Below are 57,671 nucleotides of genomic sequence, written 5' to 3'. Positions count from 1 at the left end.
AATTAGATTTCTCAGTGAATTATGGTCGTAATAAAGCAGCTCAACTTTACACTAATGGGATAAATCCAAGTTACGGTTATGACTCTCCATCTGAGTATAAAGTTGGCGAAAATATTAATGAACAAAGTAATGTGAACTTGGATTATCAAAAACAAATTGCTTTAGCATTTTTAAATGAGCCAATCACTTTTGCAACAGGTATAGCCTACCGTAAAGAACAATACCAACAAATTGCAGGTGACCGAATTTCCTATACACGTGGTCCATACTTTAATCCTAGTCCAGTCATTGGCGTGGGTGTGCCAGAGATTTATTCAGGTATTACTGACCAAGATGAACGTAAGATATCAAGAAATGTATTTGGTGGATATGTTGATGTAGAAGCAAAAATCCTTCCTAAATTAGTTGCTGGGGCAGCTTTTAGAGCTGAAAATTATTCAGATTTTGGTAGTACTGCCAATGGGAAGTTGTCTTTAAAATATGATATTGACCCTAAAATTGCTGTGCGTAGTACTTATAGTACAGGTTATCGTGCACCCTCAATTACTCAGTTGGGTTTTTCTGCGTATAGTCGTCAAACTGTTTTACAAGCAAATGGTGAATATCAAGACGTTTCACAACGAACATTATTGCCTGGAAGTGAAGCCGCTTTACTTTTAGGTGGTAAGGCTTTAGACCCAGAAAAGTCAAAAAATGCGTCTATTGGATTTGTGTTTAAACCCACACAAAATTTATCTGCGACTTTAGATCTATATCAAATTGATATAAAAGACAGGATTTTATTATCAGATAATATTACTGGAAATGTAATTAAAAATGCCTTTGCAGGTACCCCTTATGTCGAGATTAATAATGTCGCATTTTTTAATAACTTATTGGATACCCGAACTCGTGGTTTAGAAATTACTTCAAATTATCTGATGGATTTGGAAAAATATGGCAAGTTAAAGCTGAATTTAGGCTTTAGTACAAATCAAAACAAAATTACCAAGACACGTAATGCAATTACAGCCAAAGGTGAAATAATTCCATTTGAATCAATTGCGGGGCGTAGTACGCAAGGAATTATTGAATCAGCATCACCTAAAAATAAGCTCACTTTAGGCGCAGATTGGCGTATTCACAATTGGGATGTGACAGCACAACTTCGTCGTTATGGCGAATGGAGCACAGTTGATAGCACACGTCCAGCATTTGACCAAAATTTCTCAGAGCAATGGGTTGCAGATTTAAATATTGGTTTTAAACCTGATATTTTAAAAGGTTTACGTTTAGATATTGGTGCTTATAACTTATTCAACTCATTTCCAGATCATGCAAAAAATACCAGTGTTGGTGGGGTAGTGAAATATAGTTTTAATGCACCTGAAGGGGGAAATGGAACATTCTTGTATAGCAAATTAACCTATGATTTCTAAGGAGATGTTCAATGAAAATGCGTATTTTAAATGCTGTTTTAGCATTGAGTTTACTTGTTTCACCTTTAACACAGGCAAAAACGTACCCAGAGAACTTGGTTGGGGATAGTTATTTATCCGATTTTTATGAGTGGAATCAAGAAATTCCTAAAGTATCAGGTACTTTACTTAAAATAGAGGATTTAACCCCCTCTTATATTGGTCAATCAAAAGCATCAGCTCAATATCGAATTTTATATTCATCGACTAGTGGTATAGATTCGAGTAAAGCATCTATTGTTTCGGGGGCATTATTCATTCCTCAAGGGACGCCACCCAAAGGTGGATGGCCACTTTTAGTTTGGGGCCATGGAACTGTTGGTTTAGCTGATACATGTGCACCTTCTTGGGCAGGTCGTTTATATATCGGTGTTGAACATTTAGACAAATGGCTTGACGAAGGGTTTGCAGTGGTTGCAACAGATTATGAAGGCTTAGGAACGCAAGGCGCACATTGGCTAATTAACAATCAAATGTTAGCCTATAACATGCTCGATAGTGCTACGGCAGTAATTCAAGCAAACTTAAAAATTGCGAATAAAGTGATTTTGTCAGGAGAATCACAAGGTGGGGCAGGTGCATTTGCTGCAGCTGCATATGCACCACAATATGCGCCAAAGCTCAATATTAAAGGTACGGTTGCAACGGGGGTTATTTATCGAGATCGAAATGCAAATAAACAAGAGATCATTCGTTCTAATCCACATGAAGTTGTTACAGCAATTGCTTTACCGATGTATAGCTTCATCGCAGCACAAAGTTATAATCCAAAGTTGAAAACAGAGGATGTCTTTACTGAAAAAGCGTTGCCTTTCGTGGAGCGAGCAAGAAATACATGTATTATCACTTTACAACGTGATGTGACGAGTGCAGGTCTGACTTTTGCCAATGTATTAAAGGAAAAACCAAACGAGACTTATACTAAAACTATTGAAGAAATGCAGGAAAAATTTGGCTATTTTCCAACATTAAAAATTAACCATCCTGTATTTATTACAACAGGTGCAAATGACAAAACACCCGATGTGAGAGGTCAGCTTAAATTAATGAAAGACAGTTGTCAGGCTGGTACAATTATTGAAGGGCATATTTATGCAGGCTATGGGCATAGTGATGCTGTGCCTATCTCCATGAAAGATGCTGTTCCTTTTGCAAAAAAAGTTTTAGCAGATCAGAAGATTAAGCCGATTTGTCAGCCTATTCTGGAGTAATTTTTGAATTAATATATGCTTTTTTAAAAAGCGTGACTTGTTCATAAAGGAAATAGTATTTAGCTCTTAAATGCTATTTTTTTGTTGATTTATTGTATTTAATTTTCATCTAACTAGTAATTAATGTTTTGATTAAAAGGTATAATAATAGTACATTTAGAGAAAATGAACTAAAGAAAAACACTAGCTGGAGCTACTCTTAGTTGTTTGATGGAAGCACCAAAATTAGATCTAAAAATAAATAAATTTATTGCTGTAATAATTTGTTTTTTAATAATAATTTGGTGTTTGTTGTATGGATATTATTTATAATGTTTTTATTGTTAATTATTGAGCGAGAGAATTTAACTAAAGAAGCAAAGTTTATGCTGTTTTTTGATATATCTGCTGGTGTTCGTTTACTTTTATATAAATCTAAGAGAAAAATATACTTAGCTAAACTGTATTGTATTGAATCTGATGTATACTGAAATTTTTTAAAAGAAAATTTAGCTTTTAGAAAGTATAAGATTTAGAAATGAGAAACTTAAAACGTATTTATCCAAAAAGTATGATTTTTTAATTGCTAAGGATGTAATTAAAATGACTAAGACTCTAAAGCTTTCTATGAAGACTACTTAGGAGTTTATATTGAGTTTAATTACGAGAATAATTATTTTAGCCAGATATAAAAGGTGTGAGGTCTAATCTTGTGAATAAAATAATGTCTAGCCCTAAGAAAGATGCATTGTCTAAGAGTTGTTTAAGAGATTTTTCAGTACATTTTAGACGGCCTTATGAAATTGGAAGACCAGTAGATGAATATAATGGTGAATTTGGTTTTGATTGGGTTCGAGATGAATATATATACCCTATTTTGACAATAAAAGAAATAAAAGACCCTGTTATTTATGCATATAGTCATGATTTTACATTTTCATTATTGAAAGATAACTATGTTCGAAGTGTAAATAAAGAAATTAGTTATCCTAACTATTTTCCCTCTTGGTTATCAATTTTTGCTTCTGGTTGTAAAGGTGTTTTGGGTAGTGAAGAAATAAATGCTCAAGGTGCAGTTCTTGATTTAGAAATACATCAAGATGTAATTGATGCATATTACCAAGATAAACTTACAGTCAATGGTACAGTTCTGATCTTTGAAGCATCTAATACCTCAATAAAAATTTCAACATTTAATAATAATCAACAGACAGATTATATTGAAGAACCTTTAAGTCGATTTATTGACTCAGAGCGTGTTAAGGTGAATTTAGGTACCAAAACTAGATATGCTTATAAAAAGAAAAAGGCAATAACAGTTCATTGTTTAGGAGATGTTTTAAAGCAAAATGAAAGTATTACTGTTATAGCAAAATGTGGCGAAAACAAAAAGGAAGTTGGCATAATTTATCTTTCCAGAAATGATCAAGTAATCACAAAAGGATTAGTGATTGTTGATGTAAAAGTAAATGGGGAAATACTTAAAAGACCTGAAAATTACGAAAAAGCTTTAAAGTATAATATTTTTAATCAGTGCCTTATGGTTGTTCAAGTCCTTAAGACTGATATTTTTGATCTAGATAGATTGTCGAAAACAGATGCTGAGGTAAGTGCTTTTGTAAAAAAATGGTGGACCAAAGAAATATCAGAAGCCTATGGTAAAAAATTTCTTGAGGTTTGTTCAAATACTCTAGAGCAAGAAAGTCAAAATAGCATAAGAAATAAAACGATTAACGTGGAAGAAGATTTGTCTCAAGAATTTCAACGCGAGTTAATTGATCTATATGATAGGAAGAGAAAAGTAGAAGACAAGTTACTATCAATATATTCAGAAGTTGAGCAAAAGAATTATATTTTCTTTGCACCGATTTGTGTAAGTGAAACTCCAAAAACTGAAAATGTATATGATCCAATTTCAAAGAAAGAAATTAGCCAACCAGTGTGGATGAATGTTTTAGGTAGTGCTAGTTATAAACCTAAATCAAAATTTTTGACTCCGAGAGTTAAAAAGATAGATATGAACTCTAAAGAAGCATTTAATGAGCTTAAATGGGCGAATACAGTTGCTGTATTTAAGGATGCAATGGCGACCAAAGAAGGATTCCTAAAAACATTTTCTCATGAACTTTGCCATACATTTGGCTTGTTACATACATTTAATGTTCATGGGAACAAATTCAGATACCAGCAAGGCTATACAGATAATATTATGGACTACAGCTATACTGATGATGGTGAAACTTCAAAATTTAATAAAAGACAACTTGTGTTTAGAAAAGATCAAGTTGATGAAATGTATACAATAAATAGCAAGGAAAAAATATTTGGTGATCATAATCATTAATGAAGTTTTACGTTCGAATCTTTGAGATATATCCTTTATTGCATAAACAATTAGACGTTGAAATCTTTTTCAGTTTATCAAATTTAAGTGATAACTCAATTATGAGGTTTAGTTAATTCATTGTGGTTAACGTAGAGCAGGACGGATTAAAGAGCTTACCAGATCTGCACAGTTTGCACTTTTATATGATGTGGAGGGAATCAAACATCAGTTGGGTATTTCTGTACGGGTATGTGATGAAACCTGTATCAAATAAAACAACTCGGTCAACGTAAAGTGTCTCAACAAGAAGCCGCTACTTATTTCGATGCAATGCTTAATAACAGCAGTTTCTGTATTAAAGAATAAGATGAACATTTTATTATTCAATTCTATCGACAAGTAGCTAGTACAGCTGATGCCAATAAAACTGAACTGAATGGAAAAGAAGCTGTAATTGGAGGTAAAGTTTAGCAATGTTATAAAGGTCATAGTCTGTTGACCACTATAGATTTACCTGTCATATCGTATGTTGGATAAGCATCTTCACAAAAGCCATTTTTAGCTATTTTGCAGGTAATGAATGAGGTTATTGCAAACATGCTTATAAAAGAGTTACCTACTTTTTCTGATGATACCCATGAATCCTTTACAGTTATGTTGATAGATATACCACCCAATATAATTCTGGCTGACTAAAATATCATTTTCATGTCACTTTAAAGTTTGGCAAATTATTTTATTGTAAAAGTGAACAAACTTAATCTGAGAGAAACTCATGAAAAATGTACTTAGTCGAAGTGTAACAGCTTTAATCTGTATGGGTGCTTTAATGACTTCAGTTCAAACATGGGCACATGAGGATGAAGACAAAGTGTTGACTAGAACAGTCGATGAACAGCCAATAGACAAAAAACAAAAGAAATGTGAAAAAAATTGTAAAACAAACAAGGATTCTAAAACTCAAACAAATAACTCAATGCAACATCAGCATGGAAACGCTTCAGAAATGTCACAAATGGATCATTCAAAAATGACCAATATGCCATCTTCAATGAAGGATATGGATCATTCAAATATGGAGATGCCAAACAAAACAAATAAGTAATTCTTTGAGAAAAATGATGAGTCTTTTAGACTCAACACATTTCATTGTGATCTCCAAAAGCTCATCAAAAGATGAGCTTTTTAAAACATAAAATTTGCGTATGAACTATGCTTATTTTAAAAATGTCATCGCTTAGACATGATATTTGAGTATATTAGAAGAAATTTTCACAAAATAAATGTGTATGCCTGTTCAAGAAACGACTTCTCCACGTATTCCCAAATATATTGCCATTCGAGATGCTATTGCCCATGAGATCGAGTCAGGGCAATGGAGTGCCAATACCAAACTCGCTTCAGAGCGTGTGTTGATGGAACAATTTGCTACTACACGTGTCGCTGTTCGAGAAGCATTATTGGCTTTGGAAATGGATGGTCTGATTTATCGTTTAGATCGCCGTGGTTGGTTTGTTCGTGCGCCACGAATTATTTACCGCCCGCAATCGACCAAAAGTTTTAACCAATATGTGACTGAGCAAGGGGGTGTACCAAGTACGGAATTGATTTCTGCGGAATTGGTGCAAGCGACCTCTTGGGATGCAGCACATTTAAAAATTTCGGTGGGTGATGATATTTATTCGATGTGGCGACGTCGTAGTATCAATGGTCGTCCTGCGGTAGTTGAACATTTACGTATCAATGCAAGTTTATTTCCTCAATTCTTAGAACAACAATTAGAAGGTTCTATTACGACTTTGATGGCAGAGCACTATCAACGGCAATTGACCCGAGCGCATATTAATCTCTATCCAACAGTATTGTCAGAACAAGAAGCCAAAGCTTTGCATGTCAATGTTGGTAGTATGGGGTTATATATTTGCCGTACCAACTGCGATCAAAATGGAGTAATTACCGATGTTGACCAAGAATATTGGTTACATGATGTACTCGATTTGCATTTTGAAGCGTCATGATAAAGAATTAAAATAATTAATCTGGTTTAAACCAGATTAATTAAATTGTCATAAACTTTTGTTGAAATACAGGCTATCAAGAAGCAGCATTCGTTAGGAATGTCATAATGAGCCCGTATCTAAAACAGCAGCAAAAAAAGCTCCTCGCCATGGGCACAAGTATTTTATTTGCTTGTGTCAGCACGGCATGCACCACGTCTTCAACCTCGAATGATGCTGAGCAAATCACGGTCTATACTGCGGTTGAAGCTGATCAATTAAAGCGTTATCAATGGGAATTACGCAAAGCACATCCTGAATTAAAAGTAAAATGGGTACGTGACTCAACAGGTGTGATCACCGCAAAATTATTAGCAGAACAAAAGAATCCACAAGCCGATGTGGTGATGGGACTTGCTTTGACCAGTTTATTGGTCATGGAAAAAAAAGACTTATTGCAACCGTATCGCCCGAAGCATGTCGAACAACTTAAAACCGATTTTTATAGCCAAAAGGACATTCCAACATGGACAGGCATGACCGCTTGGGAGTCAGCTGTTTGTGTCAATACTGTTGAATTGGAAAAGAAAAAACTACCGATTCCGCAAACATGGCAAGACCTGACTAAACCAATTTATAAAGGGTTAATCGTGATGCCAAATCCTGCATCGAGTGGTACAGGCTATTTGGATGTGACTGCATGGATGCAAATTTTTGGTGAAAAGCAAGCTTGGCAATATATGCAGGCACTCGATAAAAACATTTCTCAATATGTACATTCAGGCTCGAAGCCTTGCAAGATGGCGGCTCAGGGTGAAACGGTCATTGGAATTTCGTTTGGTTATCCAGGCTTTAAGTTGAAATCGCGTGGTGCGCCTTTAGAAATCGTCTATCCAAAAGAGGGTTTAGGTTGGGAAATGGAAGCCTCAGCCATTGTCAAAGGTACGAAAAAACTCAGCAGTGCAGAAAAGTTTATTGATTGGAGCATTAGCCAAGCTGCCAATGAAGCTTATGCACAAAACTTTTCAATGGTGGCACATCAAAATGTTCACAGCAAAAACCAAGACTTCCCAAAAAATCTTGCGCGGCAATTGGTGAAGAATGATTTTTATTGGGCAGCTGAACAGCGTGAATCAATTCTAAAACAATGGTCAGCAAAATTTGAAAAGTAATTGAATCATGTACACACAACAAGCTATTCAGAATCAGTTATTCAAAATTAACGATTAAAAACTAGGTGCAGTATGCAAATTCCATCGCATTTACAAAATAGTAGGACAGGGCAAGCCATGCCAAATTCGGCAGGGCATCTGCTCTCAACTTTAAGAACGTTTAAAATGGCAGAATCAAAAACAGTGCTTGAAGTGATGGATATTCAAAAATCATTTGGTTCAAGCCGTGTCTTGGAACACATTAATCTTGACCTGAAAGCAGGTGAATTTGTTAGCTTTTTAGGTCCATCAGGTTGTGGTAAAACGACATTGCTACGCATCATTGCTGGGCTTGAACAGCCTGATTATGGCAAAGTGATTAAACAACAAATTGATATTACTCATTTTAATACTGCAAAACGTAAATGTGGCATTGTTTTCCAAAACTATGCACTCTTTCCAAACTTAACTGTGGCGGAAAATATTGCATTTGGTTTGCATAAAAAACACTGGTCAGCGCAAGAGATTCAATTTCGTATCAATGAATTATTAAACTTAATTGAATTGCCCAATATTGCGGAAAAATATCCCAATCAATTGTCAGGTGGTCAGCAACAGCGTGTGGCTTTAGCCCGTGCAATTGCGCCCAATCCTGATGTTTTATTGTTGGATGAACCTTTGTCCGCATTGGATGCGTTGGTACGTTTAAACCTCCGCCAAAAAATTCGTACCATTCAATGTCAATTAAATTTGCCTGCGATCATGGTTACGCATGATCAGGAAGAGGCGTTAAGTATTTCTGACCGTGTGGCGGTGATGAATAAAGGTGTGATTGAACAACTCGATACGCCACATAATATTTATTACAAACCGCAAACTCGTTTTGTAGCACAGTTTATTGGTTCGATGAATTTTATACAGACAGTAGCGGTCGATACGCATCGTTTAAAAATGAATGAGCAATCTTTTATTGAATTTCCACATTTAAACTTTGCCCAAGATGAACATTATGAAATTGCTTTTCGACCTGAAAATGTCAATTTAGTAGCTGGAAATGAACCTTCTACTGAATATTTAAATTTAGCTGTGTATATTGTCAACACTGAGTTTTTAGGCGCAAAACGTCGTTTATTCTGCGTGGTGCAAAACCAAAATCATGCCGATGACAATATGTTGCAAGTTGATGTGGATCACCAACATATGGCGGTTGTGCAAGATGGAATGTATCTGCAAGTGCCGATTCGTGACTTACATGTGTTTGATTCACGAGGGCATGCGAGATGTTAAATCAGTCTGCCGCAGATGCTTTATTAAGTAGTCAAACAGCACATCGTTTTCGTTATTCATTGCGTTCAAGTGCGGTGTTGTTTGTCGCAGCAATTCTATTCACCTTGAGTTTGATTGCACCCTTAATCGTATTGATGCAAAGCGCATTTTTAAATGAACAGCATCAATTTGTCGGGTTGGATAACTTTACAGCTTATTTTTCCAATCCGGCCTTAATCTCATCGATTTTTAATTCGATGTGGATCGCCATTACAGCCATGTTGATTACGGTGAGCTTGGCAAGTGTTTATGCTTTTGCATTGATCAATTGCAATATTCGAGGCAAAGCTTTCTTTAAAACCGTGGCATTTTTACCGATTCTTGCGCCTTCACTTTTGCCTTCATTGGCTTTGGTGTATTTGTTTGGTCAGCAAGGTGTTTTTAAGGGCATGCTAGGCGAGGTGGAAATTTATGGTCCACTAGGCATTTTGATCAGTTATTGCTTTTGGCTATTTCCTGCCATGGTCATGTTGATGATGGGTGCATTTCGCCATATTGATCAACATTTGATTGAGGCTTCTCATGCTTTAGGAAAAAATACACTACAAACCCATTGGGCTGTGACTTTTCCTGCGATTCGTTATGGTTTAGTCAGTGCCTGTCTGGTGGCATTTACTTATGTCATTACCGATTTCGGGATTCCCAAAGTGATTGGCGGCTCATTCAATATGATGGCGTTGGATGTATATAAGCAGATCATTGGTCAACAAAATATGAACATGGGTGCCGTCATTTCGATTTTATTGCTCTGTCCTGCGGTGTTGGCATTCATTTTTGATCGATACCAAAGTCGTCATCAGGAACGCTATCAAAATTTCCAAATTCAGCCTTATCGTTTGCGTGCCAATCCTCGAATTGAAAAAGCATTAACTGTATTTTGTGGGATGATTTCAGGCGGCATTTTACTGATTATTGTGACTGCGATTCTCGCATCATTCATTCGCTATTGGCCCTATGATTTGTCAATGACCTTAAATCATTATCGTTTTGAATATGTTGATGGTGGTGGCTGGGCAAGTTATTTTAACTCAATCAAATTGGCATTATTTAGTACAGTTTTCGGTACGATGATAATTTTCATCATTGCCTTATTTAGTACCCGTTTTAAAGCACATCCTTTGCTAAAAAACTATGTAAAAGCCTTGGTGTTATTGCCATTGGCTGTGCCGGGCTTGGTGTTGGGTATTGCTTATATCTTGTTCTTTAACGCACCGCAAAATCCTGTGTCTTTCGTTTACGGTACGATGACGCTGTTGGTGATTTCAACCATTATTCATTATTACACTGTGCCACATTTGACCTTAACGCATGCGATTCAACAAATCCCGAATCAACTTGATCATGCTGCACAAAGTTTAGGATCTTCACATTGGACAATGTTCCGCAAAGTATATTTGCCTTTAACCTTTCCTGCGCTGTGTGATGTGTTGGTGTATTTATTTGTCAATGCCATGACAACTGTTTCAGCTGCGATTTTCCTTTATTCACCTGATACCAATTTGGCATCGGTGGCGGTGCTGAATATGGATGATGCAGGTGATACCGTGGCAGCTGTGGCGATGAGTATTTTGATTTTACTCACCTCATGTGCAGTCAAGTTGCTACATTGGTTATTCACTCGGAAAATGATGGCATCGACACAACGTTGGCGTGAGCAAACACATTCATAACAAATTGATCTTTCAGTCAATCTTTTTAATTAATTAAATCATTTGAATTGAACGCTTTCTTTTAGGCGCTTGGGATTTCGCATCCTAAAAAAGGTAGATAAGGTGGAAAAGACAATGAATACAGCACAATTTGACTTAATTATTGTCGGTGCAGGCATTTTAGGATTATCGGCTGCGATCCAAGCGGCAGAGCAAGGTTTAAAGGTACAAGTCTTTGAAAAACATGCACAACCTATAGGTGCGACTCGCCGTAATTTTGGCATGGTTGGGACTTCGACGCTAAGCCGTCCTGATGCGAAATGGCGTGAATATGCTTTGGCAACCCGTGAATTTTATCAACGGATTCAGGCACAAACCGATATTTCATTTCAACAGCGAAACGGCTTGTATCTTGCGAATACTGAACTTGAATGGCAAGTATTAAACGAGTTTGCTCAAGCTGCAGCTGATTATCAGATTCCTGTAAGTCTATTGTCTAAGCAGCAACTGTTTGATCAATATGCTTATTTGAACCCAGAAACTGCGCTACGTGGCGGTATGGTGTTTCATGAAGATTATTCAGTTGAGCCACATTTGGTGGGACTGCGTTTGTTGCAATATGCCGAAAAACTTGGTGTACAAATTCATTGCAATGCCTCTGTGGTACTGACGCAATTTAACCAAGGCTTGGCGCACATTCGCTTGGCATTAGGTCAAACATTTACCGCAAATAAAGTCATGATTTGTCATGGTGAAGAGACACAATCGTTGTACCCCGAGCTCTTACAACAAAAAGGTTTATTACGTTGTACTTTACAAATGGCATTAACCAAACCGCTAAAAGTTAATCTCAAGGCTTCGATTTATTCAGGATTGTCGATTTCTCGTTATCCCGCTTTTGAGATTTGCCCTAGTCATCAAGATTTACGCAATGAATCACAAATCGGTTTAGTTGAAAAATACGGTATTCATATCCTGATTAAACAAAATGAATTCGGACAAATTATTTTGGGTGATAGCCATGAATATTATCCGATTGAAGACATACCACAATTTAATCAACGTGAAGAAATTAACCAATTCATTTTGCAATATTGCAAAGAAAATATTGGCTTAGAACTACCTGAAATTGAATCTCGTTGGAATGGTTATTACCTGACTCATCCTACGGAATTGGCATGTGTGATGGAAGCTGAAACCAATATTTTCCTTGTCAGTGCGATTGCAGGCAAAGGCATGACCACAGGCGCAGGATTTATGAAAGAAATGTTAGAAAATTATATTCTGTAATCTGGTTTAAACCAGATTTGTTTATACTGTATGAAATTGAACAAAGGTTAGGCGAAATGAACGCACAAATTGAACTTGCAAACACAATTGAACACGATGTTGAAAATAAATACTTACTGTTGACACCGGGACCATTGTCTACCTCGAAAAGTGTGCGTCGTGTGATGCAACGTGATTGGTGTACTTGGGACAAAGAATATAACGCATTGGTTCAGGAGATCCGCAGTCGTTTGGTGGCGTTGGCAACTGCAAAACCTGAACAATATAGTGCTGTGTTGATGCAAGGCAGTGGGAGTTTCTCTGTAGAAGCCGTGTTAGGTTCGGCGATTCCAAAGGATGGTAAAATTTTAATTATCAATAACGGGGCATATGGTGCACGCATGGTGCAAATGGCTCGGTGTTTGAAAATTGACGTGGTGGAATTACGCTACCCTGAAATGCAAGTCCCTCAACTGGCTGATATCGAAAAAGCACTTGAAGATGACAGCATCACTCATGTGTCATGTGTGCATTGCGAAACCACTACTGGTTTATTAAACCCAATTCAAGCGATTGGACGCATTGTCAAAGCCAAAAACAAAGTGTGGATTGTCGATGCGATGAGTTCTTTTGGTGGCGTGCCAATGGACATTGCAGAGCTCGAAATTGATTTCTTGATTTCAAGTGCCAATAAATGCATCCAAGGCGTACCTGGCTTTGGTTTTATTTTGGCAAAACGTGAGCAATTACAAGCGTGCAAAGGTTTGGCTCGTTCAGTCAGTTTAGACCTATATGACCAATGGAACACCATGGAACAGCATAATGGTAAATGGCGTTTTACTTCGCCCACTCATGTGGTGCGTGCTTTTTATCAAGCACTTTTAGAATTAGAACAAGAAGGCGGAGTAACCGTACGTTATCAGCGTTATTTCAATAATCAACAACGTTTAGCCGCAGGTATGCAAGCGCTTGGTTTTGAAATGGTCTTAGATCAAGATGCACCACAATCTCCAATTATCACTACATTTTTATATCCAAATGAAGCCGATTTTAGCTTCCAAGCCTTGTATGAAAATCTGAAACAAGCAGGGTTTGTAATCTATCCGGGCAAAGTCACCGACTTAAATTGCTTCCGTATCGGCAATATCGGAGAGGTTTATTTAGATGATATTGAACGGCTTTTAACAGCGATTGAGCACTATCGAATTTGATTGGAATTCACAACTTCATTTTTTGCGCCATTTATGGCTCAGGAAGGAGGTTTGGATGGGGGAGATTATAAATCCTCTCCCTAGCTCTCTCCTTTGAAAGGAGCGGGCGCTTCCATTTGAAATTAAATATTACGCAAAACTTAACTTACGCAAGACAGCTATTTTTAACTTTGAGAAATGAATAGGACAAACTTATGAACACTTCAAATTCAGGATTACAAGCCGTGGTTTTTGATTGGGCTGGTACAACAGTAGATTTTGGTTCACGTGCACCAATTTTGGCATTTATGGCCTTATTTTCAGATAATAAAGTTGAAATTTCAATTGAAGAAGCACGTGCGCCAATGGGTTTGGAAAAACGCGATCACATTGCGGCAGTTTTGAAAATGCCACGTGTTGCAGGTGCGTGGAAACAGGCACATGGTGCAGAAGTGACTGTGGCGGATATTGACCGTTTATATCAGGACTTTATTCCATACCAATTGAAGAGTATCCCAAATTGCTCAAAATTAATTCCGGGGGCATTAGAGGCATTTGCTGACATTCGTGCCCGTGGTGCAAAAATTGGCAGTAATACTGGTTATGCTTCGATGATGATTGGTCAATTGGTGCAAGATGTAGCTGATCAAGGTTATGTGCCTGACTGTACTATTACAGCCAGTGATGTGAAACATGGTCGTCCATATCCTGAAATGTTGTGGAAAAACTTAATTGAACTTGATGTGTTAGATGTTAAAAATGTGGTGAAAGTGGATGACACAGTGGTCGGCATCGAAGAAGGTTTAAACGGTGGTTGTTGGACTGTGGGTTTGGCCGTCAGTGGTAATGAAGTGGGGCTAAGCTTCGAAGAGTGGTCTGCACTATCAGCGTCTGAACAACTAGGTTTAAAAGAAAAAGCATACGCAAAAATGAATGCTTCAGGTGCACATTATGTGATTGATAGTATTGCTGACTTACCTGCGGTATTGGATGCGATCGAACAGCGTTTAGCAAATGGTGAAAAGCCTTAATAGATGATGAATACCAGTCTTTATGACTGGTATTTTTTTAGAGCTGAAATATCAATTCTTTTTTTAATTTCCTCATGCTGCATGAAAATGATGAATCCATGAGAAATTGTTTAATTAACTTGAGTGTTTGCTTGGTTGTTTGTGGTAGACCAAGCTATGAGTTAAATCGATTTTATAAGGAAGCGAGTACGGTTTTCCAAAATTATTTTTATACAAGCTATGTTGCCTAATAGCTTCCATTCAAAAATTTTGTCATGTAAGTTGCCCTACAAATAATGATGACTATTCACATGTATCTGTTTAGGTGGTATTTAGCAACGGGACGATTTTCTTGGCTTCACACAGCATCTCTAAAGTTGTATCTCAGCATTTTCAGTAAAATGAACTGATGGGTTACTTTTCGTTCTTTTCATATCCAAAACAACAAAGTCATCAACGCCCCGTAATATGATTGAGGAATATTTTAAATATTATCAATGAGCTTCTTTTAATTTAAGACCACTACAAAACCTATTCCTTCTGGGTGAAGAGGCTAGCGATCTAATTAGACAAGTAAGCGACTTACAAAATTTACACAGTTAAGTGAATAAACGTGATAGATCATGAAAGTCATTCAGCTATTGAACAAGCTAAAAACTGGAAAAATAATTTAATGTGCTTTTAGAAAGGCCGAAAAGAAGAAATTCAACAACTGCCAAAACTACAAGATATAAGGACGCTGCGTGATTTAACCAAACAAATGCAGTCACTTCATTTATGCAATCAACCAGAATAAATGTGCTTGTAGAACTTTGAATATATCCATGACCAAGGAGGGTAAATAGGATTGAGTAAATAAGGCTTTTAGATGACAGCTTTATTTATGAGGAGCACTATGCAAAAAAACAAAAAATGCATGGTTATAGAGGATTTATAACGTGAATTATGCTGATTTCTAAAGAAAAGAAATCAAGATAGCAGGGAAATATATGAAACAGACTTTACTCACCGCTAGTATTGTGGTTTTGGCCACATTGGCTATGCCAGTTTTTGCTTCTGGTTTACAGAGTGTTAGCAGCAACTATGTGGCTTCTGATTATGCAAAAACTAAATACCCAGTCGTATTTAATCATGGGATGTTTGGTTTTACTCGACTCGGTCCTACAGCTTTTGGGATGGATTATTTTTATCAGGTTCTTCCCGATTTGGCACGTAATGGTGCGACGGTTTATGCGACACAGGTTTCTCCACTAGAATCCACCGAAGTTCGTGGCGAGCAGTTGCTACAACAAGTAGATGAAGTTTTGGCACTCTCAGGAAAGTCAAAAGTTAATTTGATCGGTCATAGTCATGGTGGACCAACCATTCGTTATATAGAAGCCATTGCACCTGAAAAAGTCGCCTCTCTCACTGCTGTTGCTGGAACGTTTAAAGGATCCAAAGTGGGGGATGATATGTTGGATAATCCTAGTGAGAAATTTTTATTTACCGTTCTAGGACAGTATATCGTTGCGCCAGTGGAACTACTCCTACAAGGCAATCCTGATTTGCCAATTAGTCTGGATCGCTCATTGAAATCATTAAGTGAAAAGGGTTCAGCAGAATTCAATGCAAGATTCCCAACTGCGGCAATCCCATCTGATTGTGGCAATGGTCAAAAGATTACCAATAATGGGGTTTATCATTACTCGTGGACAGGTAAAGCTCAAGCAACTAATCTACTTGATGTCATTGACGTTGCCATTTCTACCATGGCACCGAGATCTTATAAAAATAATGACAATGATGGTTTGGTTAACCGTTGCAATGCACATTTCGGACAGGTGATTCGAGATGACTATAATCAAACACACCTAGATGAAATTAATCAGATTTTAGGGTTAAAAGCATGGTTTGGACCAGATCCTGTGTCACTTTATCGTCAACAGGTCAATCGTCTAAAACTTGAAGGGTTATAAGGCAATATTATAAGCAATAGACCCTAATATTTTCAAAACTAACACTCAGCGCATCATGAGGGAGTCTGAATATTCAGGCTTCTTTTGTTTAGAACACAATGATTGGCTTTAGGTTTAATCTTTTCTAAAAATTTAGATTTTTTTTATCTATGAATAGAAAGCTGATAAAGATTTATTAGAGATCTTTGTAAAAGGGGAAGATGACATCCATGTCGATCATTACACTTGTCTTTAAGACCAGTTTTATGCTGATATCCTTATACAGATCATAACGAAATCATGCAGATATAGACTTTATAAAAAATCCACCTTTCCTGTTTTTACATCATAAATACCACCTGCAATGCCAATTTCACCTTCTTCAACCATCTTTTTCAGTACTGGGCTATTTCTTAAGATATAGGCAATATTATTTTGTACATTTGCAATGGTCACCGCCTGAATGAAATTACTGGTGAGTTGGTAATCGGTCATTTCTTTATGCACATTTTCTGCCGCCTGCATAATCGGTTTAAGAAAGTATTGTACATGTGGGGTTTCGTTGAGTTGAGTAATATCCTTTTTTTGTTCATACATCTGACAAGCTGCTGTCACTGCACCACAATCTGTATGGCCCAATACTAAAATTAATTTGGAACCCTTACTCTTACAGGCGAACTCTAAAGAACCCAATACTTTTTCGCCTGCAATATTTCCAGCAATGCGTAGACTAAATAAGTCACCAATACCGACATCAAAAATCCGTTCTGTTGGTGCACGTGAATCCATACAGCCTAGAACGGCTGCAAATGGATGCTGTCCAGATTGTGCAGTGACTTGAATTTGACGAGCAATATTATGATAAATCCGTTCATGGTTAACGAACCGCTGATTGCCCTCTTTGAGTAGCTGAAACACTTGTGCAGGCGTAAGTTGTCGCTGAATTTCCTGAGTACTGACGTCAATATCCAGTTCTTCTTCTTTAATTTCAGGATAATGTATTTTAAAGCCAATTAGTTTTACATCGATGCCATTTTCTGCAGCTGTTTCATCCCTAAAATCTTTAATCACTTGATATACATCAGGATCAATATAATAGGTATTCGACGCATCGATCACTACAGTATCACCACTGACTATTTTCTCTAAGGCAGAAACTAATGCGGAACGATTTAAAAAGCTAATATTGGGTGCCAGTTCAATACGGGTAATATTTCCATGCAAATGTGCTTCGTGGATGATACGAACACCACGGAATAAATTGTTTTTTAATACAATGATAAAGCTAATCAACAGCCCTAACATAATACCGATAAGTAGATCCGTCGCGATAATTGCAACAACTGTTACAATGAAGGGTAAAAATTGCTTCCATCCTTGACCATAGATCCGTTTAAAAAGTGAAGGGCTGGCTAATTTTACGCCAGTTAAAATTAAAATAGCGGCAAGGGAAGATAATGGAACAACATTGATTAATGGTGTCAGGAATAAAACCGCAATAATCAATAAAATACCGTGAAAAATTGCAGAGAATTTAGTCTTTGCACCACTTGCTGCATTGACTGAACTTCGAACAATTACTGAGGTAATCGGCATACCTCCAATTAAACCAGACATGGTATTTCCGATACCCTGAGCAACCAATTCTTTGTTTGGCGGAGAGGCGCGCTTTTGCGGATCCATTTTGTCCGCGGCTTCTAGATTTAATAGGGTTTCAAGCGAGGCGACGATCGCCAGTGTGATAGCGCCTGTATAAATAATAGGATTATTCCATTGAGTGAAATCAGGAAAGCTGATAATTGATTCAACACCTGAAAAGATATTGGGAAGATTAACCAGATGTTCAGTGCTGACCGCGAGGCTGGAATTGGTACTGATAAAAAAATAGTTTAAGAGTCCAGCAAAAATAACCGCAATAAGTGCAGAGGGTACAACCATTTTCTTTAAAGGTGTTTTATCCCACAATAAAATAATGAATACACTAGAGATACCAATGATTGCCGCACCATAATCAAGATGCTGTAATAGGCCTGTCCCTTCGGACCAACGTTGTTGAAAAATTTCGGTTTTAATCCCAAAGAGCAGAGGAAGTTGATTGATAATCAAGATTAACCCGATGGCAACAAGAAGCCCCATAATCACATTGGTTGGGATAAAATTTGAATAGGTTCCCAACCGAAATAACCCGAAAAATAATTGGATGAGACCCGCTAAAACCAAACAAAATAAAAAAGCTTGATAGTTGCCTTCAAGCTTATCTAGCTGTGTTAAAACAATAGCGGTAAGCCCAGCAGCGGGGCCTGACACACTGATATGAGAACCACTCAAATAACCGATAACGATTCCACCAATGACACCCGCAATAATACCGGAAATCAAGGGTGCACCTGAGGCACTAGCTATACCTAAACAGAGCGGTAGAGCGACTAAAAAAACAACTAAACCTGAGAGCAAATCATTTGTATAAAACTTTCTTCTGGGAACCAATTCCTGTTGCATAAATATTCTCGGCAAATTTATAAGTTTGATATGCATCTGGATACAGCCTATTTCATGCTGTACACCAAACTGCCTAAGTTAGATGAGAATGTGTCGGTAAACTTTAATAAAGACCAAATGACAACAGATTATGAAAGAAACTCTATATCAGATTTACAAATGATAAATTTTTCTGAATATTAAAGAAATTCTTAAATATTTATTCTAACAATTTGATTAAATTATAAGTATTTTAATACGTTAATTTTAATTTGATTTTTAGGTTTTGGGCTAAAAAGTGCTGATGAAGTCTGTATAACTTATGGCTTGAGCAATAAGGAATGGTGATGTATTTGTTTTCTAATAGGTAAGTTTTACTTGTGAGTTGTGATATCTTTTTGAAAAAATTTATTCAGATGTAAAACTTTTATTGTTTTTATATTGGATTTTGTAGGGTTTGTGAAATATTTTAGAAAATATGTTTTTTCACGTGAATTTAGTTGCTTATTTGAGTGAGTAAAAATGAGTATTGTGGTGTTTTAACTACACAGTGCTTGTAGAGATATTTACTTTATCTACTCATCTGTTGGTGCTATATCATGTGAAAAAACATGTTATATTTCATTTGTATTTCAGATGGCTTTCAACTAAAAGGGTCTATTGAGTACAACTCGCTTAGTAGAGTGCAGGAGCTGATACAATTTCATTAAAAAAATACTTTTTACCTTCTTGACTATTTTTAATATTATTCGCAACGTTGATTTTGAAAACTTTTGCCCTATAAATGTCAAAAAATATAAATGGATGGATTACTAGATGGATAATTATTTAAGGGACTAAATTGAAGACGACATTCGTTTTTTAAAGCTAATCAAGCATATTAACAAGTCAGATATTTATAAATTATAAGTATTTTTAATCGCTTAGTGTTTATTGATGTGATTCTGAAATTGTGTATAAAACAATGCGAATACTTGATCAATAAATATTTGTAATGAGGGTATTTATGGTCGTTTTATCCTATTTAAAAAACCAAAACAAACATTTCAACGCCATAAAAAACCAACAAATAACGATTGCAGCTAAAGCAAACATTGTTATCTGTATCGCATTTTGCCTATTTTGGACAATATATTTTAGCTTTGCTGAGATGTGGTTCATTGTTTGTATTGATATTTTTTTTACAACAATGTCGATCTTCAGCTTATTTTTGATTTATATCCATCGGATTTCAGCGGGTATATTGGTTTCACAAATTGTACTCTTTGTTTTTCCTGTGGTTTTTTGCTTAATATTTGATGTCGCTACAATAGATCACCCCAGAGTTGCGCATTTATTTCTTCCAGCAGGAGCCATATTGGGATATTTGAATTATCGAAGAGATCCCAATGCGTTACAACTGATTTTAATTATCTTATCCATTGCCGCTTTTATCTTTTTTAGCGGGAGTGCGTTTACTTTAGATGGAGCAATACCTTTAGCTGAAAGCATTCGAGCTTATGGTGGTTGGATTGCAATATCTGTTGCTACCTTAATGATTTGTATCTCAATTTTTGTGATGCAATTGGAATTGCAGATAGAAAATAAGCTGGTGCAGGATCTCCGCTTGGCACTTTCAAAACAGCAGTTTGAACTTTTTTATCAACCTCAAGTCAATTCTTGTGAAAAAATTATAGGCGCTGAAATTTTGTTACGCTGGTGTCACCCGACACTTGGTTATATCCCAGCAAAAGATTTTATTCCTGTAGCGGAAACTTTGGAATTAATGCCTAAAATTGGAGATTGGATACTGATTCAAGCAAGCAAGGTATTACAAGACTGGCGTAAAAATGAATCTACAAAAGATCTTACACTTTCAGTCAATATAAGTGCTGATCATTTTATGCAAGAGAATTTTGAGCAAATCGTGACCTCTATGGTGGAGAGAAATGCAGTGCTTCCATCCCAACTCATATTAGAAATAACTGAAAGGGTTGCGTTAAATAATATTGAAAGTGTTATAGAAAAAATGGGCTTTCTGGATAAAAATGGCATTCAGCTTGCTTTAGATGATTTTGGTACAGGTTATTCATCATTAAGCTATTTGCAGAAAATGCCGATTAGCCAAATCAAAATTGATCAGAGTTTTGTGCAAGCGGCTTTAGATGATGAACGGTGTAATAAATTGGTATATGGGATTGTTAAAATAGGCCTTGATTTAAACCTGCGTGTTTTAGCAGAGGGGATTGAGACCGCTGAGCAATTTAATCGCTTTCAAGAAAATGGTTGTACTGAATTTCAAGGCTACCTATGGGGATGTCCAATGCCTTTAACAGATTTTATGAGCAAAGTAGCTGAGAAAAATCATTAAAATTTGGGATAAAAAATCCACTCAAGATAAACCATAAAAAATATTCAACTCCATAAAATAATTCAAAAACAGAGCCTTACTAAACTAGCTTACAATTTTAACTACAAGCATGTCGTAAAATGCTAAGTCAGTGTCGTCTTATGTAAAGTGAGCTGCATCTGCTGTGTTGTAGTTTTAATCATGATTTTTAAATATTGATAAAAATACGGCATGGATAGGCAAATGGCATTGAATAAAGCAATACGATTTTATGAAACAGGTACACCAGAAGTTTTGCAATATGAAGACATCGACGTTGGTGAACCAGTGGCAGGGCAAGTGCGTCTGCGTCATGTGGCAGTTGGATTAAATTATGCTGACACTTATTTTCGCGATGGCACATATAAAATTCCGCTGCCAAACGGTATGGGCGTAGAAGCGTCTGGTGTAGTCGAAGCCGTGGGTGAGGGTGTAGATCATATTCAAGTGGGTGATCGAGTCACTTATACCGGTTTTTTAAATACTTTAGGTGCTTATAGCACTGCACGTTTAATCTCGGCTGATGTATTAATCAAATTACCTGAAGAAATCTCTTGTGAAACAGCCGCAGCAATGACCATGCGGGGTTTAACCTCGGCTTATTTAATGCGTCGTATTTATGACTTTAAAAAAGGGGACAGCATTTTATTACATGCCGCCGCTGGTGGTGTGGGCTTGATTGTTTCTCAATGGGCAAAGTTACTCGGTTTAACTGTGATTGGTACAACCTCTTCAGAAGAAAAAGCGCAAATTGCCCGTGCACATGGCTGTGACTATGTCATTAATTATAGTTATGAAAATGTTGCCGAACGAGTACGAGAATTAACCGATGGGGTTGGTGTAAATGTGGTCTTTGATAGTGTTGGTAAAGATACGTTTATGGCATCGCTTGATTCGTTAAAACGCCGTGGCTTATTGGTTTGTGTAGGGACTGCTTCAGGTGCCATTCCAGAATTTAATCCCGTCTTGTTGGCGATGAAAGGTTCTCTTTATATGACCCGTCCAGCACTGGCAGATTTCATTGCTGATCCTATAGAAAAACAAGAACTTGCCAATGAGCTATTTGATCATGTCCGACATGGGCGCATCAAAATTGAAATCAATCAACGCTATGAACTCAAGGATGCAGTTCAAGCTCACCGTGATCTAGAAGCACGTAAAACCACGGGATCATCAATTTTTGTCATTTGAAGGGATGTCTTATGCAAGTTGAACAATTAAGTTGCAATATCGGTGCAGAATTATTGGGCGTCAATCTGGCAGATGCCATTGACGATGATGGGCTATTTACTGAAATTCGTCAGAATTTGTTAAAGCATCGGGTTTTATTTTTAAGAGATCAAAACCTAAGCCGAGCTGAACATGTAGCATTTGCTGAGCGCTTTGGACAACTAGAAAGCCATCCTGCCGTTGGAAGTCATCCAGAGCATCCTGGGCTGGTACAAATTTATAAAAGCCCAGAGAGTCCAATTGATCGTTATGAAAATGCTTGGCACAGCGATGCAAGCTGGCGCAAAGTTCCGCCAATGGGTTGTGTACTACGTTGTATTGAATGTCCGACAGTGGGTGGAGATACCATGTGGACCAATATGGTGATGGCCTATGAAAACCTACCCGTAGAAATCAAAACAAAAATTGCAAATTTACGTGCCTATCACAGTATTGAAGCCAGTTTTGGCGCAATGATGCCGATTGAAAAACGTTTGGCATTAAAAGAACAGTTCCCCGATGCAGAACATCCTGTGGTACGTACGCATCCTGAGACAGGTGAGAAGATTCTTTATGTCAACGCCTTTACCACTCATTTTAGTAATTACCATACCAAAGAACACGTCCGTTTTGGACAAGATGCCAACCCCGGTGCAACCGATTTACTACGTTATTTAATTACCCAAGCTTATATTCCTGAGTACCAAGTTCGTTGGAGTTGGAAACCGAATAGTATCGCAATTTGGGACAACCGCAGTACACAACATTATGCCGTAATGGACTATCCACCATGTCATCGAAAAATGGAACGGGCAGGCATTATTGGTGATGCAACTTATTAAACGTAGCAGTTAACGATTTTATCTAAACCCTAATTTTAAAATACATATGGAGATGTTTATGCAATTCTTTGATGATTCATTGCACCCTGAAAACATGGACAAAGTGGTGATTACGGTAGCGCCTTATGGACCTGAATGGATGCCTGAGGATTTTCCTGAAGATATCCCAGTGACCATGCAAGAGCAAATTCAAAAAGCGGTAGAGTGCTATGAAGCAGGTGCTTCAGTCCTCCATTTGCATGTTCGAGAGCTGGATGGGAAAGGTTCGAAACGTCTGTCTAAGTTTAATGAACTCATTGCTGGTGTGCGCGAAGCGGTGCCTGATATGATCATTCAAGTGGGTGGATCAATTTCTTTTGCCCCAGAAAGTGAAGGTGAAGCTGCAATTTGGTTAAGCGATGATACGCGTCATATGTTGGCCGAATTAATGCCAAAACCAGACCAAGTAACCGTGGCGATCAATACCACTCAAATGAATATTATGGAGTTGCTCTATCCTGAATATTTAGAAGGCACTTCTTTGGCACATCCAGCAATTCAGGCAGCTTATGCAGAAATGACAGTACCCGCAGGTCCAGCGTGGGTTGCAGAGCATTTAAAGCGTTTAACTCAAAATGGCATTCAACCGCATTTCCAATTAACTGGGATGCATGGTTTAGAAACGCTGGAACGTATGGTGCGTAAAGGGCTGTATAAAGGTCCGGTGAATCTAACCTGGATTGGAATTGGTGGTGGTTTTGATGGGCCAAATCCTTTTAACTTCTTTAACTTTATTCATCGCGTACCTGATGGTTGTACTTTAACTTCAGAGTCTTTACTTAAAAATGTTTTGCCGTTTAACACCATGTCAATGGCTATGGGCTTACATGCACGTGTCGGAAATGAAGACACCATTATCGATCATCAAGGTCAGCGTTTTTCTTCAGTACAGCAAATTCAACAGACCGTGCGTATTGCCCATGAATTAGGTCGTGAAGTCGCATCAGGTAAAGAAGCACGTGAAATTTATCGTATTGGCGTGCAATACGACACGATTGAAGAAACTTTGTTGGAAAATGGTATGGCGCCCAATCGTAAAGCAGGTCAAAAGGGTGTTCCACAGCGTAAATAATGTTTTGAGCCAAAAGGATTTTTGATTCAAACAGTAAGAAAAAGATGATTACGTTACTGTGAAGTCGCGTAGTCATCAAAAAATGAATGAGAAATTATAAAAACACAAGGAGAACGTATGGATGCGCATCAATATTCAAGTCCTGCGGACGGTGTAGATACTTCGGTTGGCATTCCACGTAAATATGCATGGTTGGTTTTTGCACTGACATTTGGTTTGTTGATTTCTGACTATATGTCACGGCAAGTCTTAAATGCAGTATTCCCACTGATCAAAAGTGAATGGGCTTTGACAGACAGCCAACTTGGATTATTAAGTGGGATTGTGGCCTTGATGGTGGGTTTATTAACTTTACCTTTGTCGATCTTGGCAGATCGTTTTGGCAAAGTAAAAAGCTTAACTTTGATGGCTGTGTTGTGGAGTATGGCAACCTTAGGCTGTGCAATTGCTGAAAGTTATCAACATATGTTTATTGCCCGATTTATGGTGGGTGTTGGCGAAGCTGCTTATGGCAGTGTCGGGATTGCTGTTGTTGTATCGGTTTTTCCTCGTGATATGCGTGCAACTTTAGCAAGTGCTTTTATGGCTGGTGGTGTGTTTGGCTCATTCTTAGGCATGGCTTTAGGCGGTGTTATGGCTGAACATTTTGGCTGGCGTTGGGCATTTGGTGGAATGGCCGTCTTTGGGCTGATTCTGGCATTTTTATATCCTATTGTGGTTAAAGAAAACAAGATAGGAACCGTTCAAGGCAAAATTAAGACCCAACAGAAACAGGATAGATCGGAAAGTCCTTTACGATCGATTTATTCAAGTCGGTCTGTGATCGCCACTTATATTGGCAGTGGTTTGCAATTGTTTGTGGGTGGCACGGTCATCGTTTGGCTTCCCAGTTATCTCAATCGATATTACGGATTGGGGACAGATAAAGCGGGGTTGGTCGCGGCAATGGTGGTACTCAGTAGTGCAGTTGGTACGATTTTATGTGGGATGTTATGTGATCGTTTAGGACGAGATCGACCAGACCGAAAAGTCAGTTTGGCGATTGCATTTTGTTTGATCGGTTGTGTGTTGCTATCCATCGCTTTTGCCATGTCTGTTGGAAATGCTCAATTGATCATGATTTGTATTGGGATGTTTATTGCATTGGGTACCAATGGACCATCCAGCGCAATGGTTGCCAACCTGACACATCATTCTGTACATAGCACAGCATTTGCAACATTAACTTTGGCGAATAATTTTCTCGGCTTGGCTTTAGGACCTTTAGTGATTGGAAAGCTATCTGACGTGATTGGTTTACACCAAGCTTTTCAATTGATGCCTCTGATGAGTGTTGTGGCTGCTGCCGTATTCTTCTATGCAAAACGCCATTATGCCCATGATATTAAAAAATTTAATGCACAAGCAGCACGACAAGGTCAAACAGTACAAGCACAGTCATGCAATATGGGTAATCAGTAATGACGCGTAAAATGAATATTGAAGTTTTTTTTGATTTTATCTGTCCTTGGTGTTTGATTGGAAAACGTCATTTACAGACTGCGATTCAAAAATTAAAACAAAGTGATCCAGATGTTGTGGTCAATATCCAGTGGCGTGGTGTACAGCTTTTACCCCATATTCCGCTGGTGGGTGTTCCTTTTGATGCCTTTTATTTACAAAGATTAGGCAGTTCAACAGCGGTTCGAATGCGCCAAACTCAAGTTCGTCAAGCCGCCAAAGCGGTCAATGTCGATATTGATTTTGATCGAATTCGCCGTATGCCAAACACAGCTATGGCACATCATATTTTTGCAAATATTTCAAAAGTATATCATTCAGATCAAAGTGAGCGATTTTTAGATGCGCTATTCACAGCCTATTTTTATCATTCGGAAAATATAGGCGAGTTCTCAACATTGCAGAAAATAGCCATGTATTGCGGTTTTGCGGATGAGGTGGTTGAAGGTATTTTAGCAAAACCATTTGTTCCTTTTATCTCAGCAGATACAGGGGGTAAAGGAGTACCGTATTTTGTTTTTGATGGAAGTTTTGCAATGGCAGGAGCGCAACCTGCAGGCGCACTTTATCAAGCAATGCTGGATACCCTTCAAGCACAAGGACAAATGGTATGAGCTTGCGTTTTCAAGTTCCTCAAGAAAAAATCCCAACTTTAGGCAATCGATCCTTTTTGATGATTGGTGACCGATCCCTAATTTTATTTAATATTGCCGAACAATTTTATGCGATTAATGACAGTTGCCCACATCAGGGTGCTTCATTACTCAATGGGAAATTAGAAGGCAAGGTAATTCAATGTTGCGCACATGGTTTACGTTTTGACTTGGCAAATGGTTATTTACTCAATTCAACACAGCTACAAGTTCAATCATACCCAGTAGAAGTGATTGGCGAAAATGTTTTTATTGGTTTGGATTGTGGAGCAGCGCTAGATGAGTAAATTAGATTCTATGGCTTGGCAGCCACGGCTAAGTGCGCTTATGCCCGGATTTATTGTCAGTACTGTGGTTGCCGCTGCGGCCTGCTTTTTATCTGAGCATTATGGTGCGCCAGTGATGTTATTCGCTTTGTTGCTCGGGATGGGTGTGAACTTTCTTGCAACAGAAGGAAAGTGTAAAGCGGGTATCGAATTTACTGCGCGAGAAGTACTGCGTTTTGGGATCGCCTTACTCGGAATGCGAATTACCCTTGAGCAAATGACTGCGCTAGGTTGGCAGCCCGTTGCTTTGGTCATTTCATTAGTTGTCATTACCATTCTTGCTTCAGTCATCGCAGCAAAAGTGCTCGGGTTTAATAAATTTTTCGGTATGCTGACTGGCGGCGCGACAGCGATCTGCGGGGCTTCCGCAGCATTGGCCTTGTCTGCGGCTTTACCCAGTCATCCACAAAAAGAAAAAGCAACTTTATTCACCGTCATTGGAGTATCTGCACTTTCAACTTTAGCAATGATTGTTTATCCCATGATTGCGCGATGGTTGGAATTGACTCCACAACATGCAGGGATTTTTTTAGGTGCAACCATCCATGATGTCGCCCAAGTGGTGGGGGCAGGTTATAGCATGTCTACAGAAACAGGCGATACTGCAACAGTGGTGAAATTGATGCGAGTTGCGATGCTTTTACCTGTCATCATCTGTGCAGCCATGATTACCCGTATGCAAGGCGTAACCTCTACGGGTAAAAGACCGCCATTATTGCCCTGGTTTGCAGTAGGATTTTTAATTCTTGCTTGTATAAATAGTACTGGATGGGTACCTACAGTTGTTCAAACTGGAATGAATGAATTATCTCGTTGGTGTCTGATTATTTCGATTAGTGCGCTAGGAATGAAAACACAATTAAAAGAGTTAGCGGCGGTGGGCATTAAACCGATTCTGCTGATGATTGGAGAAAGCGTTTTTCTGGTATTGTTAGTACTCAGCCTGATGCATTGGTTATTTTAGTCGGGCTTTGATTTAATAAAAGTTTTGCAAAGTACAACCTTAAAGGGTCTCCGCAAAACTTTTGTTTTAAGTGGCTTTTCTTATTTTTGTTTTGATGTTAATACCAAGTTAGTCGTACCGTGATTGAATTTATATCGTATGTTCATCAATGATCTCAGCCTTATTGTGGGTACGCCAAGCATTGGGTGTTATACCAAATTGACCAATAAACCATCGCGTAAAAGAGCTCGGCATAGAGTAACCGAGAATATCTGAAACTTGTGCCAGTGAATAATTGATATTTTTTAAATAGCGAAATACCAAATTTCTGCGGACATCATTCATTAATTCACTAAAATTTGTATGTGCAGCTTCCAGACGCCGTTGCAGCGTTCTGACATTGACTTCATGGGTCTGCGCGACTTGATCAATTGTGGCACGTCCCATCGGTAAAAGCAGATAGATACTTTTACGGATATCAAAAATAAGTGATGACTCATTGTCTTTTTGTAAGATGTCAATATCGAGATAGCGCTGTGCATGGTTTGCCATTGCTGTATTTGCTTGAGGATTAATTTTATCAAGTTCTGATGATGAGCAGACAATACCATTAAACTCGCTACCGAATTCAAGTGAACTTCCAAAGACACGTTGATGCACTGTTAAGTCTTTTGGTGCATCGTGGGTAAAATGAATACTTAATGGGTGCCATTTTTGAGCTAATAATGCAGCACAAAAACGATGGGTAATCCCCAAAGCCAATTCAATTGCTTGACGGCTATACTTTGCTGAAGCAGAAATCACTTCTACCCGAATAATCACCGTTTTGCCAACTTCCTCGATATATATTTCAAGTGCGTTATTGATGATATTTCGGTATCTTACAATTGTTTTTAAGGCATCACGTAACGTCTGTTGATAGCTTAATAATAAGCTTAGCTCACCAAAATCAGCAATTTGACGTTGTTCGGCCATATGTAGACCAAACACTTCACAACCACTGATGTGAGCAGATTGCTCTAATAGTGTCATGACTTTGTCGACGGAAATGCGTTGTTTTGAATCATTTAATTGAGCAGAATAAATTCCAGCATCAGATAATAAATGGTATGGATTAAGGTCTAATTGTCGGCTTACATCCAGATAATTTTTGAGTACCGCTGTATGTGCAAGAGGAACCAATTTACTTTCTCCTTGTTTTTTTATTAACCATCCTGGTCAATACATCATTGTTTGAAGACTTTACCAATACGCATTTATAAAAAGTTTTTGCGTATGTCTAATCTCAATAATTTTATCAAAATTTCTTAAGAAGTATCTCAATTCATTACACCTTGAGACCATAGAAATAGAGTATCAAATTTGTTTAACAAAGAAGAGTGTTTTAAAAGGACTGCACTTTATGGAGTAAACAACAGTCATATAAGAGTAAGTTGGCTGTGAAAAGACATGCCAATGGCACAGCTATTCTCCAAATTTGATTCATTTTAATTCCCTCGTAGTTCACTTTTTTATGGTTTCAACGGATCCTTTCTGAAACACGGCCCCATTATTAAAGTTGGCATTGGTTAAAGCAATCGCACTCATTTCATCAATCATATTCAAAACTTTAATGAAAAATCAGTGAAATTTAAAATAAAATAATTAAATCAATTTCTTATGTGTTTTTTTGATACATGCTCGAATGCTGTATTGGAGCAGTTATTTGTCATCAAATGAAAAGAGGTTGTCATCAAATGTATATCACCAAAATCAACTAAACCGTATTGTGAATAAGCAATTTATAGAATTCATCTTCATTCATTCACTCAAAATTAAAGGTAGATCAATGGAAAAAATACAGACAAAGGCAACCGTTTTAATTGTTCCTGGTTTACGTGACCATGTTGCTGAACATTGGCAAACCTTATTGGAGCAAAGGCTGGTTAAGGTACGCTCTGTCCCAGCATTAGAAACAGATAAACTCAACTGCATAAAAAGAGTTAAAGCGATCCAAGCGCAACTTGAAGAAATTGATGGTCCTGTGATTTTAGTTGCCCATAGCGCAGGGGTATTAATGACCGCTCACTGGGCAGCTCTGTATCAACAGAATATTCAAGGGGCTTTGTTGGTGACACCACCCGATTTATCGGCCAAATGGCCTGAAAACTATCCAAGTTCTGCAATGCTAAAACAGCAAGGATGGGATCCTTTACCTGACAAGATTTTGCCTTTTCCAAGCATTGTGGTCGCAAGTACAAATGACCATTTAGCCAGTTACGAGGCTGTTAGGACTATGGCAAAAACATGGGGCAGTCAATTGGTGAGTTTAGGTGAAGTGGGGCATCTTAATCCTGCTGCTGGATATGGGTATTGGGCACAAGCTGAACAATTTATTCAACAATTAGACCAAGTGGATGATTCGATATGTATCGCTTAGTGCTTAGACTTTATATAGCGGAATTTATTGAGAACTGACTTGGTTCAATTTACCCGCCGTTTTAAGACAGCATTGCTCATTGGTTAGCAGTATTCATAACAGATTAAACAATTAAAAAATCATGCATATTTCAAAATAGTCAATATGGCTATTTATGGAGTTAAATCGAATTAAATCATATCGATATGGAGATCGAATGATGCAAAATGTGAGATGTAGCAATAATGCAAAACACACGATTATTTTCACTCAAAAGCTGAGTGTCTGTTTAGTGCTGTGCTTAAGTATTTCAAAAGTGTCCGCAACAAGTGTTGAGATCAATGAGGATTGGAAATTTGAAACCAGTACCATGCTCAGCCTAGGTGCAAATTGGAGTACTCAAGATGCTTCAAATCAGTTGGTGTATAAACCTGATGCAAATCATATCGGAAAGGACGGTTTAAGCGTTGATGTGAATGGCGACGACGGCCATGTGAACTTTAGTCAAAACGATAATATTTCCCAAATTATAAAAGGGTTGACTGAATTTCGTTTAAAAGGACAACAACAGGGGGCAGTACTCAGCACTAAATATTGGTATGACCATGCTTATGAAACTGGTCGTGGAGATTTAAGAGCCTTTGATGATTCTGCGTGGCCTAGATTAGCCAAATTTAAGGGCATTGATCTTTGGGATGCCTATATCTGGAAAAATTTTGCTTTAGAAAATGGTCAAAATGCCAGTCTAAAATTAGGCAAACATACTTTAAATTGGGGGAAATCGCAGTTTTTCCAAAATGGTATAAATTCAGTCAGTGCATTGGATTATGCTGCAATCAATCGGCCGGGAGGAGAGGCAAAAGAGCGAATAATTCCTGTCGAAATGTTTTCATTTGAGGTTGGAATAACGCCAAATCTAAAACTGGACGGTTTTTATCAGTTTAAGTTTAGACCTTCTGTGGTGGACGGGTGTGGGACGTTTTTTGCGATTTCTGACTTTGTTCCAGAAAATTGTGGCCCGATTATTTTGACCGTTACACCAGGGGATAAGTTATCTGAAAGTGCTTTAAATGCACAGACCTATATTCCGCGTGCAGAAAGTCGATATGCCAAGAATAGTGGGCAATATGGTTTTGCTTTAAAGCAAACTTTACCTCGTTGGAATAATGCTGAGCTTGGCGCATATTTTGCGAACTATCACAGTCGCAATGCCAATTTTGATGGTACAGCGGTAACTGCATCAGGGCCTGCATATTTTAATACAGCTCGATTTTTTTCAATTTATCCAGAAAATATTAAAATGTATGGATTAAGCCTAGCAGGAAAAGTAGGGACAACTGCTGTTTTTAGCGAATTAACGCATAAACCTAATCAGCCCTTGCAATTAAATGGAACAGATATTGTCTATGCCCAAGTTTTAGACAAAGATACGCCCCTTACACCACCAGGAGTTGCGGCTGAATTTGGGCAATATCTACAAGGTTATGTAAGAACGCCTGTAACCCAATTTTCACTGGGTGCGAGTGATCGTTTAAACAATATCTTGGGTGCAAACGCATTGAATTGGGCGGCAGAGTTTGCAGTGAATCATATTGCAGATATTGGTAATCATCGTTTTGGACGGGTCGGTGCATTTGGACGGAGTGAGCTTTCATCTGGTGCTTATAATCCTGAAACAGGTGAATATAAATGTACGCCTTATGGCACCGCACACCTTGCAAATGATGTGATTGATCGTATGAATGAGCGCTTTTGTAATCGTGATGGTTTTTTTACGCAATGGTCATATGGCTATCGTTTACGAGGGGCTTTAAGTTATCAAGATATTTTACCTGCGACTGTCATCACACCAAGTGTAATTTTTCGCCATGATATAGCTGGATTTAGCCAAAACTTTCAAGAAGGTCAAATGAGTATTGCAGCCACTATTTCAGTGAGTTATCAGCAAAAGTATACAGCTGAACTTGCATATACCAATTTTTTTGGCTCGAATGATTTTAGTACACTCGATGACCGAGATTTTGCTTCGTTGGTATTAAAAGCTAATTTTTAACATTTAGAAATTGGAAATAGGATGCCATGTTTATTGGAACGCTTGGCATCCAACATAAAACACATCTTTCATAATAAATATTTAATTTATTTATACATAAAATGTTTATACAGCTTTGGCAAAAAAATGACTTTTCTGTTGTTTATGGTATTAAATTATTCAATCTTATCAATATTGATGTTATTGGAGCTGCTAAGGATATTGAAGGGCATAGGCTTTATTATCACTATAAATATGACCTGTTCAATTGACCAAAAATTGCATCTATTGTTTGGTGATAAATTACATGAAATATGTATTAAATTATAATATTTGCATTCTATTTAAAAGTTGGTTTTTAAAAATTATTTAAATTTAAATATTTATTTTTAAAGTATTTTTTTTGTGAATTATGTATTTAATTGTGAATAAAGATGATGTGTAAGTTTGCAAAATGGAATAAGTAGTGATAAAAAAAGCACATTATCTGGATATAGCATAAAAGTTCCTTACAGATAGATTGAATGATAGAAATATGAATGTTGGATATAAATAAATAATGAAAATTTATGAAATGGTGTTTCATAAAAGCATAGATGAAAGCACTCATTTTTTTTATAGTGAAAATAGCTATGCTTCACGTCAGCATTTTATCGAATTAATACGTTTAGATATTGACGCTGAATTGAGTAATTTTAAGATGACATGCTTAAGTGATGATCAGTACGATTTAAAAGCATTGTTTGAAGAAGTTCATAAAGAAAGCCATTTGCATGTAGATAAAATGGAAGCTGAATTTATTCGTGATGCAATTGCTACATTTGATCAATGCATTTGTTTAAGAGTTAAAGAACGAGATGTTCTTAAACCAAGCGGAAATACTTTTCATATTTAGTCATGATCCAAACTGTATACAGAGATTCACGATTTTCGGTCGACATGTTAAAGTGTCATAACGTATCCCATTCTTCACCCCAGAACGAATGGGATTTTTTTTATTTTTTATAAATGGATAAAATAACTGCTAAGTGTTAATTTTTATTGATTAAATCATATTTTTAATAAAGTCCTCTCCACTAGTTTACAGCCTCATGGTGATTAATCTACCAATACAAAGCCATTGTGAGCAATGATTGTAAAAGATTAATTTGGGGTATTGATCATGGTTACGTTGTTATCACGAGTTTATTTAAAATTAGAGTTTATGAATTAATCATCATATCTTAGATTAATTGATTGAAATGAGATCTATAAAAAATTATGAAGTGAATAATTAAATATAAAAGGCGATTCTAAATTTTTTAGGCAAAATTTAAAATTTAGATGAGTCGATAAAACATTTTAAAAAATTGTAATTTTATAAAGAATAAAAAATATTTAAGTTTATCTTTGTCATATTGAGTTTAGTTTAATCTATGGAACATAAATTTTATCAAGTAAAATTTTGAAATATAGGGTTTAATTTTGTTTTTATGGAGCTTGATCAAGATAAAATACGATATTGCCTAAGCGAAGTTTTTAGTCATTAGATTGGCATATTTAGTTTGATGTTATTTAAACGAAAATTAAGTTAATTCCATTTTTTTCTTTGTTAAATTATCAAGTGAAATGTATTTTTTAGTGTTTTAAATATATTATTAATTTAATTCTACATTTCCAATAAAAATTTAAATAAATACAATTAATTATAGTGGTTTTGTGTTGGTTATTCGTTGATTTGTTGAACACTTATTCATCACATGTGATTATGTAAAAACTTTCACACTTCTCGTGTAAAAGTTAACGAATAATACAAATCATGGGAATTAATATGAATATTTTTACAAAACTAACACTAACTGCATTGTTAAGCACAGGTTATATCGCGACTACACAAGCCGCTGTTACTGGTCAAGTTGATGTCAAGCTGAATGTTTCAACGGGTTGTACTGTTGAGGGTTCTACTGTTACTGGAAATATGAACCAATTTGGTACATTAGATTTCGGTAAAACTTCTGGTCAGTGGTCAAACGTTTTGACTGGACAAGTTGCTTCTTCAGCGACAGGTGGTCATCTTGCTGTGGAATGTGACGGTGCAAACCCTGTTGACTTTACTGTTGCAATTGATGGTGGTGTACGTGCTGATCGTAGCCTTAAAAATACGACTGCTGCGGATACTGTGAATTATAACGTCTACCGTGATGCAGCACGTACTAATCCATATGTCATTAATACAGCTCAGACTTTCACTGCTGCGGCAGGTGTAGCTCAAGAAGTTCCAATCTTTGGTGCAATTGCTGCAAACAACGGCACTGCAAAAGCACAGGGTGATTATACAGACACTTTATTGGTGACTGTTAATTTCTAATCAGTATACGTAACAGTGAACAGGTTTGTTGTTGAACAGGCCTGTTTTTAGGAGGAACGTATGCACCTGTTACTTAAACAATGCGTTGGATTGCTACTTTGTAGCATTGTATCGTCACTCACCAGTGCTGGGCAGTTGGGCGCTAAGTTAAATATTCAACTTGAACTAGAGCCATCCTGCAAGATCAACAATGAGACCGTGAATAACGGAACAAATGGCTTGAATTTTGGACAGCTGGATTTCGGAGAAACCACAGCTGCATTTAATCAGGTGATAGAGACCAGTTTAAGTCAGGGTTCTACATCAGGTTTGACCATTCAATGCCCTGGCAATGCCCCAATAAAAGTTACCTTTGGTGCGGGGCAACATGACAGCAAGGTACCAGCACCTTTTGGCGCAAATTATTTTCGTGCAATCAGTAATGGCACAGATTTCCTTGCCTACAACATCTTATATGGAACTGCTCGGGAAGCGTTAAGGCCTAATCAAATCATTACTTTGACCAATAATGGTCAGCCGCAAACGCTTAATCTCATGGGTCAAACTGTTAATAATGGTCGGTCAGTCTCGCTTGGACAATATACCGACACTATTCCAATTACCATTGAATTTTAAAGAACAAAATCATGAAAAAAATAGGTTTAAGTGTTCTGCTGATTTCGATTGTTCAAAGTGGGTTTGCTGTTGATCCTGTAACTTCGGCAAGTTTTAAAGTGCAGGCGACCATTGAAAATGGGTGCAAACTCAGCAATGTCGAACAGTTACTTGATTTTGGTCGTCATGCTGTTGTGGCACAGGGGCAATTAAAAGGATCCGTCATCAATACTGCGCAAAGCTGGAATATTCAGTGTACTGCACGGCTACCGGTAAAGGTGATGTTGAATGGTGGTGATCACTTTTCAAATAACTTTCGACGGATGAAACATGCCCAGCAGAATGAGTTTGTACCTTATCAGCTTTATCAGGACAGTAGTTTGCAAGGTGAATATGCCAGTGGCAGTACTTACTCACTGACACCAACCACTACTTTGAATACCGTACTGGGTTTTGCAGTTTACGGCGTTGCAGACTTGAATAATAACAATCAACCACGATCAGCAGGCCTGTATAAAGACACGGTCGCAATTACGATTACATGGTGATTCTATGAGCTTAAATAAAATGAAAATATGGTCGGGCAGGACTTTCTCTGCGGCCGCGATATTGATGGTCACTTCACCAGTATTTGCACAGGCCACTTTTTTAATCTGGCCAATCTATCCCAAAATTGAAGAAAACGAAAAAGCCACTGCGGTATGGCTACAAAATACCGGTAACTCTGATGCCATGGTACAGATTCGGGTATTTAAATGGGATCAGAATCATCAGCAAGATGCTTATGCGGAACAAACTGAAGTTATTCCAAGTCCACCCGTGGCAAAGATCAAGGCAGGTGAAAAGCATATGTTGCGTTTAACCCGCTCGGCTGCTGTACCTGATGCAAAAGAACTGGCCTATCGAATTATTGTCGATGAATTACCCATCAAAGTGAATCCAGAAACGGATAAAGAAACATCGACAGTCAGCTTTCAGATGCGTTATTCGATTCCTTTGTTTAGCTATGGCAAAGGACTTGGCAGTGGTTTAACTGAAGTTTCACAAAAAGCCAATACTAAAAATCCTTTGGCTAAACCGATATTAAGCTGGTGGGTCAAGAATAATGAACAGGGCAAACCTGAACTTTATATTAAAAATACTGGTTCAAAATTTTCACGACTTTCGGGAATTAAATTAACTCCGACTTCAGAGCAAATGGCTTTTGGCAAAACCGCCTTTGGTTATGTGTTGGCAAACAGCACCATGAAGTTTGATCTAGACAACAAGTTACTCAACAGCCTAAGTGGTCAAACCAGTTTGTACGGGGTTGACAGTTCAGGAGTGAAACAGGAATTGGTTGAGATTAAAAAAGAAGGAGGGGGGTAAATGGGTTATTTATCAGGGTTACACACCCCTTCTTTTTTATGCAAAAGCCTGACATTGATATTGGTTGCGAATATCCCATTGCTGAGCTGCAATGTCTATGCAAATGGTTTACCCCCGCCACCACGAGATGTTTCAGAAGTGAATAGCTTATTTAAGCTCTATCTGGACTTGGTGATCAATCAATATTCGACAAGGCAGGTGATCCCCGTTATTGTCAAAGGCGATCATTATTTTATCCAGCAGTCGAAACTGGATGAGTTGCAGATTAAGCTGCCTGCGGATGCACTGCAGCAACAGTCAGAAAAAAACCTGACGGATCTGGATGTATTCACTTTAGGCTTTTCGGGCAAGGCTTTGGATTGGGTCAGCCTCAATCAGATTCCTGAATTGAAGTATGAGTACAATTCAGCGCAACAGTATTTTAGTCTAGATCTTCCTGCCAGCTGGATGCCTGTGCAGATACGCGGCTTGGATTCTTGGTATCAACCTGAAACAGCGCAGTCGGGTATTGGTTTATTAAATAACTATGACTTTTATACCTACCGCCCAGAGAATGGTGGCTATAGCAGTACACTGTTTACAGAACAGCGCTTTTTCTCGCCTTATGGCGTATTGAGAAATTCAGGGGTTTATAGCAAGACTGATTTTAAATCTGATGGGATTGGAAACGACTCAAATCAAGATAATGATGGCTACCGCCGCTATGACACCACTTGGCAATATGATGACCCAGTCAGGGTACTTTCATTTTTAGCGGGTGATGTAATTACAGGAAGTAAAAACGCTTGGGGAAGTTCAGTGCGTTTAGGTGGATTACAGTTACAACGTAATTTTGGTACCCGTCCAGATTTGATTACTTATCCTTTACCTCAGTTTAAAGGACAAGCGGCCTTACCGAGCACTGTGGACTTATTGATCAATGGACAGAAAGCCAATTCAACCGATGTGCAATCAGGCCCTTTTATTCTAAATAATGTTCCATTTATCAATGGTAAAGGCGAGGCGGTGATTGTCACCACAGATAGTGTTGGCCGTCAGGTGGCAACCTCTGTACCATTTTATATTTCGAATACGTTGCTTAAACCGGGGTTATTGGATTATTCGGTGTCTATGGGACAAATCCGCGAAGACTATGGGATTAAGAACTTTGAATATGGCAAATTTGCCAGTTCAGCAGATGCACGTTACGGGATTAATGACTGGCTCACGGCTGAAGGACGAGTTGAGCTCTCCGATTCAATTCAGTTGGCAGGATTGGGTTCAGTGCTTAAGTTGAATCGGTTTGGGGTGTTAAGTGGTTCGGCAACCCAAAGCTGGGCTGATGGAGAGCTTAATCAGTTAAATAATAACTTGAATGGAAATAAAAACCTCAAGGGAAATCAATACACGCTAGGTTATAGCTATAACCAACAACGTTTTGGATTTAGTCTCAATCATACCCAACGCGATCAGGATTATTATGATCTTTCACGCTTGCAATATACAGATTTGATTTCAGCCAACAGTCATAAAAGTTTGGTTGCCAATACTTATTTTGCCACAGAAAAGTCGGGTACTTTTGGGGTGGCCTATATCCGAACCAAGAGCCGAGACATTGAAAATAAACTGATGAACCTGTCTTGGGCACCGGTATTACCGTCCTATCTGCGTGGTGCAACGGTGTCGTTAAGTGCCAATCGGGATTTTGTAGAAAAAGAGTGGAGTGCCGCATTTCAGTTGTCGGTTCCATTTTCCAAGAGCAGATCCACAGCCAATCTAGGTTATAGCCAACAATCCAGTGGCGATTATGCTTATATCAACTATAACCGCAGTGTGCCATTGGATGGTGGCGTTGGTGTTGATTTAACTCGACGCTTTAATGAAAACAGCGATGATTTTAATCAAGCCCGCGTGAGCTACCGTAACCAATATTTTAATACCGATGTCGGCATGTCGGGTAGCCATGACTACAACTATTGGTTTGGACTTTCCGGTTCAGTGGTGTTGATGTCAGGCAATGTCTTTGCTGCCAATCGATTGGGTGAGTCGTTTGCTTTGATTGATACTAACAAAGTTGCAGATGTTCCTGTGCATTATGAAAACAGTTTAGTGGGGCGGAGTAACGCCAAGGGCTATGTTTTTGTACCGTCAGTGACCCCGTATTACGCAGCCAAATACAGCATCAATCCGATAGATTTACCTTCCAACTTTAATGCAACCCAAGTTGAAAATCGGATTGCGGCAAAACGTGGTTCAGGTGTGGTGATTGGCTTCCCAATCAAACAGTCTTATGCGGCGAATGTGTCTTTAGTGCAAAGCAATGGGCAAGCAATTCCTGTGGGTGCGGTGGTACATCGTGCCGATCAAGAATCGAGTTATGTAGGGATGGACGGGATTGCTTATCTTGAAGATCTGAGTGCAGAAAATACCATTCGGGTGCAACTGCCAGATCAGCGCGTATGTGAAGCAAACTTTTCGTTGGATTTAAAACAAGCGCAACAACAGATTGCTGTGATTAAGTCAGTTGTTTGTCGTGAGGTGGCTAAACCATGATTACTTTAAAAAAAATAATACCCGCAGGTCTATTATTCTCTGGATTAATATTGATTACTGCTCAGAGCTATGCGGATTGTAGTGTTAACTCAAGTGGCAATGTGTCCATTGGTAAGGTTCCTTCCATTACTCTGGCAGAAAATGGAGTTCAATCTTCGCAATTCAGTGCAGGTTTATCCTGTAGTGGATTTAGTTTGGCTGCTTTAAATACAACTTATCTGAAATATCGGGTTGATCAGATGCCAGCAAACTATATCAATAGTGTCACTGGTGAACGTCTTACTGTGAATTATTTGGATACCAACAGTAATCCAATTACTGTGGGGCAAGAAAGAGATATGAGTAGCTTTACAATTATCAATTTCTTTACGGGGCCAAATGGTGCGTTACCATTTTATGCAAAAATTAATCCTGGACAAGCTGTATCGCCTGGGATCTATAGAGCTGAAACACCATTTAAAGTCAAATGGTATTATTCTGTGCCTGCTATTGCTGTAGCTGGAATAGGATTTTATTTTTCAAGCCCTGGTTTTAATCGAGGTATTTTTGGAATCGGGTTTGATTGGGGAAGTGGTAGTGATTCTTCATTAAATTTGAGTATTGAAGTTTTACCAGACTGCCGTATTGCGACCAATGATGTAAATTTTGGAACAGCAGCCTTTGCAGATGCTTTTACACCAGTGAAAACTTCTATGGGTATACGTTGTTCAGTCAAGACCCCTTATAAAGTGAGCCTGAATGATGGTCTTTATCCACAAAATGGCAATCAACGTGCGATGAAGTCAGAGACGGGTAATAACTATATGAGTTATGAAATTTATAAAAACTCAAGCACAGAACGCTGGGGAAGAAATAACGAGCAGTGGTTGAGTGATGTTGCGACTACAAATCCTGGTATTTATGATGCGAAAACTCAGCAAGGTTATGCTTTCACAACAAAAGTTCTGGAAACAAATTCACTGAGTCTGCCTGCTGGTAAATATAGTGATACTATAACTGTACAGGTTGAATTTTAAAGGCTTATCCAATATAACATCATGATTTTTAATCATGATGTTAATTATAAAAAAGAATACATATAATTAAATTATTAATTTACACTATTGAAAATACCTAAACTATATTCTTTTATTTATTTAAGTGGTTTTATATTAAATTTTAGTGAAATAAATGATTATTTTTTTGAAAAAATTTCTTACATCATATTATTTATTTTATCGCCAATTTCTTGTATTTGTTTGTTAAATGATTTTTTTGTATTTCGTGTGCTTAAATTAATCATGCTATTTTTTTATAATGATTCTGATTTTATGTTTTTAAATCATTAATAGGTGTTTAAAACACCAATATAATTTTCAACAGATGTTTTTTTTATTAGTATAAGATTATAATAATTTTTTTAATTATAAGAGGGTTATCTGTTGTGCGAGTCTATGCATATTTTAGAGTTGATGATTTGTCTATAGAAAACAGTAATTATGTTTCCTATATTTCAAATGCTGGTTATGAAATACCAAATAAACGAGTGATCTTTGAAGAGGTTGAAGCGGGTATATCATTAAAATATAGAAATAAATTTATTAATTTGGTGAATTATGCGATGGAAAGCGGTGATTTATTGTTAATCAATGGAATTGATTCATTAGGTGGTAACTTTAACGAAGTAGCTTCAAGTGTAAACTTGATTTTTAAAAAAAAAATTCGATTAATCTGTTTAGATTTTTCTAAAAATGAAATTGTGGGAGATCTTAAGAAATTATTTATGCATTTTTTAAAGTTATGTTCTGATTTTGAAGAGAAATCTAGTTTTTCTAAAAAGAGCATTATGAATAAAGCAAAAAAGCGTGTCGGCCGTCCCGAGATTTTAACTGATAAGCAAAAGAAAGAAGCTTTGGATAAGTTTAAAAAGGGCCATACTGTTTATTCAATTGCTAAGCATTACTCAGTTACTCGAACGGTTATTCAACGTTTAATTTTAAAATCTTCTGATGTCATTAATAGTGATGAAAAGTAAATGAGGGGTCTAAAACTTCAAAAAAATCATATAAGTAGATTTGCAATTGCGCAGAAAAGATCTGATTTCAACAAAACAATTATTGTCCAATTGGTTTATGTGTTGCGACAAGTAAATCCCAAAAAAGCAAAAAATTTGATGAGTCATTATAGTATTGAAATAAAGTCGATAAATGGTTTGATCAACTATAGGATTCAAGGGATTAAACATGAGGGAAAAATGATTATCTTTTTATATGGTTCTGACTTATATTTTTTAGATCTAGGTAAGTCATTATTTGATCATGAATATTGATTTATTTGTGGTGTGCTAAAATATATTGTTATAGTTGATTTGTTTGTTGCCTAAAATAAAATTTAAGATATTTTTTTGATATTGTGTTTTTTTATTTATTATTAATATGTTTTAAAGTTTATTTTAAATAAATCAATTTTTAATTAATTTTTATAATATGAGGATTTGGTTTTATAAATTTTTAAATATTTTATTGAGTTGTTGTATTTTTTTTTAAATTAAATGTTTCTTGAGTTAATGTGTGTGGAAGGAGGGTGGCTATTTTTATTTTGAATTTAGTGAATTGTATTTAAAGGATTAAAGTATTTGTTAAGTTTAAAAAAATTTTATTAAAATAATATTTGTAAATGATTTAGAAAGCTACAAGCTCAATTTAAAATTTAAATGTCAAAATATTTGGGAAGTATCCAAAATAGGGATGAATACTTCCCAACATAGTCAGAACGGCTTTATCAATAAGCAGTCTAAATTTGAACCATCTTAATTTGAATAGTCTTAAGTTAAAGTTGGCATTGAAAATTGTTTGTTTTCACGGATGTTGGCAGAAGGCCAGCGTTGAGTAATGGTTTTTCGACGCGTATAAAAACGTACACCATCTGGACCATACGCATACAAATCACCAAAGAGTGAACGTTTCCAACCACCAAAACTATGATAAGCGACAGGTACAGGCAAAGGAACATTGATACCCACCATACCTACTTTAATATGATCAGAAAAATAACGTGCTGCTTCTCCATCACGGGTATAGATGCATGTTCCATTACCATACTCGTGGTTATCAATCAGATCCATGGCTTGTTGCATGGTTTCAACCCGCATAATTTGTAAGACTGGGCCAAAAATTTCCTGTTGGTAGCTGTGCATATTCGGGGTAACTTGATCAATTAAAGTGGGCCCCACAAAAAAGCCATTTTGAAAATCGTCAACGCTTGCTTGTCTGCCATCCACAACGATTTTTGCACCTTGTTGCTCTGCACTGTCAATAAAACCAATCACTTTGGCTTTATGTTCTGCCGTAATCACAGGCCCAAAATCATTATTTTTATCGGCAAAATGTCCGAATTTTAATTTACTGATTTCATTTTGAAGTTTAGCAATGACGGTATCTGCAATTTCGTCACCGACTGCAACCGCAACAGAAAGCGCCATACACCGTTCACCAGAGGAACCAAAAGCAGCACCAAGGAGGGAGTTCACCACATTATCGACATCTGCATCGGGCATGATAATGGCGTGATTTTTTGCGCCACCTAAAGCTTGACAGCGTTTGCCCGCAGCTGTGGCCGTTTTATAAATATATTCAGCAATTGGTGTTGAGCCTACAAAACTAACCGCTTGAATACGCTGATCATTTAAAAGTGTATCTACTGCAACTTTATCGCCATTCACCAGATTAAAGACACCATCAGGAAGTCCTGCTTCTTTTAGTAATTGAGCAATATATAATGTTGAAGATGGATCACGCTCAGAAGGTTTTAAAATAAAACAGTTGCCACAGACAATTGCCATTGGGAACATCCAAAGTGGCACCATCACAGGGAAGTTAAATGGGGTAATTCCTGCAACGACACCTAAAGGTTGAAATTCACTCCAAGAGTCAATATTCGGCCCGACATTTTTGGAGAATTCACCTTTTAAAAATTCGGGTGCACCGCAAGCATATTCAACATTCTCAATCCCGCGCTGTAATTCCCCAGCTGCATCATGACATATTTTACCGTGTTCTAAACCAATTAGTTCACAGATTTTATCGGCATTTTTTTCAAGTAACTCTTTAAACTTAAACATGACTCGCGCACGTTTGATTACTGGCGTATCACGCCATGCGGGAAAGGCATTTTCTGCTGCTGCTATTGCATCAAGTACCGTTTTTTGGCTGGCAATAGCCACTTCAGAATTTGATTCACCTGTTGCTGGATTAAATACTTTTTGGCTACGACTTGCTTCCGTTGAAAGCTGTCCATTAATAAAATGTCCGATTGTATTCATTGATATCTCCTGATTTATTTTGGTTAAAAATTAACACCATAATTGCTGATAAAGTTTTACGATTTCTTGTTTGGTTGGAAGACGAGGGTTATTACTTGGTGAGCCTGAAGCAAGTGCTTGTTCTGCCATAGTATTTACAACTTCGTCAAAATATTGCTTATCTGCTCCAAAAGCTTCTAAAGTTGGCACTTGAAGGGATGTATTAATGTCTTTTAATGCTTCAATTAACTTGGCATTGGCAGATTCAACAGAATCATTTTGCTGCGCAGCACCCATGGCCTTGGCACAGTCCGCATATTTTTCAGGTTCTGCGGGAATTGAATACTCAATAATCATGGGCAATAACATGGCATTTGATAAGCCATGTGGGACATGGAAAAACGCACCAATAGGGCGACTCATGCCATGAACTAAGGCAACAGATGCATTATTAAAAGCCACACCAGCCAATGTTGCACCCAGCATTAATGCTTCTCGGGCAACTTCATCATTTGGATCAAAATAGACTTTTTTAAGATTTGGGCCAATTAAGCGCATTGCCTCTAATGCTTGAGTATCACTATATAGATTGGCTTTTTTGCTGGTATAGGCTTCAATCGCATGGGTTAAAGCATCTATACCTGTATCTGCTGTGGTACGGGCAGGTAAACTTAACGTTAGTTCATAATCTACAATCGCAGCAATGGGCATAAAACCAGCACCGACACAGAGCATTTTTTCATTACTTTCATCATCAGTAATGATCGTGAATTTGGTTGCTTCAGAACCTGTGCCTGCTGTTGTTGGAACAGCAATAATTGGTAATCCCTGTTCATTGACCTGTCTAGGGAATTTATAATCTCGGATTTTTCCACCATAGCGACCTAAGATGCCAATTGCTTTTGCACTGTCAATTGGACTACCGCCACCCACAGCAATAATTGAATCATATTGATGTGCTTGAATAAACTGAACCCCAGCTTCAATTGAACTAGATGTGGGTTCTGGAATGGTTTGATCAAAAAAGTCTGCTTCAATATTTTCACTTTTAAGAATCTTTTGAATATCGGCGATATAGCCTAACTTGACCATCATTTGATCAGTGATGATCAGTGGTTTATTACAGCCTAAGCTTTTTAAAATATAAGGAATTTTCTCTCGGGCATTTTTTCCGACTTCAAGAAATCTGGGCAACAAAATCGTGTGTGACATAAGCGAACTCCATTTTAGTTTCATTCCATTTACATGCATTTTGTATTTGAAAAAGACCAAGTTGCATGCTGTAAATTGGCTTTATAATATTTGTATATTGATATATATCGTATCAATATAAAATTATATGTAAACAGGTTTTTTACGATTTTAATTTAAATAAAATTATTTATTTATAAATAATAATAGCTTGATGTGTTTTTTAAAGTGAAAAAGAATTTTGTCTAGATTCATTATTAAAAATTAGCTATACATATATATCGATACATTATGTATCAATATAATTAAATAAATGGAGTTTAGAATGATAGGACTATTTGGAATAGTAGTGTCCTTGGTATTGCTGATGTATTTAGCTTACAAAGGTTTTAGTGTCATTATTTTGGCGCCTGTACTTGCACTGTTTGCGGTCATTTGGAGTGGAATGACGCATGAATTATTAGGATTTTATTCGCAAGTATTTATGAGTGGTCTAGGTGGGTACATCATTAAATATTTTCCACTTTTTCTTTTAGGTGCTGTCTTTGGCAAACTCATGGATGACAGTGGATCAGCTCGCACAATCGCAATTTTTTTTGTTGAACGCTTAGGGCATCATCGCGCGATGTTATCCATTGTGATTTCCTGTGCAATCTTAACCTATGGCGGTGTCTCGCTTTTTGTGGTGGGCTTTGCTGTATTTCCAATTGCTTCGGCATTATTTAAAGAACTAGGTATTCCTAAACGATTCATTCCTGCGGCAATTATGTTGGGGGCATTAACCTTTACAATGACCGCATTGCCTGGTACGCCTGCGATTCAAAACGCAATTCCAATGCCATATTTTAAAACAGATCTATATGCTGCACCTGTGCTTGGCATCATTGCTTCGATTTTTATGTTAATCACGGGGATGTGGTGGCTAAATAGAAGAGTCGAACATTCGATAAAACAAGGAGAAGGCTATGGCAATCATATTGAACATCATAAAGAAATTTTAACCCATTCAGATCCTAGTTTACTGATTGCAATGATCCCGATTGTTTTGGTGATTTTATCGAATTTAGTATTATCTAAAGTGATTTTTCCAAATATGGATACTTCATATTTGGCAACGGCTCAATTTGGTCACACCAGTCTAAATTCTGTGATTGGCCTATGGTCGATTATTACAGCATTGGTGATCGCATGTATTGCCATTATTGCTTTAAATTGGAAGCGGATTAATGATATTCGAGACAGTATTCAAAATGGTGTTTCTTCTTCATTTTTACCTATTTTTAATACCGCCTCAGAAGTGGGATATGGGTCAGTTATTGCATCTTTAGCTGGTTTTGTCATTTTAAAAGATTTTTTAGTTGGTTTAGCGCCGAGTAATCCACTGGTTTCTGAAGCAATTTTGGTTAATGTACTGGCTGGGATCACAGGTTCTGCGTCTGGAGGTTTGAGTATCGCATTAAATACGATGGGTGAAACCTATATGAATCTGGCGCATGAATTTGGTATTTCACCTGAATTGATGCACAGAGTTGCCTCTATGGCTTCTGGATCTTTAGATTCACTTCCTCATAACGGTGCAGTGATTACCATTATTGCACTTTGTGGTCTTACACATAAGCAATCTTATTATGACATGTTTGTGGTCGCAGTCATTTTTCCACTGCTTGCGCTAATCGGGGTGATTACGCTGGGTACTTATTTTGGATCATTTTAATGCTTGAGTTTTAAAGCTAGAGACTTGGGGATTCTAAGTCGCTAGCTTTTATTATTTAATCGATTGAATTTTTTATATAGGTGTTTAAATCATTGGCTGCATCTCTTAATGCATCTTGATAGCTGATTAAGTCATCTAAGGATTTTCGAATACTTGGCGCATGGGTATATAAGCAAGCAATAATTTCACCATTGGGGTGGAGTATAGGTACTGAACAGGCCACCATCCCTGCGATAAACTCTTCATTATCGGTGCCTAAATTTGTTACGCCAATACGCTGAATTTCAGATTCCAGCAGATTAAGATCTGTAATGGTATTTTTGGTGTACTGGGTGATTGGAATATTTTTTAGAATATTTTTCCTTTTTTCTGCGGATAAATGGCTTAAAAAAAGTTTGCCACTCGATGTACACCAGACAGGCACTGTTGAGCCTACAGGTAAATATACTTGTAATGGCCAGTTTGTCTGTATACGGTCTACATACAGCATATGATTATCTTGTAGGATGGCTATACCACAGGTTTCACCAATCTTATTTGACAGTTTTTCTAAAATAGAAAACCGCTCAATTCTAAATTTTTCATTTTCCCAAACATTAAATAGTAGTTGTTTGACTCTTCGACCTACCAACAAGCCACCATGTAAATCTACTTTGACATAACCTTCTTTTTCTAATAATTGGATGAGTCGATGAATACTGGGCTTTGGAATATCAAGGGCTAAAGAGAGATCAAGTGGAGAAGGGGGATGTTTGGCTTCACCAATCGCTTCTAAAATCTCAAGGACTCGTGTGATTGATGAACCTTTATTTCGTTTTGTATCTTGTGTCATAAAATTTTCCAAAAGACCCTGCTTCATTCATACCCACTTGAGCTTATGGATATTATCATTTGAATGTTATAGATATGAAATTTTTATCTGCCATACTTTACCGTAATCATGGTTTTATCAGTATGCGAAATTTTATACCTATCATGAATGAGAAGAGAACAATCAGCAATAATCAACTATCTATCGAGCTAAAAAAATTGTGTTATTCAAGGCTTATTTGATTCAATAAGCCTTTAAAATATTAACGTGATTTATTCCAACTCAAAACTTTAAATAGTCCAAACATCACAATAATCCAGATTGGAATCAAAATGACCGATTCTTTAAAGTTTTGTACCCACATGATATATAGGATCATACTGATAAAAATTAAAACAATATAATTACTTACGGGTGAAAACAATGAGGGAAATTTTACCCTTGTCCCTTCCAGTTTTTTAGCACGTTTAAATTTTAAATGGGTAAAACTAATTAGTGCCCAGTTTAAAACCAAAGCAGCAACGGCCAAATACATCAGATGACTTAGAGCTTCTTCAGGCACAAAATAATTTAGTAACACGCACCCAAAAATTAGGATAGAAGAGAAGATCACCGCAGAGATTGGTACACCTTGTTTGCTGACTTTTGCAAACATCTTCGGTGCATTGCCTTGTACTGCAAGTCCATACAGCATACGACTATTGGCATACATACCACTGTTATATACCGAAAGCGCAGCAGTCAGAATAATAAAATTGAGTAGATGTGCTGCCCAGCCTAAGCCCAATTGGCTGAAAATCATCACAAAGGGACTTTTATCTAAACCACCCAGATCAAGTTGATTCCACGGAATTAATGACATGATGATGGCAAGAGAAGCCACATAAAAAACCAAAATGCGGAAAATCACGCGATTGACAGCTTGTGGTATGCTTTTTTCAGGGTTTTCTGCTTCGGCAGCCGTCATCCCAATCAATTCAATGCCGCCAAATGCAAACATTAAAAAGGCCAGCATATAAAACAACCCTGAAAAACCATGTGGGAAAAACCCACCATGTTGCCAGAGGTTTGCCACAGTTGCAGTTGAATCAGTACCTGCTGTGAGCAAAAGATATAAACCAAATACAATCATCGAAATTACAGCAGCAACTTTGATAATGGCTAACCAAAATTCTGATTCACCATAAAATTTAACATTGCCCAGATTAAAACCAGTCACGATGACAAAGAAAAATAAAGCGGAGACCCAAGCGGGGATATGCGGCCACCAATAATGCACATATTTAGCCACCGCTGTAAGTTCAGTCATGGCGACTAAAATATACATTACCCAGTAATTCCAGCCTGATAAAAAACCAGGAAATTTTCCCCAATATTTTTGTGAAAAATAACTGAATGAACCTGCAACAGGTTCTTCTACAATCATTTCACCCATTTGGCGCATGATTAAAAAGGCAATTAAACCGACGATGGCATAGCCTAAAATAATCGAAGGACCAGCAGATTGGATGACTTGTGCAGAACCTAAAAATAATCCTGTACCCACAGCGCCGCCCATAGCGATCAATTGGATATGACGATTTTTAAGTCCACGTTTTAATTGGGAAGATGAGCGATTCAAAATATGCTGTGCTGAATAAAAGAAGCCATTGTAATAGATTGGCTATAGATAACCTAGTTTGAAAACAATGTTGTTGAGGCAATTTTATAAGATATTGAACACCGAAATATTAGAACGCTTCCATCTATCAAAATATGATCATGTTGAGTGAATCATATTGTTATTGAGAGAGCCTTCTCGCTTTGGGAGAAGGCTAGGATGAGGGGGATCTATACTTCTAAAAAGACTTATAAAACAATCCTATTAAGATTGTTCTAATGTACGCAGTGGATGCATGCCCTCAACCATACCCATAAATGGTGGGTATATTGAGTAACCAACCAAGGCTTGAAGTTCAGGCGAAATCGATCGTACCGTGTCTTTGGAAAGTTCAAGCAAATAGTTTTCTTGTTGTCGTACATAGGCTTCACAGTACTGATGGGTGATTGCAAAGCGTGAGGATTTCGAATGATTTTGACCACCACCATGCCAAGTCGTACCGAGGAAAAAGATCACTGAACCTGCAGGCATCACTGCGGGTATCGCTTCTGATCTTTGTGCAAATCGATCATCTCCCCAGTGATGGCTGCCAGGAATAATCACTGTTGCACCATTGTCTTCAGTAAAATCATCAATTGCCCAGACAGTTGCAGCACCAAGTGGCTGACGAGGGCGTGGGAGGCGATAAAAAGCATCATCATAATGCAGACTTTGAGCGACTTCACCTGAAAGAATATTAATAATTTGACTCTGAGAGAGCAGGAAATTGGGTTGAAACAGACGATCCATAAGACCAAGAATATGAGGATGTACCGCAAGTTGATCAGTGATTCGCGTTTTTGAGAGAACGTTATAGACACGTTGGGTTTGCTGTCCTTCAAATGGGTTACGTCCAGTTTGACCAAGCAGGGCAAGGCCTTCTTGCTTAATTTGCTGGCAGGTTTCTTTGCTGATCAGGTTGTTGATGATGACATAACCATCACGCATTAAGCTTTGGAAATCTCGTTCGATTTCTGGCGTATTTCGCTCAGGCCCTGGTTGTAATTGTCGATGGGTCTTTGCGTGATCTTTTTTATTATATTGACGAATATCTAATTTAGACATTGAAAGCTCCTTGATTTAACGTGCTGGGCAGAACGGAACAGTTAGTTGATATTGTTTCCTGCCTTGGTTTTTTTATTAGTATCTCCAGATCACAGTGGGCTGAGTTGTAGGGTATTGCTAGTCAGGTTCCAGAGTTGTTTGAATAGTTCCTCATTTGAGGGCCTTTCTTTGGCAAGGATGGCTTGATCAATCGCCAGACGCAGACCTCCCATCAGCATTGCTACTGTTGTATTCGGATTAAGATCTGGACTGATTATTCCCAACTTTTGCCCTTGAGCAATGTTACGTGCACCCGCTTCTAATAATGCCTCCATGTGTGCACGTTCGATATCAAGAACTTCAGGTTCACGGGCAAGTCGCCCAGCAATCAAAGGTGCCAGAGGATGATTATAGAAATAGTCAATAATTGCTTTGGTACGGGTTTTTTCGCGTTCTCTCCATTCAATATTTGTTGGAATGCTGTCACCCAAAGCAAGCGCTCTCAATGGTTCATAGAATTGATCCACAACAGCGGCAATCAGACCTGTTTTTGAGCCAAAGTGATGATAGGTGAGCCCAGCTGATGTATTCGCTCTTTTGGCTATGGCACTGATCTCCATATGTCCATTGTTAGCAATCAATTCCTGTTCTGCTGCAGTGATCAAGCGTTGGTAAGTCACCATCTTTTTTTTGGTCATGATTTTATTCTTAAAAAACTGAATTGAATTCAATTTAATTTTTATTAAAGAGATTGTCAACAGTATTAAGCCAAGATTCGTTAAAGAAATGGCTTTACCATAAGCTCGAAAGTGGGCTTAAGTCTGAGTAAGTGGAAGTATTGTTAGTGAGAAAAAATTAGAAAAGGCAAATATAAGTGAGTACAAATATGACAGAGATTTTTAATTGATCGCTTTTAAATGAATGGTTTTTATTTGAATTTAACTTTTATTTATTCTGTTCAATATTTTGAAAAGTCTTTTTTAAACCATAAGTCAACATAAAATTCCCCTCATCCTAGCCTTCTCCCAGCGGGAGAAGGGACTTTCAATACAACTATGAATCACTCCAGATGATTATTTATTGATTTATGTAAGAGTCCTAATAAAATATTTAATTAATGACAATTTTGTAATAAAAATGCTTTATCGAACATTTACCAATATCTTGTTTCTTTTTTGTATAAATGTAATTGTAAATTTAAAAAACTACTATATAAAATTAATCATTAATTTTTAAAATGAGTAGGATTGTGAAAAATTAAACAGGTATGGATTCGCTTTAGTATGATTTTAAAATAATTTATTGAATTCTATTTTATCTTTGTAGCGTAGAAACATACTTAGTTGAGTTTTTTAAAGATCATGAAAATTGTAATGGGAAAGAAGCTGTTTTTTGTTTGGCTATTGATGTTTCAATTTACATTTCAGAATGTCTGGTATGTGGTTGAATCTTTATGCCTTAATGAAATTTCGATTCAAAAGCATATAAAACAAAATATTTATGATAAAGAATCACTTATTGCCATGGGTGATGTTGAAAGAAATATTGAAAAAATAAGTTATAACAATGAAATAAATCAGTTTTGTCAAAATATTTGTTTAAATGATAAATGTAATTTCATATCGAACTTTGCTGATTTAAAAATTGAACGCTATTTTGAAAATACATTTAATCCATTTTTTAATCTTCTCATTTTTCAGAGATACAGATGGTTAAATTTTTATCAATCCCCTGAATTAAATAATTTATCTCCTCCTCCTAAATTCAATTAGCTATACGGTGGTTAGCTAAAGCAGCTCCCACCATTTTATATTTTTGTATATGCTGAGGAGTATTTAAATGTTTAGTCAAAAAAAATCTATATGTTATTTTGTGGAATCATCATATTTAAATTTTATGTTTAAAATAAGTACCTTGTATTCTTTGAAATTGATTAAGAGTCATACGGAATTTTATTCGATAGAATATGATTTATTTTATTGTGGGAGGAAATAGTATGAGTATTATATTTTCTTCCAGAATAAGGACCATGGGCTCAAGAGTTATTGGTTTTGTATTGGCAATAATTATTGCTTTTAGTTTTGGTCTATGGCACGACACTTTTCCATTGATTGAGCATCTTTTATGGTTGCTCGGTTGGTTTTTAGTAGGAATTGGTGCGATGGGACGGATATGGTGCAGTATCTATATTTTAGGTCATAAAAATGCGAAGTTAGTTATGGATGGTCCATATTCCATATGTCGAAATCCACTCTATTTCTTTAGTTTTTTAGCTGCACTGGGGATTATGTTTTTAACTGAAACCTTGTTCTTTCCTGTGGCTTTTAGTTTGTTTTTTTTAGTTTATTATTACTTTGTCATACGTCAAGAAGAGCGTTTTTTGAGGAAAAAATTTGATCAATTGTATTTGAATTATACTCAAACTACACCACGCTTTTGGCCGAGTTTTAAAAACTATTCTGAACCGCAATATTGCCAAGTGTCATCCAAACATTTTAGGTTGTTCTTAACTCAGGTGATCTGGTTTTTCTGGGTCGCTGCGTTTGTACAACTGTTTGAAGAGCTTCGATTGTTAGGGGTTTTTCCTATTTATTTCAATATATTTTAATCCGCTTTTATTAACTTGATTTGAGGTTTAGAGTATCTAGTAAAAGTTATATTATTGGGTACTCTAAAAGGATTTAATTATAAGGCTTATCTAGTCACAATAAAGGAAGTTATATTAATGTTGAAGTGATTGTCGAATAGACACTTCAATTGTGAATTATATAAGGCTCCTCTATAATTAAATTCTTGCGTGTAGAAAATAGAGAAGTATGTCATCACAATCTCAAGTCGCTTCTACTCAGGTGACAAAACGGCAAACCAAGCCAGCAGAAGTCCGAATTGATGAGCTGATGAATGCTGCACAAACGCTTTTTTTGGCAAAAGGCGTTGAAGCCACCACCATTAGCGAAATTATTGCCAGTGTGGGCGTTGCTAAAGGGACCTTTTATCATTACTTTGAATCGAAACAGCATATTGTTGAAGCATTAAAAAAACGTTATATCGATTTTTTTATCGCGGCTTTAGATAGGGCAGTTGCAACATGTGATGCTGAAGATTGGGTCAGTCAATTTAAGGTTTGGGTCTCTGCCAATATACAAACCTATCTCGAAAGTTATGCAGTGCATGATATTGTTTTTGGCGCACATCACCATGAACGTAAAAATAATGAAAAAAATATGATATTGGAACAACTGCTGCAAATCTTAAATGGAGGGCAGCAGGCGGGTATTTGGCATTTAGAACAGCCAAGATTGACTGCTTTATTGATTTATTCTGGTGTGCATGGGGTTGCAGATGAAGCAATTGCCAATCAACTGCACGATAGCACAGATTTTTCTCAGCAAATTGCGCTGCAATATTTAAAAATGCTCCATCATGATGGCTAACTTTCAGCATTATCTTGAATCTTATAAATCGCTTCTCGTCTGATATTTTTTTATGATCAATTTTAATTAAAACCCTAAACGATGCATTTAAAAGTTAACCATTTTGCTTAAGTCGCGATCAGTGATGATCTTTAAAAGCACTTTCAAGACAGTTATAAAAAATGAAAGGTTTGGGTTTTAAGTGGGTTTTTATACATTGACCGACGGTCGGTCAGTATATAATATAATGATTCTCATTTAAATGATCTAGGTGATGTATGAATGCATCTCGCCAGCCGATTTATCTTATTTTAGCGCTCTATATCAGTACCTTTCTGTGTTTGGTGGATTTAAGCAGTGTCAATCTTGCACTTGGAAGTATTCAAAGCCAATTTAATAGTGATATGGCGGATCTACAGTGGGTGATTGATAGCTATGCTTTAAGTCTATCGAGTTTAATGTTAGCGGTGGGGGCATTAAGTCAGCGTATAGGGCGTAAAAAATTATGGTTGCTGGGTGTGATCATTTTTATTGTGGGTTCATTGATTTGTGCAATGGCAAGCAATTTTAGCTTGTTGATTATTGGACGAATGATTCAGGGAGTGGCTGGTGCAGTTTTAATTCCTTTGGCATTGGCGATCATGGTGCATCATTTTCATCAACCGCAAGACAAAGCGCGTGAAATTGGTCGCTGGAGTTCGTTTAGTGCGTTTTCATTAATTGTCGGCCCATTGATGGGGGGATTATTGGTACATCATTTTGGTTGGCAAAGTATTTTCTGGCTTAATCTTCCTGTAGGGATTCTGACGATTTACTTGGGTTATTATGGTATTGAGGCGGATCAGAAATCGGTGCCTGTACCGTTTGATTATTTAGGTTTGCTCTACAGTGCTGTAGCGATTGTCACATTAACGTATAGCATTATCGCATTACAACATGTGCATTTAGCGCATTGGTTTATGCTAAGTATTTTCTTATTTATCTTGGCAAGTATGGCGTTTGTATGGCAGCAAAAACATGCCACTCATCCATTGATCCCCAATCATTTATTTAAAAATAAACGCTTTTTAGCCTATAACGCGATTTCTTTTATTTTAGGGTTTGCAGGATATAGTTCGTTATTTATCTTTGCCTTGTTTTATCAAAATCAGATTGAGTTAACTGCAGCACAGGCGGGCTGGTTGATTGCACCACAGTTTTTAACACAGGCATTTGTTTCCATCGCTTTTTCTAAACTACACCATCGTTTTACTGTGGCAAGCCTGTTAACGCTGGGCTTGGCAATTGCAGGCACAGCCTTGTTGGCGATGATGAGTTTTCAAACTGATTCATCTTTTGCGCTATTTATCTTTTGTAGTGGACTTATGGGCATAGGAATGGGATTGATCGTGCCGGGCTCAAGTACATTGATCATGGGCAGTGTACAAGTGCAAGATGCAAACTTTGCCGCAGCTATTTTAAATACATTACGCCAATTGGGAATGACAATTGGGATTGCAGTATTAGGTACAGCGATGACCTTTGTGACCACTTTGTCTCAGCAGCAGGGTAACAGCTTACAATCTGCTGAACTGCTGGCTTTCCATGTCACAGTCATGTTGATGGGCGGACTCTTTCTACTGTCTATTTTGTTTATGTTATATAGCCAAAAACAAGCGAAATAGTCGAGTGGAGAGGTGTTGAATATGACTTGCTAGAAGTGATGTTTAAGAAAAAATAAGTATTTTCGGTGCTTGGGAATTTTTCGCAAATTATTCTATTTAATTTATCTGCACCTAGAAATTAGTTCATCATTTTGGAAAGTAAATTATAAATTGATAGAAATTAATTTGCCCTAGTTGACTGAATAACTTTACGGAATTTAGTAGATTTTATACTCAAGTTACGACTTGAATTTGAGTATGAAATCGTTGTACCTTCTTAATGTTTATATAGTAAAGCCACTAAAGGCTAAAGTATTGTAATTAAATGTCTTTAATCTAAATAAGTATTTACATATGTCCAGATAAATTTGACTTTTTTGTGTGTATAATGTCCAGATGAATAGCACTATTATGTATGTTGATTTATGAGGGAGAGTTTTATGCATAAGTCTTTTAAGCTTTCTAGTTCTTGTACTCAAAATGAACATCAAACATCAAGTGTTGCTAAACAAGTTCAGTCAAAAATCAGTAAATACCAGCGTGGGCGTATATTCACTGCTGAGAATTTAAAAGTTGAAGGTTCGCATGATGCCGTTCTGCGTTCCCTTTCTAGATTGGTAGAAAAAGGCGAGATTAAACGTATTCATAAAGGTATTTACTATAAGCCTGAGATGAGTCATATCTTAAAAGGTAAAGCTTTACCTCCAGACTTGAATGAAACAATCAAGGTGATCAGTCGTTCGAATAAAGAGAAGTTGCAAGTACACGGAGCGATAGCAGCCAATAAATTGGGAATCTCGAATCAAGTGCCAATGACAAAGGTGTTTTATACCAGTGGAGCATCACGAGAGATCATTATTGCAGGATCTAGAGTGAAGTTTATTCACACTGAAAGCAAAATTTTATTGCAATCAAGTAGTACAGAAGTGGGCCTAGCAATCTCTGCTATGTACTTTTTAGGAAAAGAATTGGTTAATGAAAGAGTGATTCTTCAAATCAAATCATATTTAACAGAAGAACAGTTCGAAGACCTAAAGAACTTAAAATTAACCAGTTGGATGAAATCAGCATTAGATAAGAAAGAATATAATCATTATGACGTCATCACCTAAATCATTCATGCACCTAACAGTAAAGGACCAATCTGAAATTTTTCGTGATTATGCTTCAATCACGCCTAATCGGGGGATAGAGATAGCCGAAAAAGACTTGTGGGTATGTTGGGTGCTCAAAATGTTATTTGAAATGCCTAATCACCTAAATATGGCTTTCAAAGGTGGGACGTCTTTATCTAAGGTATTTAATGTGATTGATCGTTTTTCTGAAGACATTGATATTACTTTGGATTACCGTCAATTTAAGGCTGTTGATGAGTTGCACTTAGAAGAAAATCAAACTGCTCCAAAACATATAGGTTCGGCTGTGAGTAGAAGGATTAATAAAAAACTTGAACTCGAAGTGCGTTCTTATGCTGAAGATGTTGTAGCTCCCTATCTGAGAGAAATGGTTGCCCAATTGCCAAGAAGTGAACTCTTTAAAATTAAACTAAATGAAAAGGGTGATGCTATTGAATTTTCTTTTCCTTCAATTCAGAAAAGTGATCAAAGACAAGGCTATATGCTTCAATATGTATTAATTGAGTTTGGTGGTCGTAATATCATTGAACCGAATGATATATGTTATGTTACTCCTTATATGGCTGCTTCTTACACAGATTTTGAATTCCCTTCCAGTATGGTTACTGTACTTTCAGCACATCGTACATTTTGGGAAAAAGCGACTTTGATTCATGTTGAGTGTCATCGTGGTGTCAGACAGGATGCTGCTCGACTATCAAGGCACTGGTTTGACTTGATGTATCTTAGTAATCATACAATTGGCCAGACTGCCATTCAAGACGTTAATTTACTAAAAGATGTAGTCGCACTGAAAAATATTTTTTTCAATGCGGGTTATGCAAATTACCCTAAGTGTCTTTCAGGTGATTTTGTTTTAGTTCCAGATGATTTGGGTATCCGTCAGCTTAGAGTTGATTATGAAAAGATGATTGAATCTAATTATTTAAACGATTCCACGATCAGTTTTGATCAAATTATTCAATCTACACAACTAACGCAAGATCTAATTAATCAGATCATTAAAGATCACAACTTAAACTCATAATAAATGTTGCATTTATTTACTTCATAAATCATGAGTGAGTAAAGATTAAATAGTCATTGTGTGTAAGAAAACAGAGTAAAAACAAAGTATTACTTTGTTTGGAGCGCAAAGATAACCCAGTACAGAAGCGAGACATTCGGCTTCTTTCATCAGCCCTTTTAAGATTGTAAATCAACATAAAAGCCCCTCATCCTAGCCTTCTCCCAGTGGGAGAAGGGACTTTCAATAGCAAAATGATTTACGCCATATAATCATATTTTGCTTTATGAAAGATCTATTGCTTATACAAATGAATTAAAACTTTTCACTGTAATAGGTGGCTTTGCAAACACCTTTGCGTCATTGAATCCAACATGGCGTAGCTATCGTGGCGTATAGGAGTATCCCTTGCTCAACATGAGCAAAAACAAAGTACTGCTTTGTTTGTAGTGCAAAGATAAGATAGTGCAAGAGTGAGACATTCGGCTTCTTTCATTAGTCCTTTTTAAGACTATAAATCAACATAAAAGCCCCTCATCCTAGCCTTCTCCCAGTGGGAGAAGGGACTTTCAATAGCAAAATGATTTACGCC

45 protein-coding genes and 1 pseudogene (1 of these 46 cut by a window edge) are annotated in these 57,671 nt (G+C 37.2%); 38 read left to right on the top strand and 8 right to left on the bottom strand.

Annotation, left to right across the window (positions count from 1 at the left end; genetic code table 11):
* The 13 genes and pseudogenes from AC07WY_RS06520 to AC07WY_RS06460 all read left to right on the top strand — a co-directional run.
* On the top strand, positions 1-1,418 hold the 3' portion of the coding sequence (locus tag AC07WY_RS06520; RefSeq protein ID WP_004724830.1) for a TonB-dependent receptor plug domain-containing protein. It extends 1,078 nt beyond the left edge of the window; the window shows 1,418 of its 2,496 coding nt (coding positions 1,079-2,496); the start codon falls outside the window, past its left edge; it ends in the stop codon at positions 1,416-1,418.
* Positions 1,419-1,429: 11 nt separating this feature from the next.
* Positions 1,430-2,668, top strand: coding sequence for a lipase family protein (locus tag AC07WY_RS06515; RefSeq protein ID WP_494736003.1), 1,239 nt, complete (start codon positions 1,430-1,432; stop codon positions 2,666-2,668).
* 691 nt (positions 2,669-3,359) lie between these two features.
* On the top strand, positions 3,360-4,991 hold the full coding sequence (locus AC07WY_RS06510; RefSeq protein ID WP_494736002.1) for a hypothetical protein: 1,632 nt from the start codon (positions 3,360-3,362) through the stop codon (positions 4,989-4,991).
* A gap of 184 nt (positions 4,992-5,175) precedes the next feature.
* Positions 5,176-5,417 (top strand): annotated as a pseudogene (locus AC07WY_RS06505) (DUF932 domain-containing protein); the annotation flags it as partial.
* 331 nt (positions 5,418-5,748) lie between these two features.
* Complete coding sequence (locus tag AC07WY_RS06500; RefSeq protein ID WP_494736001.1) at positions 5,749-6,078, top strand: hypothetical protein; 330 nt, start codon at positions 5,749-5,751, stop codon at positions 6,076-6,078.
* Between the two features lie 178 nt (positions 6,079-6,256).
* Positions 6,257-6,991, top strand: coding sequence for a UTRA domain-containing protein (locus AC07WY_RS06495; RefSeq protein WP_494736000.1), 735 nt, complete (start codon positions 6,257-6,259; stop codon positions 6,989-6,991).
* Positions 6,992-7,140: 149 nt separating this feature from the next.
* Entirely contained in the window at positions 7,141-8,142 is a 1,002-nt protein-coding gene (locus AC07WY_RS06490) for a putative 2-aminoethylphosphonate ABC transporter substrate-binding protein (protein ID WP_494736232.1), read from the top strand.
* Between the two features lie 72 nt (positions 8,143-8,214).
* Positions 8,215-9,408: an ABC transporter ATP-binding protein gene (locus AC07WY_RS06485; protein WP_419336785.1), complete on the top strand. Its 1,194-nt coding sequence runs from the start codon at positions 8,215-8,217 to the stop codon at positions 9,406-9,408.
* Positions 9,402-11,117: a putative 2-aminoethylphosphonate ABC transporter permease subunit gene (locus AC07WY_RS06480; protein WP_494735999.1), complete on the top strand. Its 1,716-nt coding sequence runs from the start codon at positions 9,402-9,404 to the stop codon at positions 11,115-11,117. The genes AC07WY_RS06485 and AC07WY_RS06480 overlap by 7 nt, the downstream gene beginning before the upstream one ends.
* A gap of 114 nt (positions 11,118-11,231) precedes the next feature.
* Positions 11,232-12,386 (top strand): TIGR03364 family FAD-dependent oxidoreductase, encoded by a 1,155-nt coding sequence (locus tag AC07WY_RS06475; RefSeq protein WP_494735998.1) that lies wholly within the window; start codon positions 11,232-11,234, stop codon positions 12,384-12,386.
* A gap of 56 nt (positions 12,387-12,442) precedes the next feature.
* Positions 12,443-13,576, top strand: coding sequence for a 2-aminoethylphosphonate--pyruvate transaminase (gene phnW / locus AC07WY_RS06470; protein WP_494735997.1), 1,134 nt, complete (start codon positions 12,443-12,445; stop codon positions 13,574-13,576).
* Between the two features lie 194 nt (positions 13,577-13,770).
* Positions 13,771-14,586 carry a phosphonoacetaldehyde hydrolase gene (phnX, locus tag AC07WY_RS06465; RefSeq protein ID WP_494735996.1) on the top strand — a complete coding sequence of 272 codons (816 nt, stop codon included), beginning with the start codon at positions 13,771-13,773 and terminating at the stop codon, positions 14,584-14,586.
* 968 nt (positions 14,587-15,554) lie between these two features.
* On the top strand, positions 15,555-16,523 hold the full coding sequence (locus AC07WY_RS06460; protein ID WP_419336776.1) for an esterase/lipase family protein: 969 nt from the start codon (positions 15,555-15,557) through the stop codon (positions 16,521-16,523).
* A gap of 294 nt (positions 16,524-16,817) precedes the next feature.
* On the opposite strand, the gene AC07WY_RS06455 is transcribed toward AC07WY_RS06460, so the two are convergent.
* A complete protein-coding gene (locus AC07WY_RS06455) occupies positions 16,818-19,001 on the bottom strand; it encodes a solute carrier family 23 protein (protein WP_494735995.1) in 2,184 nt (727 codons plus the stop codon).
* A 985-nt stretch (positions 19,002-19,986) separates the two neighbouring features.
* Between AC07WY_RS06455 and AC07WY_RS06450 the strand changes: the two genes are divergently transcribed.
* From AC07WY_RS06450 to AC07WY_RS06415, 8 genes are all read left to right on the top strand, one after another.
* Positions 19,987-21,330 (top strand): putative bifunctional diguanylate cyclase/phosphodiesterase, encoded by a 1,344-nt coding sequence (locus tag AC07WY_RS06450; protein ID WP_494735994.1) that lies wholly within the window; start codon positions 19,987-19,989, stop codon positions 21,328-21,330.
* Between the two features lie 222 nt (positions 21,331-21,552).
* Positions 21,553-22,539 carry a quinone oxidoreductase family protein gene (locus tag AC07WY_RS06445; RefSeq protein ID WP_494735993.1) on the top strand — a complete coding sequence of 329 codons (987 nt, stop codon included), beginning with the start codon at positions 21,553-21,555 and terminating at the stop codon, positions 22,537-22,539.
* A gap of 11 nt (positions 22,540-22,550) precedes the next feature.
* Entirely contained in the window at positions 22,551-23,399 is an 849-nt protein-coding gene (locus tag AC07WY_RS06440; RefSeq protein ID WP_034611521.1) for a TauD/TfdA dioxygenase family protein, read from the top strand.
* Positions 23,400-23,457: 58 nt separating this feature from the next.
* Positions 23,458-24,510, top strand: coding sequence for a beta-keto acid cleavage family enzyme (locus AC07WY_RS06435; RefSeq protein ID WP_494735992.1), 1,053 nt, complete (start codon positions 23,458-23,460; stop codon positions 24,508-24,510).
* Between the two features lie 117 nt (positions 24,511-24,627).
* Complete coding sequence (locus AC07WY_RS06430; protein ID WP_494735991.1) at positions 24,628-25,971, top strand: MFS transporter; 1,344 nt, start codon at positions 24,628-24,630, stop codon at positions 25,969-25,971.
* Positions 25,971-26,624 (top strand): DsbA family oxidoreductase, encoded by a 654-nt coding sequence (locus AC07WY_RS06425; RefSeq protein ID WP_494735990.1) that lies wholly within the window; start codon positions 25,971-25,973, stop codon positions 26,622-26,624. The genes AC07WY_RS06430 and AC07WY_RS06425 overlap by 1 nt, the downstream gene beginning before the upstream one ends.
* Positions 26,621-26,950: a Rieske (2Fe-2S) protein gene (locus AC07WY_RS06420; RefSeq protein WP_262086480.1), complete on the top strand. Its 330-nt coding sequence runs from the start codon at positions 26,621-26,623 to the stop codon at positions 26,948-26,950. Before AC07WY_RS06425 ends, AC07WY_RS06420 begins: the two co-directional genes overlap by 4 nt.
* Positions 26,943-27,953 (top strand): YeiH family protein, encoded by a 1,011-nt coding sequence (locus AC07WY_RS06415; protein ID WP_494735989.1) that lies wholly within the window; start codon positions 26,943-26,945, stop codon positions 27,951-27,953. Before AC07WY_RS06420 ends, AC07WY_RS06415 begins: the two co-directional genes overlap by 8 nt.
* 129 nt (positions 27,954-28,082) lie before the next feature.
* Here the strand turns inward: AC07WY_RS06415 and AC07WY_RS06410 are convergent, their stop codons facing one another.
* Positions 28,083-29,114, bottom strand: coding sequence for an AraC family transcriptional regulator (locus AC07WY_RS06410; RefSeq protein WP_494735988.1), 1,032 nt, complete (start codon positions 29,112-29,114; stop codon positions 28,083-28,085).
* Between the two features lie 646 nt (positions 29,115-29,760).
* On the opposite strand from AC07WY_RS06410, the gene AC07WY_RS06405 reads away from it, so the two are divergent.
* The 10 genes from AC07WY_RS06405 to AC07WY_RS06360 all read left to right on the top strand — a co-directional run bounded on the left by AC07WY_RS06405 (position 29,761) and on the right by AC07WY_RS06360 (position 41,217).
* On the top strand, positions 29,761-30,351 hold the full coding sequence (locus AC07WY_RS06405; RefSeq protein WP_494735987.1) for an RBBP9/YdeN family alpha/beta hydrolase: 591 nt from the start codon (positions 29,761-29,763) through the stop codon (positions 30,349-30,351).
* Between the two features lie 196 nt (positions 30,352-30,547).
* The gene (locus AC07WY_RS06400; protein WP_494735986.1) at positions 30,548-32,383 is read left to right on the top strand and encodes a DUF1302 domain-containing protein; all 1,836 of its coding nucleotides are present in this window, start codon (positions 30,548-30,550) and stop codon (positions 32,381-32,383) included.
* A 538-nt stretch (positions 32,384-32,921) separates the two neighbouring features.
* Positions 32,922-33,257 carry a hypothetical protein gene (locus tag AC07WY_RS06395; RefSeq protein ID WP_262086475.1) on the top strand — a complete coding sequence of 112 codons (336 nt, stop codon included), beginning with the start codon at positions 32,922-32,924 and terminating at the stop codon, positions 33,255-33,257.
* Positions 33,258-34,172: 915 nt separating this feature from the next.
* Positions 34,173-34,709, top strand: coding sequence for a Csu type fimbrial protein (locus AC07WY_RS06390; protein ID WP_096734693.1), 537 nt, complete (start codon positions 34,173-34,175; stop codon positions 34,707-34,709).
* A gap of 60 nt (positions 34,710-34,769) precedes the next feature.
* Positions 34,770-35,324: a spore coat protein U domain-containing protein gene (locus AC07WY_RS06385; protein ID WP_209827154.1), complete on the top strand. Its 555-nt coding sequence runs from the start codon at positions 34,770-34,772 to the stop codon at positions 35,322-35,324.
* An 11-nt stretch (positions 35,325-35,335) separates the two neighbouring features.
* Positions 35,336-35,851, top strand: coding sequence for a Csu type fimbrial protein (locus tag AC07WY_RS06380; protein ID WP_494735985.1), 516 nt, complete (start codon positions 35,336-35,338; stop codon positions 35,849-35,851).
* A gap of 19 nt (positions 35,852-35,870) precedes the next feature.
* On the top strand, positions 35,871-36,671 hold the full coding sequence (locus tag AC07WY_RS06375) for a fimbrial biogenesis chaperone (RefSeq protein ID WP_494736231.1): 801 nt from the start codon (positions 35,871-35,873) through the stop codon (positions 36,669-36,671).
* The gene (locus AC07WY_RS06370) at positions 36,672-39,203 is read left to right on the top strand and encodes a fimbria/pilus outer membrane usher protein (protein ID WP_494735984.1); all 2,532 of its coding nucleotides are present in this window, start codon (positions 36,672-36,674) and stop codon (positions 39,201-39,203) included.
* Positions 39,200-40,219 (top strand): Csu type fimbrial protein, encoded by a 1,020-nt coding sequence (locus AC07WY_RS06365; RefSeq protein ID WP_262086471.1) that lies wholly within the window; start codon positions 39,200-39,202, stop codon positions 40,217-40,219. Before AC07WY_RS06370 ends, AC07WY_RS06365 begins: the two co-directional genes overlap by 4 nt.
* Positions 40,220-40,626: 407 nt before the next feature.
* On the top strand, positions 40,627-41,217 hold the full coding sequence (locus AC07WY_RS06360; RefSeq protein WP_262086470.1) for a recombinase family protein: 591 nt from the start codon (positions 40,627-40,629) through the stop codon (positions 41,215-41,217).
* 789 nt (positions 41,218-42,006) lie between these two features.
* On the opposite strand, the gene AC07WY_RS06355 is transcribed toward AC07WY_RS06360, so the two are convergent.
* Together AC07WY_RS06355 and AC07WY_RS06350 are read right to left on the bottom strand one after the other, a co-directional pair.
* Positions 42,007-43,503, bottom strand: coding sequence for a CoA-acylating methylmalonate-semialdehyde dehydrogenase (locus AC07WY_RS06355; RefSeq protein WP_494735983.1), 1,497 nt, complete (start codon positions 43,501-43,503; stop codon positions 42,007-42,009).
* A 30-nt stretch (positions 43,504-43,533) separates the two neighbouring features.
* Entirely contained in the window at positions 43,534-44,694 is a 1,161-nt protein-coding gene (locus AC07WY_RS06350; RefSeq protein WP_434279255.1) for an iron-containing alcohol dehydrogenase, read from the bottom strand.
* A gap of 304 nt (positions 44,695-44,998) precedes the next feature.
* Between AC07WY_RS06350 and AC07WY_RS06345 the strand changes: the two genes are divergently transcribed.
* Positions 44,999-46,387: a GntP family permease gene (locus AC07WY_RS06345; protein WP_262086467.1), complete on the top strand. Its 1,389-nt coding sequence runs from the start codon at positions 44,999-45,001 to the stop codon at positions 46,385-46,387.
* Between the two features lie 55 nt (positions 46,388-46,442).
* Here the strand turns inward: AC07WY_RS06345 and AC07WY_RS06340 are convergent, their stop codons facing one another.
* The 4 genes from AC07WY_RS06340 to AC07WY_RS06325 form a co-directional block, all read right to left on the bottom strand.
* Positions 46,443-47,219, bottom strand: a complete 777-nt coding sequence (locus AC07WY_RS06340; RefSeq protein ID WP_262086466.1) for an IclR family transcriptional regulator — start codon at positions 47,217-47,219, stop codon at positions 46,443-46,445.
* Positions 47,220-47,460: 241 nt separating this feature from the next.
* Entirely contained in the window at positions 47,461-48,819 is a 1,359-nt protein-coding gene (locus AC07WY_RS06335) for an amino acid permease (RefSeq protein ID WP_262086465.1), read from the bottom strand.
* Between the two features lie 243 nt (positions 48,820-49,062).
* Positions 49,063-49,902, bottom strand: a complete 840-nt coding sequence (locus AC07WY_RS06330; protein ID WP_262086464.1) for a phytanoyl-CoA dioxygenase family protein — start codon at positions 49,900-49,902, stop codon at positions 49,063-49,065.
* An 89-nt stretch (positions 49,903-49,991) separates the two neighbouring features.
* A complete protein-coding gene (locus AC07WY_RS06325; protein WP_262086463.1) occupies positions 49,992-50,579 on the bottom strand; it encodes a TetR/AcrR family transcriptional regulator in 588 nt (195 codons plus the stop codon).
* Between the two features lie 675 nt (positions 50,580-51,254).
* On the opposite strand from AC07WY_RS06325, the gene AC07WY_RS06320 reads away from it, so the two are divergent.
* The 6 genes from AC07WY_RS06320 to AC07WY_RS06295 all read left to right on the top strand — a co-directional run bounded on the left by AC07WY_RS06320 (position 51,255) and on the right by AC07WY_RS06295 (position 57,100).
* Complete coding sequence (locus tag AC07WY_RS06320) at positions 51,255-51,653, top strand: hypothetical protein (protein WP_262086462.1); 399 nt, start codon at positions 51,255-51,257, stop codon at positions 51,651-51,653.
* A 224-nt stretch (positions 51,654-51,877) separates the two neighbouring features.
* Positions 51,878-52,489 carry a methyltransferase family protein gene (locus AC07WY_RS06315; protein WP_262086461.1) on the top strand — a complete coding sequence of 204 codons (612 nt, stop codon included), beginning with the start codon at positions 51,878-51,880 and terminating at the stop codon, positions 52,487-52,489.
* A gap of 208 nt (positions 52,490-52,697) precedes the next feature.
* Positions 52,698-53,315: a TetR/AcrR family transcriptional regulator gene (locus AC07WY_RS06310; protein WP_262086460.1), complete on the top strand. Its 618-nt coding sequence runs from the start codon at positions 52,698-52,700 to the stop codon at positions 53,313-53,315.
* A 257-nt stretch (positions 53,316-53,572) separates the two neighbouring features.
* Positions 53,573-54,958: an MFS transporter gene (locus tag AC07WY_RS06305; protein ID WP_262086459.1), complete on the top strand. Its 1,386-nt coding sequence runs from the start codon at positions 53,573-53,575 to the stop codon at positions 54,956-54,958.
* A 419-nt stretch (positions 54,959-55,377) separates the two neighbouring features.
* Positions 55,378-56,049: a DUF6088 family protein gene (locus AC07WY_RS06300; protein WP_419336722.1), complete on the top strand. Its 672-nt coding sequence runs from the start codon at positions 55,378-55,380 to the stop codon at positions 56,047-56,049.
* Positions 56,050-56,170: 121 nt separating this feature from the next.
* Positions 56,171-57,100, top strand: coding sequence for a nucleotidyl transferase AbiEii/AbiGii toxin family protein (locus AC07WY_RS06295; protein WP_419336720.1), 930 nt, complete (start codon positions 56,171-56,173; stop codon positions 57,098-57,100).
* Positions 57,101-57,671: the final 571 nt, after the last annotated feature.

Source organism: Acinetobacter sp. GW821-FHT01C12 (assembly GCF_059422625.1).
Note: the sequence above shows the minus strand (reverse complement) of the source record. Positions and strands in the feature narration are given on the sequence as shown.

Excerpts from the sequence above, each read along its gene's own strand:
- AC07WY_RS06515 (WP_494736003.1), top strand. The coding sequence starts at position 1,430 with ATGAAAATGCGTATTTTAAATGCTGTTTTAGCATTGAGTTTACTTGTT.
- AC07WY_RS06330 (WP_262086464.1), bottom strand. The coding sequence starts at position 49,902 with ATGTCTAAATTAGATATTCGTCAATATAATAAAAAAGATCACGCAAAG.
- AC07WY_RS06400 (WP_494735986.1), top strand. The coding sequence starts at position 30,548 with ATGATGCAAAATGTGAGATGTAGCAATAATGCAAAACACACGATTATT.
- AC07WY_RS06480 (WP_494735999.1), top strand. The coding sequence starts at position 9,402 with ATGTTAAATCAGTCTGCCGCAGATGCTTTATTAAGTAGTCAAACAGCA.
- AC07WY_RS06355 (WP_494735983.1), bottom strand. The coding sequence starts at position 43,503 with ATGAATACAATCGGACATTTTATTAATGGACAGCTTTCAACGGAAGCA.
- AC07WY_RS06345 (WP_262086467.1), top strand. The coding sequence starts at position 44,999 with ATGATAGGACTATTTGGAATAGTAGTGTCCTTGGTATTGCTGATGTAT.
- AC07WY_RS06325 (WP_262086463.1), bottom strand. The coding sequence starts at position 50,579 with ATGACCAAAAAAAAGATGGTGACTTACCAACGCTTGATCACTGCAGCA.
- AC07WY_RS06380 (WP_494735985.1), top strand. The coding sequence starts at position 35,336 with ATGAAAAAAATAGGTTTAAGTGTTCTGCTGATTTCGATTGTTCAAAGT.
- AC07WY_RS06425 (WP_494735990.1), top strand. The coding sequence starts at position 25,971 with ATGACGCGTAAAATGAATATTGAAGTTTTTTTTGATTTTATCTGTCCT.
- AC07WY_RS06490 (WP_494736232.1), top strand. The coding sequence starts at position 7,141 with ATGGGCACAAGTATTTTATTTGCTTGTGTCAGCACGGCATGCACCACG.
- AC07WY_RS06485 (WP_419336785.1), top strand. The coding sequence starts at position 8,215 with ATGCAAATTCCATCGCATTTACAAAATAGTAGGACAGGGCAAGCCATG.
- AC07WY_RS06370 (WP_494735984.1), top strand. The coding sequence starts at position 36,672 with ATGGGTTATTTATCAGGGTTACACACCCCTTCTTTTTTATGCAAAAGC.
- AC07WY_RS06460 (WP_419336776.1), top strand. The coding sequence starts at position 15,555 with ATGAAACAGACTTTACTCACCGCTAGTATTGTGGTTTTGGCCACATTG.
- AC07WY_RS06495 (WP_494736000.1), top strand. The coding sequence starts at position 6,257 with ATGTGTATGCCTGTTCAAGAAACGACTTCTCCACGTATTCCCAAATAT.
- AC07WY_RS06365 (WP_262086471.1), top strand. The coding sequence starts at position 39,200 with ATGATTACTTTAAAAAAAATAATACCCGCAGGTCTATTATTCTCTGGA.
- phnX (WP_494735996.1), top strand. The coding sequence starts at position 13,771 with ATGAACACTTCAAATTCAGGATTACAAGCCGTGGTTTTTGATTGGGCT.
- AC07WY_RS06420 (WP_262086480.1), top strand. The coding sequence starts at position 26,621 with ATGAGCTTGCGTTTTCAAGTTCCTCAAGAAAAAATCCCAACTTTAGGC.
- AC07WY_RS06435 (WP_494735992.1), top strand. The coding sequence starts at position 23,458 with ATGCAATTCTTTGATGATTCATTGCACCCTGAAAACATGGACAAAGTG.
- AC07WY_RS06340 (WP_262086466.1), bottom strand. The coding sequence starts at position 47,219 with ATGACACAAGATACAAAACGAAATAAAGGTTCATCAATCACACGAGTC.
- AC07WY_RS06310 (WP_262086460.1), top strand. The coding sequence starts at position 52,698 with ATGTCATCACAATCTCAAGTCGCTTCTACTCAGGTGACAAAACGGCAA.
- AC07WY_RS06390 (WP_096734693.1), top strand. The coding sequence starts at position 34,173 with ATGAATATTTTTACAAAACTAACACTAACTGCATTGTTAAGCACAGGT.
- AC07WY_RS06500 (WP_494736001.1), top strand. The coding sequence starts at position 5,749 with ATGAAAAATGTACTTAGTCGAAGTGTAACAGCTTTAATCTGTATGGGT.
- AC07WY_RS06395 (WP_262086475.1), top strand. The coding sequence starts at position 32,922 with ATGAAAATTTATGAAATGGTGTTTCATAAAAGCATAGATGAAAGCACT.
- AC07WY_RS06440 (WP_034611521.1), top strand. The coding sequence starts at position 22,551 with ATGCAAGTTGAACAATTAAGTTGCAATATCGGTGCAGAATTATTGGGC.
- AC07WY_RS06305 (WP_262086459.1), top strand. The coding sequence starts at position 53,573 with ATGAATGCATCTCGCCAGCCGATTTATCTTATTTTAGCGCTCTATATC.
- AC07WY_RS06430 (WP_494735991.1), top strand. The coding sequence starts at position 24,628 with ATGGATGCGCATCAATATTCAAGTCCTGCGGACGGTGTAGATACTTCG.
- phnW (WP_494735997.1), top strand. The coding sequence starts at position 12,443 with ATGAACGCACAAATTGAACTTGCAAACACAATTGAACACGATGTTGAA.
- AC07WY_RS06300 (WP_419336722.1), top strand. The coding sequence starts at position 55,378 with ATGCATAAGTCTTTTAAGCTTTCTAGTTCTTGTACTCAAAATGAACAT.
- AC07WY_RS06455 (WP_494735995.1), bottom strand. The coding sequence starts at position 19,001 with ATGCAACAGGAATTGGTTCCCAGAAGAAAGTTTTATACAAATGATTTG.
- AC07WY_RS06350 (WP_434279255.1), bottom strand. The coding sequence starts at position 44,694 with ATGTCACACACGATTTTGTTGCCCAGATTTCTTGAAGTCGGAAAAAAT.
- AC07WY_RS06450 (WP_494735994.1), top strand. The coding sequence starts at position 19,987 with ATGGTCGTTTTATCCTATTTAAAAAACCAAAACAAACATTTCAACGCC.
- AC07WY_RS06320 (WP_262086462.1), top strand. The coding sequence starts at position 51,255 with ATGGGAAAGAAGCTGTTTTTTGTTTGGCTATTGATGTTTCAATTTACA.
- AC07WY_RS06445 (WP_494735993.1), top strand. The coding sequence starts at position 21,553 with ATGGCATTGAATAAAGCAATACGATTTTATGAAACAGGTACACCAGAA.
- AC07WY_RS06315 (WP_262086461.1), top strand. The coding sequence starts at position 51,878 with ATGAGTATTATATTTTCTTCCAGAATAAGGACCATGGGCTCAAGAGTT.
- AC07WY_RS06385 (WP_209827154.1), top strand. The coding sequence starts at position 34,770 with ATGCACCTGTTACTTAAACAATGCGTTGGATTGCTACTTTGTAGCATT.
- AC07WY_RS06295 (WP_419336720.1), top strand. The coding sequence starts at position 56,171 with ATGTTATTTGAAATGCCTAATCACCTAAATATGGCTTTCAAAGGTGGG.
- AC07WY_RS06415 (WP_494735989.1), top strand. The coding sequence starts at position 26,943 with ATGAGTAAATTAGATTCTATGGCTTGGCAGCCACGGCTAAGTGCGCTT.
- AC07WY_RS06405 (WP_494735987.1), top strand. The coding sequence starts at position 29,761 with ATGGAAAAAATACAGACAAAGGCAACCGTTTTAATTGTTCCTGGTTTA.
- AC07WY_RS06375 (WP_494736231.1), top strand. The coding sequence starts at position 35,871 with ATGAAAATATGGTCGGGCAGGACTTTCTCTGCGGCCGCGATATTGATG.
- AC07WY_RS06475 (WP_494735998.1), top strand. The coding sequence starts at position 11,232 with ATGAATACAGCACAATTTGACTTAATTATTGTCGGTGCAGGCATTTTA.